This window comes from Paenibacillus sp. FSL H7-0331 (assembly GCF_001956045.1).
In genome coordinates, this window is record NZ_MRTH01000001.1 from 345611 (window position 1) to 403281 (window position 57671).

A 57671-nucleotide genomic window follows, 5' to 3' on the forward strand; every position below is an offset into this window, starting at 1 on the left:
AGCGTCCGAACCTAGACTGCCATGAGCGTCCAAGCATCGGCAGCTCGATTGTCACATCCGTCTCCAAACCATGCGCTTCATAGCAGCGCAATATGTATCCATTACCTTCCTCTGCCCTTTTAAAAACAGTGGCTGCAATCTGGTCTGTAGACAAATGTATGCCACTCCACTTTTGTGGCAAAGACCCTTCATGATATGTTTCTACAATGTGAACCGGAGGGACATTCCACTCATAGGCTTTGCGGATAATACTCGCCTCCTGCCAAGTTCCGGCATGCAGCACCAGGGCATAGGCGAACTCCTGAACACCCTGATCCATATATTCGCATAGATCATCCCGCTTACCATAATGGTCGGCAAAAATTGCTCCGCGCACAATCGTCATACGCAGGTCGGCATTCTTTACATCAAAGCTGTATTTACTATCATTCAGCAGCGTTAACCCGTAGCTGCAGCCTGCTGCCGCAGTTTCCATAGGCGAATTCGTTGAAGCCGCTCTGCTGGATACAAGCCATCCGCTCACATCGACCCACTGCTGACCCGGCTCTTCCTCGCCATTTACCGGGCGCTCCAGATAGCCATAAGGAATTTCATACGTTGCTTTCGGTTCGTGAATACGGGTCGGGAAAGACAGCTTCAACAGCTTGTGCTTCTCCTGCCAGTCGAGCTTGGCTTTTACCTGGATATCCGGGCTATCCTTATATAACATGAAGTCCTGTCTAAGCGTGGAATTCCCGTACCGGCTTGTTACTCTTAATGTAGCCCGCAGCGGTCCCGATTCAACGACCTTCACCGTGGCATCGGTAAAACGCCCGATTTCATTGCGGAACTCCAGCTTGCCGTGCCCCCACGTATCGCAGTCATGCTCATCCATGACAAGAGGCACAGCCAAGCGGCCATCTACGATTTCGATTCTGGCTCTTTTATCAAACAAGCTTTTCACGTAACCGGTATGCGGATCGAATTCAAGACGCACCCATGCATTTTCGAGAAAAGCTTCCGCCCCCTGCGAAGAGACTAGTAGTGCATCCTTTGGCGTTTGCTCGTACGGGGTCTGAGATGCAGCGTTTCCGCTATTCGGATCTGTACCCACACCGGCTTCCGGATCGGTGACAGTAAACGTTTGATTGCGGAAAATCCAGTACACCCGGTAGCCGAAGGCCGGAATCACTCCCCTGAAGAGCGTGTCGTATTTATCTCCCCCGTTCGTTCGCGAGGCGCGTACATGCTGAATGACAACGGGATTCCCCTCTTCGTCGGTGATGCCCTTCATCTGTTGGGTAACGACCACCGGTGCCTCCACGTCCCAGGACAAGGGATTGAACACGACAACCGGAATCCCGCTGTCGTTTTGTTCCCACAAGGTGCGGTCTTTATTTTTATCCAGAAAGGTAATGCCCGGGCGCATCGTATTGATCGACCACGATATCCTTTGCAGGGCCGCATTGGACGAAATGGAAGCGATATGCTGCGCATAACCGTAAGCTTCTCGCGCATCGTCATAAGCTTCCTTGATGCTGCAGCCGCCCATAATGTCATGGAACTGATTAAACATCACACATTCCCAGGCTTTTTGAAATTGTGCGGAGTCATAATCGTGTCCGAGCAGACGGTACGCCAAGGCAGACAGCTTCTCCGCCGTCATCAGCCTGTGCTCTGTCTTACGATTGCTAGCCTTGGTCTCCGAATGGGTAGAGTAGCAGCCGCTGGCATGATGCTGCAGTTCACCCGTGACGACCGGCAAGATCGGACCATGCGCTTGCATGCGCTCAAAATAAGCGTCCGGTGAGCTGAGCAGGATCGCTTCGCCACCAGGCCTTTCCTTGACGGCGCGGATTTCATGCAAATTGGCAATAGTCGGTCCGCCTCCATGATTGCCAACCCCGTAGAAGCACATTTGGTCGGTCTGCTGCTGCTCGGCGATTTCCCGCACCTTCATGATTTTGGGCTCCGAGGTTTCAAATTGATGCGTATTGTAACCGCATGGAATCCGGTACGTCATGACTCTGCTGCCATCCATGCTTTCCCACCAATACAGATTGGCCGGAATGTGCTGCTCATGCTCCTCGGGCCGCATATATACATAGCTGTCCATACCGCTCAGCTTGAGAATCTGCGGCAGCATGGCATGATGGCCAAAGGAATCGACATTGTAGCCGACCTTCGCCGACATGCCAAAACGCTCCAGAAAGTAGCGCTGACCATAGAGTGAATGCCTTGCAAACGACTCTCCTGCCGGAATATTGCAATCCGGCTGAACCCACCAGCCGCCGACAATGACCCACCGCCCTTCGGCTACCCGCTTCACAATTTCTGCAAACATACGGGGTTCATTTTCTTCTATCCATTTGTAGCAGGAGGCTCCCGCGCACGTAAACACAAATTCGGGAAATTCCACCATCCGGTCGAGTGCAGAGCGGAACGTCGCCTTGATCTCGGCAAAGCCCTCCTGCCAGCGCCAGAGCCATACCGGGTCCAGATGCGCGTTGCCAATCATATGCACGACCGGCTTCAGTGCATTGTCGGAAGCCGCTGCATCGGATGCATAGTGTTCCATGTTATTAAGGGTTGCGGTTTCCTGCTTACCTTCGGGCTTTTTCACAATCGTTGCTCCCTTCCTTGACTGCTGGTCAACTTTTAGGTCTTTGTTTCAAGCTCTTCATAAATATCGATAATGCCGATCCATAAATGATTCTCATCATCGGCAAATGTATAGGTTACCTTACGGCTGTCCGGACTGAACGAAGGATGGGGATGCCCTGGATGGTTCCACCATAACCGTACTTCGGTTAGCACTCTGGACGAATGATCGCGAAGGTCAATCAGCACGAGTTTGGACGGCTGCTCATGTGTATCCGCAACGATCCAATTGCCGTCAGGACTAGCAGCAGCGTGCCAATAGCCATAATCCCCGTTTATAAATACCCCCTGGCTCCGGTGCCTATCCACATAATAAATGCCGGTTGGCGTGATCGGACTGGATGTATACCTGACAAAATAAGCGCCCTCCCCATCAGCCGCCCACATCTCATGCCCTATATATTCACCGAGGCTACCGTCCTGCTGCTGCTGTTCATATATATTGCTCAGTTTAGAGGCCACGGTATCGTAGAGCCACAAGCGGTCAGGGATGTGCTCCGTCTTTCCCTCATGGGCGAACAAGACCAAATGATCGTAAACGGGATTAACCATCGCATGGTTAGCGATCTCATAGGGTTGGGCGAACCCGGGCGCTATCTGATGAGTCAGCTTTCCGGCAGCCACATCCACAGTTCCGATAAACGATTGTCCGCCGAGCATTCCATACACGCCGAGAACTGTGGCATCATCAGACACGGAAAGCGGCTCCCCGAAATAATCTCCAGATGGCAGCTCGCACACGGTCCAGGATTTCAACGTGTTTAAATCGATGCCTTGGACCGAATTGTCACGTGGAAAGTACAGCTTGTCATCCGAGGAAACAACGCCGCCCGCCCACTGCTCCCCATTCGCAATAACCGTTGAATGACCGGTTTCTGTGTCAATCAGCACGTAGCTGCATTTCTTGTCAGCGTCGATTTGGGTGCTGGCAATCAATCTTCGACTGTCTGCCAGCCAGGTCATAGCCGTAAAATAATAATGACTCGTATCGGTACCTGACTGTCCGATTGTCTGAATCCGGCAGCCTGTCATCGAATCTTTATACGTGTTCATGGTAAGCATTAGCATTCACTCCTTTTTAGCGGCAAAGGTTTCAGCGCTTGATGTCTCCTGCTGCTCCGCTGCCCGTTTGGATTTGCTGTGAAACAACTCCCGATATTGACCGGGTGTAATCTGCTCCATTTTACGGAAATACCTGATAAAATTTTGTGGCTTGTTGTACATCAATCTCTCAGATATCTCCGTTACGGTCATATCCGTCTCAACCAACCACTTCTTCGCTATTTGCAGACGATATCCAGACAAATATTCACCGAAGGCAAAGCCCGTCTCCTTGCGGAAGACACGACCCACATATTCCGGGTGGTAGCTCAGCCTCGCACCGCACAACTCCAGTGTTAACGGGGTATCATACTCGCTGTGAATGATGGTTAGAATTTGATCAGATATGCTGGTATACAGCGAATCCCTGCGCTGCTCGATGTGGGCGATTAACGGTCTGATGACGGACATTTGAAACCAGACCACGATTTCTTTATTGGACTTCAACAGAAACATTTCGCTTACAACTGCTTTTTCATTGAGCACGAGGTCCTGCATCTGCCCGCCATTGTCTTGATACAAACGCAGCAGCTCGACCAGAAGCCGCATCAGATAAAGCTGAAACTCCTGATGACTGATGGATTTATCGGCCACCACCGCCATAAACTCCTCAATCAGCAGATTAGCCTTTCCTTCGTCCAGCAGCCTGATCTGTTCCGTTAGCTCGCTGACGATATGCTGTGGAAACGTAACCGGTACAGTCATCAAGGGAGAGTGCATATCCTCAAGAAACAGGATCGATTCGTATCCAAGTCGAACCCCATACGCCAACGCTTCCTTGGCCTCCAGAAATGCGCCAGGCATATCGGCCGGATGCGTAATTGCAGAGCTGATGCCCATGCTGACGGACAGCTTCAAATAGTCTTGAATCGCCGTTTGAATCGCTTTCCCCTGTTCATAGGCCTCTGCCTTGGATTCCCCCGGATGCTCGGCATGGCTTCCTATAACCGTAACCTGAAATTCATTGATCACGACAGGTGGCAGGCGCAGCTCTGCTGCAATGAGCTCGCTTGTAATATTGTGTATAGCGAACAACAGCAAATCCCGATCCCATTCATTGTAATTCGTGCTTTCCATCGTATCGATCCTCACGCACAGGACTCTCATGGACTTCCAGGAAGACAGCCCCAGTGAATCGGATCTTTCCATAATCTCATTCGCACCGACCGCGCCCTGCAGCAGCTTATGCACAAAAAACTCCTTTAGCTGATGGCTCATTTGAGCCTGATTGCTAAGCAGCATGTGCAGCTTGGATTCAATCCAGGACAGCTCATCTTTTCTGGGCGATAATTTGGGCGTATCCGGTGCCTTTAAGACGATGTCATACAGCCTGCGAATAGGTCGGTACAGCTGTCGAGACCCTTGAAAGGATAACAGGAGCAGAAAAAGCAGCAGGCTTAAACAGATCGCGATGGTCAGCCAGCCAATAGCTCTTGATTCTTGCTTGATATCCCTAATATGAATTTTATTCACATACGTCCAGCTATTGTAACTGGATTTTCGATAAGTGATCCCATAGGCCTCATTTCCAATATCCGTCTGAAATTGGTTAGCCTCCAGCTGCTCGCCTTGAATTTGACCGATCACGGGATCCTTCGAAAGATCGATGCCGACCTGCTCAGGATGGGCGGAAGCAATTACCCTCAGCTTATCGTCCAGCACATAAAACTCGCCGGGCTCACCGCCCTGAGGCAGCATCTTGTTCAATTCTATGCAGGGAAGGATGGCTACAAGCAACCCCATCGGTTTGATCGAATTGTTAGGAATCTTTTTGACAAGAGCCATATTCCATTGGAGCGGGTTGCCGTCCTCATACCAGGGCAGCTTCATGGAAGCCCAGAAGGAAGCTTTCGGAATGCCCACATACGCGTCAATCGACTTTGCCAGATAATGCTGCTCAAACGAGCTTTGACCTCGGCTATCCAAAATCCAATCCTGATAAAGGTTAACCAGATACACCTCCGCCAAACCGAACTCATACGTTTGCAGACGATGAATCGATTGAATCAAGTCCTCATACAACAAATAATTACTGCTATCCAGCCGCTGTTCCATCGCCGAGATGACTGCAGATGCACCAATGAATTGAGTTTGTGTATTATCAACCATTTTCATTTTTTGCTCGAATCGCAGCCGCGTCTGCTCTACCGACTCCGCACTGCTTCTGTTCGCTTTGTCGAGCAAAAGCGCAGAGGACTTGGCATAAGAGAAATAGCCCAATGTAATCACAGGCACAATCCCTATGCAGAAGCAAAATAAAAATAATTTTTTGAAAAAGTTGATGCGATGATGATTATTCATCCGGTCCCTCCCCAGCAGCGATTTCGTGCAGCACCGGACTTGTATGAAACATTGGAAAGGGAAAAGACATGCTTCTCCCTTGGACCACCGGTTATTTGGTTTGTGACTTCTTTAGGCTTTCAGCCAGTTCCGTCATGACCTTATCGCCGCCGGCCTTGATCCAATCCTCGACCGCCTTATTCCAGCCTGCTTCGTCCAGCTTGCCTGTAATAAACTTAATTTTGGCATCATTGATGATTTTATTTAATTCAGTGCCTTTCTGAACCAGAGTTTCCGATTCCAGCCCCAGCGACGGGTTGAGAACGGCTTTCTTCTCGTTGTCCTGCATTGCTTTTTTCGCTTTTTTGGTGATGGCGTCCTCGCCCTTGAGCGGCAGCTCCTTCGCCTTGTCATCGATGCGCAGCTCATCAAGACCAAGTAAGTCGCTCGTAAACTTCTCGTTATCCAGCAGCTTCTCCACTTGCCCATCAACCAGCTTGTATTGCTTGCCTTCCATACCCCATGCTAACAAGTTAACGGCATCCGGCTCGAGCAGCTTATCGAAAAAGGACAAAATCTTTTTAAGCTCGGCTTCCGTTTTTACCGAGGATTTGGGGAATAGATAGACACCGGTATAGCCTTGCTGCGCCATATTCCGTTCTCCCTTCGGACCGGCAATGCCGCCCATCAGCTCCACCTTGGCATCAGGAAGGTTTTTGCGCAGCTCATTCTGCATCGAGCCTGCACCATCGGCGTTGCCAAGCACAATCCCTGTTTTTCCCTGATAAAACATCGTGCTGCGCTGCAGCTCTTCGGTCACGACAAAATCCTGGTTCATCAGCTTTTCGTCATACAGCCGTTTTATGAATTTGAGCGCATCCAAATATTCTTTTGTCATGAACTCGGCCGTAAACGCTCCCTTGTCCTCATTCCATTTGTTCGGCGCTCCGAAAATGGCTGCCATATGCGGCATTAAATACGATTCAATATCCTTGTATTCCGCCATGCCTAATGTATCGTTCTTGCCATTGCGGTCAGGATCGTCATGTGTAAAGGCTTTCAACACAGTATATAATTCCTCGGGTGTTTTCGGCTCCTTCAAGCCCAGATTATCCAGCCAATCCTTGCGGAAAATGATACCATGGCGGGATATGGGTCGCGGCCTGTACAAACCATAGATTTTGCCGTCAATCTTGGTATTGTTGAATGGTATGGGATTCATCGCGTTCAGGTTTTTATAATCCTTTAGATACGGTCCGATTTCCCAGAACACACCCGATTTAATTGCGTTAACCAAAGGTGCCGCATTATATTTCAAGGCCAGCATCACCTTCGGGAGGTCATTGGAGGCAATCGACACACTCACCTTATCATCAAAAGCCGAGCGGGGTACCCAGGTCATATCAATAGAAGTACCGGTCAGCTCCTGCAGCTTTTTCCATGCTTCATTCTGAGCATTCGGCGGCTGTGGCGTGTAATAGGTAGCCATAATACTAAGCTTCAGAGGCTCGGATCCCGCTGCAGGCGTTGTAGCCGCATTCCCCTTTTCCTGATTCGCGCACCCCGCTGCCATAGTCACTACCGTAGATAGAACACATATTAAAGAAATAGTTCGTTTATTGCTTGTTATAGACTTCATATTTCCCCTACCCCTCATCATTATTATATAGCATAAATTGCTGCGTGGACGCTCAATTATGTGATGAATTAACCTTTGATCGATCCGACCAGCACGCCTTTCGTAAAATGCTTTTGCAAAAATGGATAAACAACAATAATCGGCAGTGTGGACACGACAATAACGGCCATTTTCACTGTCTGGGGCGGTACCTGAATCGTCGTTTCGCTGCTGAAGCTGGCATCCCCGATCCCGCCGGAGGACATGATCACAATTTGCCGCAGCAGCACCTGAATCGGCCATCTGGAAGCGTCATTGATATAGATCAATGCCTGGAAAAATGTATTCCAATGCGCAATCGCATAAAAAAGCGAAAACGTTGCCATCACCGGCATCGATAAAGGCAATATAATACTCCACAAAATTCGCGGGTCACTACAGCCGTCGATTTTGGCCGATTCCTCGAATTCAACAGGCAGCTGCTTGAAGAAATTAATAATAATGATCAAATAAAACGGGCTGATCGCACCGGGAAGCCACAACGCCCCATAGGAATTCAACAAGCCGAGTGATTTCACCACAAGAAAGGAAGGAATCATCCCTCCGCTGAACAGCAAGGTGAACACAATCAGCAGCATAATCGGCCGCTTCCCCTTAATGTTACGGGATAATGGATACGCCATCAACGAAGTCATCGCCATATTCACAAAAGTACCCACAACAGTAATATATACGGTCGTCGCCAGACTGCGGGAGAGAGTGCTTTCCGAAAATATGAATCGGTACGCCTCCAGTGAGAACTCCCTAGGGAACAAAATGAAGCGGCTGTTCAACACCTCGCGGGCGGAAGCAAGCGAACCGGCCACAATATGCAGAAACGGAAGCAATGTAATCAACGCAATTCCAATCAGAAAAATGTAATTGGCTGTGTCGAATAGAACTCCTGCCGGTGAGCGTTTGTGCAGCATACGTTTCAATACACCCCCTCTTCACCTAATTTTCTGGCAATCCGATTGGCAATTACTACAAGAACAAGGCCAACAATGGATTTGAACAAACCCACCGTGGTTGAATAGCTGAACTGGCCTTCCAGAATACCGCTGGTATACACATACGTATCAAATACCTCGCCTACGTCACGGTTCAATGCGTTGATCATCAACAGCATCTGTTCGAAGCCAGTATCCAGAAAGTGTCCCAGCCGAAGGATCAGCAAAATGACAATCGTACTCCGAATCGCTGGCAGCGTTATATGGCAGAGCTGGTGCCAACGATTGGCTCCGTCTATTTTGGCCGCTTCGTACAATTGCGGATCAACGCCCGCCAGTGCGGCCAGAAAAATGATCGTCCCAAACCCGGTTTCCTTCCAGACCACCTGTAAGGTTACCATCGGCCTGAACCACTCGGGCTCTGTCAAAAAGTTAACCTTCTCGCCGCCGATCCCCACTATCATTTCATTGATAATCCCACCCTCTGTTGTGAACAGCACGTAGGAAATCGCCACAACGACAACAATTGAGAAAAAATGCGGGATGTAGATTAACGTTTGTATCGAACGCTTGAACCACTGCACCCGAAGCTCGTTCAACAGCAGCGCAACGATAATTGGCATGGGGAAAAAGATCACGATGCTGTACACGGCCAGCAACGTCGTATTGCGAAACAGCATCCAAAAGGAAGGGTCAGAAAAAAAACGTTTATAATGAGCCAGTCCTACCCATTCGCTTCCCCACAGTCCGAGAGCCGGCTGATAGTTTTGGAGTGAAATCAATACGCCCCACATCGGTAAATATTTGAACAAAATAAAGAACAATAGTCCGGGCAGCAGCATCAGGTAAAGCCATCCATCCCTTGAACGAATGGAGAATTGCCGCATTTGTTTGTGCTTGTGTATGATTCTTTTCACCTCCCCGAGCTGTATGATCTGTATGGTTCGAACACGGAAGCTCTAATCCGCATTCCGAATGTAGCAGGTTAAGAATGGTTCAGGATATAATCAACAGCCAACCAGTTGAACCGGACAGCTGTCTAAAGCGTTGAGACACCGGGATAATCATTTGACAAACTCGATAATCTTTAGCCAATCTCCGGTGATTGAACGACAAAAAACCATGCCTTCCAGTGTTAACGGAGGACACGGTTATTAGCAAATTTATTTAGTTCACCTTTAAGCGTTCCATGATCCATCCAAACAGCACCAAATCCTGCCTGGCATCCTCCGGTGTCGTTTTGAGTGGAACCGATCCCGTTATGACCTCATGCAGATGCTCAAGCTCCAGGGTATAGGGATCTTTATAGGTAGGTCTGATCTCACGCGTTTCCAGTGCTTCCCCCTGGGTCTCCTGGATATGCAGAAGAGTCGGCAGATGGCGGATATAAGGGGTATCATACTGAACCTTCACCTGCTTGGAGGCTCCAAACACTTCGAGATGGCCGTCAAACCTTCTCAATCCGTCCGTACCCGTTTCAAAAGTGGCGTAATATCCGTCATAGGCGAATACGGCTTGAATAAAGCTGCCGCCTTTCCAGGTGACAGCCGAAGCGACATGCTGCGGAAATCCGAGCATTTCCCTCATGGCGGACAAGCTGTGGCTGCTTAGCCCGTTCAGCAATCCATAAGCTCTCGTTAAATCTACCGGGACACATCCGATCGCATCCCTCAGAAGGCTGTTTCTGCGTTCCGTACGATCGGCGATAGCCGCAGGAGGAATATCATCGTATTTACTCACAACACTCGACTGCTGGATAAACAACCGGTTTTGGCCGATGATATCCCGAATTTTGGCGTAATGGATGACATCCATCGCCTTCACTTCCTCCACCGCCTGCAGAAATGCGGGAGCGTATCTCCGCATATATCCGACCATAACATGCTTCCCCGCTTCATCCCGCGCTTGAATGATCGCATCCGCTTCCGGTAGTGTCATACACATCGGCTTTTCGATCAGTACATGCTTTCCATGCTGCAGGGCGGCAAGCGTGCAATCTGTATGGTATTCATTGCTGTTCAGCACGAAAATGACATCGAGGTCCGGCTCCCTGACGAGCTGGAGATAATCCTCGTAAAGTCGTGTTACCCTGTATCTCGCACCTATGGCCTGCAGCACGCCGGGAGAAACATCACAGAGCGCCGCAATTTCAAACCGCTCCACCAGCGCTTCCAGCACAGGCAGGTGAATAATTTGCGCAACCTCTCCGAGTCCGATCAGACCCACCTTTAACCGTGTCATCGAAATATCCCTCCTTTCTCGATTCGATATCGGCTATTTCAAGGTTTTGTATTTCTCGTTATACATTTTGGTGAGCTCCTCATATCTCAACTTCTTGAAGCCGTCAGTGAAAGCATCCCATTCCGTCATTGGCTTTTGACCGAGAATAAACTTGGTCACGTTCTCACTGATATAGGTTTTCATCGCTGTGCTGATTTCGGATATTTTGGAGGATTCTTCCTTGTTCCAATTTAATGCCGGTTCAGGATCACGCAGCGCCCCCAGTTCCTTCAGCTTTTTCATCCGATCAGGAACCAGCTGCGCTTCCTTTTCCTGCCCTTCCTTGTAGCTCCATGTGCTGTAACGAGCAGCGGCAGGAATCACTCCAGTCAGCCACCAGGTGCCGTAACCGTAATCCGTACCCTTTTTCAATCCGTCCGGGAACTTTCCGTCTGTGCCAACCGTCCAAGCGCTTTGCGTTTTGTCGAATTTGTAGCCTGACGGAGTCTTAGGGTCCTTTGAAAAGGTCTCCCCCTCAACGCCCAGCATCAAAAGCTCAATACCTGCATCGCTGTACGTATAATCCATCGCTTTGATGATTTCATCTATGTGTTTGGATTTCTTGTTAATGACAAGCGGTGAGCGGTAATGGATATTGTAATGCGGATCGAGATTTTGCGACTGGATCTTCCCATCGATCTTGAAAGGATAGATCGGCTGTACTTCCTTGGCTGGATCATCCGTCATATTGAGGTTTTTCATCGCCGTTTGCTCCAGCATCAGCGGGAAATCGTCACTCGCGTAGCCTGCGAACAACTCCTGGTCCTTCATCGTCAGAAAGTTCGGGTGCAGTAGCTTCTCGGCGTACATCCAGCGCATAAGCTCAACCCACTGCTTGTAACGATCCTTGTAATCAACCGGGGCAAACATGAATTTTTTCTGCTCCGGATCGAACATCATTCCGTTATTCGGACCGTTGTTGACATTAACTCCAAAATACACCTGCGACCGTTCGGCAAAATAATCAAAGCCGAGCCGCGAGGAGGTGATATAGTCTCCGGTCTGCTTTTTCAGCGCCAGCATAGCCTTTTTCAAATCGTCGACGCTCTGGATCTGGCTCGCGTCCAGTCCTTCCTTCTTCAGGAGATCGTTGCGCACCTGCCACAGCGTCGTTGCAAAATCAAAATCCTGGACAAGCGGGAAGCCGTACAGCTTGCCATCCTCGGGACGGCGCATCGCCTTTTCAATTTCCGGGTATTTCTTCAGCCAGCGTTCCAGATTGGGCAGCTTGCCGGCTTTCATGTAATCATCCAATGCTACAAACAGCTGCGGACCGTATTCCTTTTGCGTCGTTTCGTCCTGAAAAAATTTCATCATATCCGGTAGTTGGCCCGAGGTGAGCACAATGTTTATTTTTTCCTTGAATGCATCCCTTGGCGGGCTGTTGACGTTGAATTTGATCCCTGTCCGCTTACCCCATTCTACGAACACGGGCAGATCGCTGCTGATTGGCAGCCCCGGGTCCCAGGCCGTCATAATTTCGACTGTCGGGATTTCCTTCGCAGATTTCCCATCCCCTGCTGCGGCAGGCGCGGTCGAAGCGGCTTTCTCCCCGCTCTGACACCCGGCCAAAATCGTCATACAGATCGCCATGACGGCAGCAGCCGTTCTTGTTGTAGCTTTGTTCACATAAACCCCTCCATTGTTTGTATTTTGCAAATGGCTTCACCTTACACCACCAGAATGCAGACTGATAGATCCATAAACACGCAGCAGCTAATCCTTCCACTCCGCAACCCGCTCAGCCTTTAACCGAACCAACGAGAACACCCTGCACGAAATATTTTTGTACAAACGGATAAATCAGCACGATCGGGCCAATCGTGACAAAGATCGTCGCCATCCGAATACTCATCATCCGTCCTGCTGAGGCGACCGGGTCGATCTCCATGCTGTTGGCCTGATCCAGCGCGCCCTGTGACAACACCTCATTGGCCAGCAAAATGCGTCGAAGAATAATCGTCAGAGGCTGCATTTCAGGCGAGGTCAGATACATTAATGGGCCGAAATAGGCATTCCACAGCCCGACAGAGGCAAACAGCGCAATCGTCGCCAGAATCGCTTTCGACAAGGGCAGCACGATGCGGAACAAAATCTGCCAGTCATTGGCACCGTCGATAAAGGCCGATTCATACAGCTCCTGCGGCATTGCCTGAAAATTGGTACGCAGAATGACGATATTCCAGAAGCTGAATGCAGCGGGCAGCGTTATTGCCCAAATCGTGTCAAGCAGGCTCAAATTTTTGAGCAGCATAAAGGACGGAATCAAGCCGCCGCTGAAAAACATCGTAAACGTAAACAGTATCGATAAGGGTCTGCGCGCCTTGAACCGATTAACAGACAGCGGATATGCCGTCATGCAGCCGATCAGCAGCACCAGCACAGTGCCCAGCATCGTATAACGCACGCTGTTCCAGTACGACAGCAGAATCTGATTATCCTGAAAAACTGTTTCGTACGACTTCCAGTTGAACCCGTGTGGTATCAGTCCCACCTGATAAAGCCCCACTTGTACCGGATTGCTTAAGGAAATCGATAGCATATACACAAATGGCAGTACGATGGAGAGCGATAAGAGCATGAGTACGGTGAAATTGGATATATCAAACAGCCGATTGGCCAAGCCTGTATTTTTCAAATGGGGTTCCTCCTACCACAACGAATTTTGCTTCAGCGCCCTGCTCGCTTTGTTGGCCGTATACAGAATCAGGAAGGCGGCAGCGCTGTTGAGCAAACCAACTGCAGTCGCATAGCTGAAATTGCGGTCTACAATACCTCTTCGGTACACATACGTCTGGATCACATCGCCCACCTCATAAATCGCGGGATTGGTCATCAGGTATACTTTCTCGAAGCCGATATTGATAATATCGCTGGCATGCAGGATCAGTAGAATCGTAATCGTCGGCAGCATGCCCGGAAGGCTGATATGCCAAATGCGCTGCAGGCGGCTGGCGCCATCGATATAGCTGGCCTCGTATTGCTCCGGGTCGATGCCGGTCAGAGCCGCCAAATACAGAATTGATCCCCACCCGATACCCTGCCAAATACCGCTGCCGATGTACAGGCTGCGAAAGTAGCCCGATTCATTAAAAAAGGCTATTTTGTCAAAACCCATTGAAAGCAGGATCGAGTTCACCACACCATTAATGCTCAGAAAGTCCATCATCATCCCAACCACGACAACCATCGCGATAAAATGCGGCAGGTAGCTGATCGACTGGAAAAATTTTTTCCACCTTTTCCAGGTAAGCTCATTCAGCAGCAGCGCCAAAATAATCGGTGGCCAAAAGCCGATCAGCAGGCTGTAAAAGCCTAACAGCAGCGTATTTTTAATGACCCGGACCGCATAAGGATCGTTAAAAAAGCTTTGAAAGTGCTTGAAGCCGACCCATGGACTTTCCATAAATCCGAGGACCAGATCATACTGTTTAAAAGCAATGATGATGCCGTACATCGGTATGTAATGGAACACGATAAACCCGATAAGTCCCGGCAGCACCATCAGATACAGGTTAGTGTTTCTACGGAGATCGTAAAGCCAGCCGGATTTATTCTGTGTGCCCGACCGTTTGACGGTAGCACTGGCGATAACGCTCTCATTATGTTCGATATTCATTTTCATTCTCACCTCCATGCTACTTCTAGTTTTCTTGCTGAATAGCGCGCTCCCTGCTTTGTTTGCGCTTACAGGATAAGTGTAACAGCCTCGCCAGACGGCTTACATAGACGGATCTATGTTGTATATGGATAAACAGTAGTTGTTACATGGGAAAGCCCGGAGCCTTACATTCTCCGGGCTTGATTCTTAGTTACATCATATAGCTGCATGAGCTGACAGACTGCTTATCAGGAAGAAATGTGCACATTGTTCCAGAAGGCCGACGTTTCCACTCCGTTGGAGCTTCCGCCCACCTGTATTTTGGAAATCGTATCGACTGCGTTGCGGAAGTTCCCCTGATCCACAACCTTCACTCCATCAATATACAGATCCATTTTTCTTGTTGCTGGATTCAGATCAATACGAATCGCATACCATTGATTTTCCACAACTGGAGCCACTACAACCGTCGTCGATCCATCCAGATACCAGAAGCCGTCGTCTTCAACCAGCAGCGAGATACCATTAGTTCCACTTGGCGACTGCATATAAGCGACGATCGCACCGCCGTTGCTTTTCACCGTACCGAAACTTACCTTGAAATCGAATTGGACGGAGAACGGACCGGCTTGCTGTTCAAAGCTGGCTGTTGCCGATGGGAATCCACCCGGCGAGTTATCATAAATATTCAGGCTTTTATCCGATACGGACGGAGTCTCCGAAATTTGGATGTAAGAGCCTCCCACTGTAGTGGGACTGTATACCCAGCTTGCCGGCAGCTCTGATACGTCATAGGAATCAAACGTTTCGTCAAGCAGTACGGAATTCGGAGGCACGACCGTGATCGCTGCCGTTCCCGTTGCGGTCACGCCGTTAGCGGTGAATGACGCCGTTAGGGTTGCCGTTCCTGGTGCGATCCCGCTTACGATCCCGCTGGAGCTGATTATCGCTACAGACGGGTCGGATGATGTATATTGAATCTGCTCGCCTGTAATATCCAGCTTCGTTTCCACTCCTGAATTGTAGATGCTGGCGGTCACCGTTGCCTGCGCTGTCTTGCTTACCGACAGCTGCTGTGGCAGGCCGCCTATAGTCAGGTGATCCAGCTGACCGGACGGAAGAACCACCTCACCATACGTAATGGCGGTAGAATCAAACGAAGCCGTATGGGATGCATTTCCTTTGCCGGCTGCAGTGAAGACGCCTCCCAGCGTAGTGCGCAGTGAAATATCATGCGTACCGATAGCAGCTCCCCATTGAATGCCGTCCGAGGAATAATAAGCCGAATATGTCCCGGAATGCCTTACCAGCTTTACATACCCTGGAAGCGCCGGCTGACCGAGTGACAAGGAGCCGACTTCGCTATTGTCTGCATCACGCCAGAACAGCCTCAGCCCGTTCCCTGCAACGTTAGCAATAGCAACAAACTTGGCGTTGGAGGCCGGAGTCTCGCGCAGCATAAGACCCGTCAATGCACCGTTCGGAGCCCCTGTGGAGTCCGCAAGCCTCGTGCTTACGCTGTAATCCTGAAGCGGTGTCGCATGGATTTGCTCATATACATATGAGAATTGATCCGAGGACCCCATATCCCCCTTGGACGGCACATGCAGGCCTGCACCGGAGCTCGTGACGGTAACGGTGCTTCCGCTGGAAGATGCCGAACCTGTGGGAGCGGGATTGCCAATCGCGATACCCGACCATGGCGCCGATACGTTGAACACATCTCCGGACGTTATCGAGCTGCCGCTGCCGACACGAACGATTCCCCATTCCTCCAGGGAAGGAACCGTAACCTTATGCTTGCCGCTTGCTGCATTTGTTACAGTAAGCTCAAGCGGATTATGGCCCGGCCGGTAAAGCACGGCCTGAAGGTTGGAGCCTCCAAAAAATGCCGAATCCGCCAACGTAAGCTCGATATCCTCTGCCGTTAGCCCGGTACGGTTCAGCAGGTGGATGACTTTCGGAGCGTGAGTGTTCTCAGGCGAGCGAACGGTGGCATACAACTGTTCTCCGCCGCTGACAGACACCTGGCTTCTGGCAGCGAGCCAGGATGAATCGACATAGGTGGCACCGAGAACAGTGGCGCCGCTATTGCTGATCAGCAGTTGGTCGGCCGCGCTGAAGGAAGCTGTCGGAGCATATTCGATCAGCGTGTCTAGACCTTCAAATGATTGCTCGCGCAGCGCATAAGCCGGCAGACTGTCATTGGCAGCAAGTATTCTGAAAGGTACACCGGCTTTAAACAATTTCATCGACAAGCTGCTGAGCGTCGCAAAATTCATATCGCTCCATTTGACAAGTATGCCTACCTTGGCGGGAGGCTCCTGCCCATCGAACAGGAACGGATATTGCCTGATAAAATGGAATAAATCACCGTACTGCTCGACGGTTCCGAAGTAGCGCGTCGAGCCCTGCAGCCAGGCATCCCACGGTACGAGCATATACTGCCCGAGCGCATAGGATGCGGCGATGCCTTCACGAATTTTGGCCTCGTGATAAGGCAGCGGCGATATGATATGCGGCTTGCCGAGGCCTGAGGACAAGGAGCCGTTCGTTACCATATTATCGATGGTCATGGAGTCCTCATCATTCTCACCCATGCCATAATTGAACGCATCATGCAGAAAATGCTTGCTTGCCACGGAATCCTTAATGAAGGGAGCATTATTGGAATACTCTATCGTTGTACCCGCATAAGCCTCCAGATCATGTTTCATCCGGGTATGAAAACCAATGGCAGCCTTGTAGTTGAAATCACTAAAAGCACCGTCCAAGGGTGATAGTATTTTTTTATTGATATAATCGCCGTTGGTCTGAACATTAAGTGTCGTCTGCAAATACGTCTTATAGTTGAAGGCTGATATATCGGAAACTCCCCAGCCACTCAGCTGTGTATCCGAATAGTTGTCATCCAGATACTGGCGGAACTGCTCCATGCACGGATCGCAGAAATCTCCGCCGAACTTGTAGGCATCCACGCTGCCACGCCAATCGTCAAACTGGAAGGAAGCCGCTCCCGCGTCGATGCTCTGCTTGCCGACATTCAGCACAGCCTGGTAGTATAACGGATCGCTCATGCTGCCCCAGGTCGCTCCCCAGGTCATCCATGGCGCTACAATCGGAGTTCCGTCGAAGTATTTGGCTCTGCCAACCGATCCCATATTCATATTCAAGGTGCCCTGAAAGCCGACTCCCTGCCGTACGATATTGGAAATCTGGTTTTTGTCGGTTATATAAGACCACTTGTCATCGGTAGCCATAAAACGTTTCAACACATCCAGTGTTCCCAACTGTCCATCCATGCCGTCGGTACGCCACCACCTGGAGGAAAGGAATACGCTGGAGTAGCTGTCGAAGGAATTTTTCTCAACACCGGGTGCCGGCGGCGTAACAAGGTCTGGTGCAGGAAACTTTGGCTCGCCCACGTAAATATGGACATTGTCCAGGTTCACGATGCGGATGTAATTGGCATCATCTGCATAGGAAGCTCCGCTGACCTTCAGCTTTGCTATATTGGCGGCATCATCGTACCGGAACGGAACAGCCGTTGACTTCAATTCGCCGTCGAGATAGAAGTCGAAGGTTTTGGCTGCGAAATCAGCAGCCACCGTGATGCTTCTCCAGCCATGAAGCGGAAGTCCTGTGACCAGATTCGTTGTCGTTGTTGTTGTTCCCACGGTTCGAAACGAAGTTATTTTATCAGGTGTGACGCTCAATGCAATTGCAGCCTTACCCGCTGAATCCAGCATATAGAACAGCGCATTTTCCTTGCCAGCAGTTGCCCCCGTCGGCAGCTGGACATCAGCCTGTATCGTCAGCTTGCCTGTCTGTGAGGCAAAGCTCTTGTTAATGCCTTCCGTAGTCATTTTACTGGCATCGTAAATTTGTAAATATCGGTCTCCATCAGGCTTCTCTTTCACCTGCACATATGAGCTGCCTGTCGTCTGGGCTCCCCATTGGGAAGGGGTCGTTCCCACCGTGATCGAATTAAAGCTTTCATACACGAGATCGGTTACCGTCGCTGCATAGACCTGCTGTGTAACGGCTGCATTCACGTATCCGGCGGCTTTCACAACGATCTGATACGATTTGGCGGTTGGAAAAGCGGCTGCCCCGATATGTAGATTGCCGGAACCCACTGTATACGTTGAACCGCTGACTGTCGCTCCGTCAATCGCAACGCCGCTGATCGCCGCACGCCATGAAGCGCTATCCGTAAAAGCAAGATCAACCGGCTGACCCACTGTGGCATTCGTCACGTCAGGAGCAAGCACAGGAGGCTGCAGCAATCTGACCGCCCCGCTGTACACGGCTACCTGATCCAGATTAACGATACGGATATAGTTCGCATTATCCGCATAGTAGGCTCCAGCTACCTGGAGCTTGCTCAGGTTCACGGCATCATCGTAACGGAAAGGTACACCGCTTTGAATGAGTGAGCCGTCCAGGTAGAAATCATACGTTTTGCTGCTATAATCCGCTGCAACAATCAGGCTTCTCCAGCCGTTCAGGGGCAGACCCGTGGCCAGTGTCGTGCTCGTCGTGACACCGCTGACTGTGCGATAGGTAATAATTTTGTCCGGCTGCAGATTGAGCGCAATTGCCGGTTTGTTAGCTGAATCGAGGATATAGAACAGCATGTTTTCCTTGCCGGCTGTAGCCCCTGCGGGCAGCTGCACATCCGCTTGAACGGTCAGCTTGCCCGTCTGTGAGGTGAAGGTTTTGGTGATTCCCTGTGTCGCCTGCTTGCTTGCATCGTAAATTTGCAGAAAACGTCCGCCCTCAGGCCGTTCAGCCACTTTAACATAAGAGCTTCCGGTCACCGACACTCCCCAGTTAGCTGGTGTCGATCCCGTTGCCATCCCGTCAAATGACTCATTGATCAGATCGCTTTCCGGCAGCGGATCGGCATTGACAACTGCAGCGCCGAAACCGCTAATTGGTAATAATGCCGTGAACAATAAAGCTAAACTTAATAACATACATAAGTACCGCCGCCTTTCCCGTCCCCAACGCTGTAAACCCGATGAATGAACCTTCAATGTCTTCACTCCTTGAACTGATTTTTTATGAAACTAGGATAATCGTCAAAGCATTACAGCAAATGAGATCGCTTTCATGAAAAAGTATACGCTTAAGCCTTGCGCCAAAGGAATGGACGAATCAGAGCCGCTTATGGACATATCTCATTTGTTGCGACTTCCGCCCGACATCAGGGATTAGACTTACTTCATATAGTCCGAGGGTGCCAAGCCCGTAACCTTTTTGAAGACGCGGCTGAAATACAAAGGATCGGAATAACCTACTCGATCCGCTATATCCTTCAACAGTAAGCCAGATGAATCGCTCATCAGCTTCTTAGCCTGATGAACTCGCCATTGGGTTAAATATTCACCGGGCGTAACCCCACGGAATTTTTTGAACATGGCGCTTAAATAATTGGGTACCAGATTAAACCGCCTGGACAAATCCTGAAGGGTAATAGGCAGCGAGTAGTTGGCCTGCAAATACTGCTCGATTTGTACAATGATTTCCTCTTGATGATCACTGATTCGGGTACCGGAAGCTGCACTGTCCATCAAGGTGCTATATGTATATTCAGCTCCGGCCAGCAGCTCCGGATAGGTCAAGGAATGGAGCAGAAGCGAATCCAGCTCCATCCCTGCAAGGATGAACTGCTCATCCGAAATCAATTTAAAATGCTCTGGAAACATAAAAAGAATTTGCTTCAAGCCATTTTCGATAGTGATTTGGCTGGCTTCCTGTCGCTCCCAGCCGTGTACGATGTCAAAGATCGCATCGAGGATCGGCTGCTTCTGCCGCAGCTCCATCGCCTGAAGGAGCGTACGATAATAGGGCTGCATAGGCGCAGGCTTGCGGTCAGCACATTCATCCATTACGCTGGATCGGCCGAACAGCAGACCAAGCCGCATCCTTTTGCCTGTAGTTTGCAGCACCTGCCTGAGTCCTGACAATTCGGTCACGGGTTGCTGCACAATGGTCAGGGGGATGGCTAACCGGTCCGCCCTGTGCAGCAGTTCCTGAATCAATCCCTGCGCAGCCTGAAGTACTGATTCTATGGATTCCTTGCTTCCTACCAGCAGAAAGCGTTCATTTTCTTTCTCTGTATCCAGTATCCAGCAGCCATAGGGTTCAGCTATCATCTTCCGTATAATGGCCTCCGCGTAATCCGACTGCCAAAATAACTTGCCCGGATGCATATGATCCTCATAAGCTTGGCCCATAGAGCCTGCGCACAGCATGTAGACAACGTAATGAGCATATCTCATCGAATTGGGCAGCCGATCAACGGCTCCCTGCTCCACAACAGCTGCCCACAGCCCCTTCTCCCGTCTTCTCACTTGCTCGTTGACGCCCGCCTCGACCCGCTTAAGCAGTTCCTGCAAATCCGGAATCGTCACCGGCTTCAGCAGATAATCCTCGGCCTGCAGTTGGATCGCCTTGCGCGTATAATGGAAATCGTCATACGAGCTTACAATGACAGTAGCGATATCCGGCCGCTGCCGCTTGGCTTCAGCGATAAGCTGAAGTCCATCCATCACCGGCATACGAATATCGGTAAACAGTACATCAGGCCGTAATTGTGCGAGCATGTCGAGTGCCTGCTCCCCGTTAAAGGCTTCCCCCAGCACCTGAAAACGCGGACCAGCCTCCTCTATCATTTTTCTTAATGCCCGGCAATACGGCGCTTCATCGTCCACGACGACAACTGTCGGCATTGGCCCCAGCTCCCTCTTAATCAGCTTTGAATGCTGTACGCTATTGCAGCATGTACATAAAAGATCGTTCACTGCGCCGCATGTAGCTGTGTCCCCTTCCACCAGCCGATGCGCACGATGGCTCCCTGGTCCTCCCCATTCAGCAGCTCTAAGCAAACCCGACTGCCAAAATGGTAGTACAGCCGTGCATACGTGTTGATCGTACCCGCTCCGCTCTCCTCCTTCCATTCATCAGGAGTCCCGCTATCCTTCTGTGCGCGAGATGTTGGTGAATAAACACTGAATGTACCTGCCGCAACCTCGGCAGCCTGTTCGGCAAAATCAACTAAATAGGACTCCGAAAATCCACAACCGTCATCCCGAATTTCAATAAACTGCCTTTGATCCCTTTCATACCCTGTAATCGTGATTTTCCAGGGATAATTGGTATTGGCAAAGCCGTGCTTGAAGCAGTTTTCCACAAACGGCTGGAGCGTAATCTTGGGAAGGGATTGTTCCAGCAGCCGCTCATCAACATCAATTACAAAGTCGAGATGGTCCTCGTAACGGATTTTCATAATATTCAGGTAGTTCAGCGTATGCCTGATTTCCTCCCGCAGCGTGACCGGCTGCCCACCCGCATAAGTGATATAGCGAAACATCCCGACCAGCATCGTTGATAGCTGATTGATGCTGCTATTGCCCGTTTCATAGCCCAAAGCGCCGATCAAGGAAAGCGTATTGTACAAAAAGTGTGGATTGATTTGTGCCTGGAGAGCTGCAAAATGAGACCTGAGCTCACGTGAGCGAGCCTCGATGGACTGCTCCTTCGATTCCTCCAGTCGCTCCAGCATTTTACGAAAGGATTGGTACAAGTGATGCAGCTCATTGTGCGTATTTTGCAGCTCCACGCCCCTGAACAATTTCGATTCACGCATATCCGGAATTGCATCCAGATGCACTTGATTCATCGTGTCACGCAGCTGCCGAAGCGGCTTCAGGAGACGCTTTGTGGAGAAATACAAGGTTAACAGTGTTAATAAAATAATCAGAAAAGCCGTGATGCTGAATATATATCCGGCTTGGCGGGTTGGTGCCAGCAGTTCCTGCTCCGGCTCTGCGATCATAACGGTCCAGTCCGAATAAGGGGCATGCTGATAAATAAGCAAATCCCGGGAGCCGTCCGGCATATCAATCCAGGCAAATTCATTCCCGGATGGCAAGGATGGAGATGCAGCGGAATTCTGTAAAAAAGCCTGACGATGCGGCTCAAAACGTTCTGTAAGTATGGGATTACGGGGAAATATCCATTCTCCGGTGCGGCTGATCATCATCACCTGCTTGCTGCCGGTTTGTCCGGAAGAGCTGATCTTATCCAGGTATTCGGCCGGCAGCTGGATCTCGACTAACGTATTGGGGGTCAAATCCTCTCCCAGCTTGCGAATAACCGAAATCACCTCACGGTTCGATTCGCGATCCCAATCGTCCCTGTGCGGCGGAAGCAGCAGGCGGTATTCCGATTTGCTGCTCAGTTGATTGAACCAGGGCGATTCTCTTGCTTGCTTCGACGCCCGTGCCTTGTCATAATAGGCACCCGTTCCGAAGAAAGCGCCGGAGCGGCTCAAAATCGATACCCGATTAAAAATTTGCGGGTCCAGGCCGACAATGGAGGTAATCAGCTCTCTCATTTTGTAGGCTGCCTCCAGGTTATTCTCGAAGTAGCTTTCGGCATTCTCCTGATAAGGCATATAAAAAAACGTGTTGGCAATCGTGGGATTGTATTTGATTTGCATAACCAGCCTGTCCATCGTATACAGCGAATTATCGAGCTGCTGGGTAATACTTGCCGCTTCTCCCCGATAAGTACGAATAATCGTCTCTACATTTACCTTCTGGTAATACCAATAAAAGACGCTGAATGCAATCGCGATGATCATCGTAACGAGCAACGAAAACGTAATAAACAGCTTCGTCTGAAAGCTGAACGGTCGTCTCATAGCCCCAACTGCAGATCATCCCCTGCCAGCGTCCTTGCATAAGGAAGTATTTCTTCCCATTTTACATTCTGCAACCATTGTCTTTGGTTCATCTCGACACTCACCCCACTCCGGTTTTATTTCCAATATAACGGATATAGGCCCAGGATAAGATAGGTCTCACTTAAGGTTTAACCCGCTTCATTTAAGTTATTGGTTTGTGAGGGGCAGGCCGCTCCTGTAAGCATGCGGGGACAAGGTCTTTTGTTTCTTAAAAGCCAGATAAAACGCCTTATAGTCCGCATACCCGACCTCCAATGCAATCTGCGCAATTTTTTTGTCCGGGTCCCGCATCATTTCGCAGGCTCTATCAATCCGGACAAGCTGAGTATACTGGGAAACCGTCAGGCCTGTTGCCTCTTTAAAGAGGTGTGAAAAATAATTTTTGCTGAAAAAGGTTTTTTTGGCTAGCTCGGCAAGCTGAATTGGTTCGTGAAAATGGGTGTCCAGATAAAGCAGTGCCGCTTCGATTTCCGAAGCCTTTTTGTGCTGACGCTCATTGCCTGTGCTGCGCTTCTGAAAGCCCCTCATCATCATAACAATCAGCTCAATCGTATAAGCTCTTAGAATCGCACTATGTCCGGGCATACGTTGATTGTATTCCATGTCCATTTTATGAATAAGCTGATCAAACTCACGCTGCTCGTCGAGGCTTAATCTCAGGTCCTCGCGGAACGGTTCGTCCGCCCAGCTATCTTTGAATAAATAGGAAAGCGTCAAGCTTGTAAAATCGTGAAACAAACGCAGGCTGTCATCCAAAAATCCCGGTTTGAACAAAATGTTGTAGGTTACCAGCTCCTGCTGCTCAGCTGTACGGTAAAACGTATGTGTCACCTCATAATTAATGAGAAACAAATCCCCTTTTGCCACCTCATATATCTGTTCTCCGACAACATGGTAACCAGAACCCGAATAGACATAACAAATTTCCACGAAATCGTGAGAATGGAAACTTCTGTCCTCCATCATCGATTCCGAATGCTTGACAATACTGAAGCTCTCGCCTTCTCTGAAAAATCGGTTGCCCTGAAACACAACACTTGCTTTCGATTCACCCATGTACTTGTCTCCCTCCGATAATCGGAATATGTACCATACGAAGTCTGACTTTACACCATCCTCATCCATCCACAATCCCTTTACGATAGAACTGTTAGAACTTTCCTCTAACCATACAACGAAAAAGGTGGCAAAATCCATGATCAAAGCGTTAGCCGTAACGGAGCTTGGCAAAAAAGCGGAAATTATCGAAATCGCGTATCCTCAGCTTGACGATGATTCGATTATTATTAAAACAGCTTATTCGGGCATAAGCATAGGTACTGAAATGTGGATTGCAGAAGGAAAAAGAGCGGATTACGGTCCACCTCCGTTTGTAAATGGCTATCAGGCCAGCGGGCAAGTTGTGGAAGTGGGACAACACGCAGTCGGGATGTTCCAACCGGGAGATTGGGTGACGGTGTTTTGCAGCGGAGCGCATGCACAATATGTGAAGGCTAGCAGGCATCTTGCCCACAAACTGACCTCGCCAGAATCGCTAAAAGCATGCGCCATGTTCGTTCAACCGAGTGTTGCGGCTAACGCCTGGAACAAGGCCGGGATCCGTACAGGAGATGTTGTTTATATCGTCGGGCAAGGGTTGATCGGGCAATGTGCAGCCATGCTTGCTAAGCTCCGTGGCGCTTATGTCATCACCTCGGATATTGCGACAGATCGTCTTCAGCGCTCCCGTGAGCTATGTGCGGATTGGGTGATCGATTCCAACGAGCAGCGGGCAGTGGCAGCGATCAAAGAACGATTCCTCGGGGGTGTTGACATCGTTGCGGAATCGACAGGCTTTGAAGCTTTGCTCGACGATGCCTTGGATACATGCAAAAACAAAGGAACCTTCGTTTTCCTCGGCTGGTACCCCGATCGGGTCAGCTTCCATTTTAATATCCCTCACAGCAAACAACTGGATGCCGTGTTTCCTTGCTTCATCGGGGATTATCCGGTTCGTGAAGGGGTTATACGCCTTATCGAATCCGGTACTCTGAATATGGCAAAGCTCATATCCCACGAGCTGAACTGGGATGCTTCAGCCGATGTGTACAACCAGCTGTTTACCAGCAAGCGCAATTCTTATAATGGCATCGTTATTCGATGGGAATAGGAGATCTATATGACGATATTACTAACTGGAGCAAGCGGATTTATCGGACAAAGGCTGCTCGAACGACTATCGACAGATGCTCATGAGGATGTCGTCTGCCTGTCGCGAAGTCCTGTCAATCCTTCCGTCGCTGTTATCCGCGGGAACTATGACCGATTTGAAGATTTGCGGCTTCTGGACGAATTCAGCATCGACACCGTTGTACATCTCGCCGCGGTTACCGGGGGCTGCAGCGAAGAAGACGGACTATCGATCAACCTACTTGGCACAAGAAGACTATACCGTTATTTGCTCGATCGGGGAGCGACCCGTTTTGTTGGAGCCAGCTCGATCGCAGCAGTGGGCTGCCTGGATAACGAATTTCTTCCACAGCAGCTCCCTATTCCTGATGATCACATCTGTCTGGCCAAAGATGCCTATGGTTTAAGCAAATTCATGCTGGAGCAGCTAACGTATTACTTTCAGCGAAACCACACAGATGCTACCTTTATTAACCTGCGATTGGGTAGTGTCGTGTCCGATGACAGCTGGACACCTCCCGTCGTGACAGCAGCTACGAAATTAACCATACCGTTTGTCCGCTTAAGCCATATTTATGCCAGCGATGTTGTCGAAGCCATCGTTCATGCCATCCATGCCCCCCTTCAAGCAGGAGCCTATACATGGAACATGGTTGGTCCTGAAAGCAGCTGCAGCATTCCTACAATAGCTATGCTGAGCGCCATATTGGGAGAACGTGCGGAGCAATTCGATCTATCCTATTATGAACAGCCGGGCCATGCATACAAGCCTATTTTTTCAATGGAAAATGTGCAACGGGAGCTCGGCTTTGCACCGGGGAAATCGACAAGAGCTCAGTAGCCTATTCATGCTGCAATTCTATCTGATACAATTCGACTACGATCCGAACCTATAGTTGGCTACAAGACAAATGCGGCTTGGCTCAGAGTAATGACTCTGTGCGGGCCGCATTTGCCGTTTAGAGAAACCTAATCGAGCCCATTCTCCAGCCAGGCTTCTGTCACATATTTCCCTAACAAATAGTATTTGCGGTCGGGGTACCAGAGCACCGTTTTCCCATTAAATTGCGTCAAGCTGGGGTAAGTGGCAATCTCGCTTGTACCCTTGGGTCCTATCGTTAAACCGTCTGTATCCACAAACAGTTTAGGTTTCCCGAACCAGAGCGGCTGACGGGCTCCTTCAACATAACGTCCGCAGCTTAGGTAAGCGGGACGGCGGTTATGAAGCGCATGATGCGGCCCGTATTCCCCCAGATTTCCATCATTATTGTGAAATACAAGCACGAACCGGCCATCCTGGAGCGGATATACGGGACATGAAGCAATAGGTTGGCGAATGGGCTCCCCATCATCACGATAACGAAGCATTTGTGGAGGGGTCCAGTTCTCTCCATCATCACTCGAAACCGAATACCAGATAAATCCTGTAAACGTTCGCATCACGCAAAATAAACGACCATCGGGAAGCAGTACAAGGCTTGGCTCCTGTGCGACGGACAGCTCGGGATTCCCGGGAAAAGGCACTGCAAGTCCCTCGCTGCCTTGGGGAAGCCAGGTGATCTTCAACCGTTCGGGGTCCGGTCCTTCGTCGATATTGTCGAATCGCATGAACAGGGATCGAGAATCCTTGCTGTACCAGCCAACCTTGGGGACATCGTAGACTTCACGGCTGCTCCACTGTGTATAACCTGTCATCCAGCGGCCCTGACTGTCGCGAATCGGCTTCTGCCAACCGATCCAGTTACGTGGCACCTTAGGATCAGGGTGATCATACCGGTTCCGATCCATCGGAATATCAGTGCCCGGTATCCATGTATATCCATCATCATCTGAATACACGCAGCCCATCGTACCGGTCGTCTGTGAATCCAAGTCATGAATGCCGATATCTTTCGTATAAAAGATATACATACGCCCCTGCTCCGATACAACAGGAAAACCCCAGCTTGCCTGTCCGCCTCTCTCGCCCCGACGCGCTCCGGCTACATAAACTGGCTCCGACCATTCAAGCTGATCCTTACTCCGTGACAGAACCAGATGGTTGTCACCGTGTCCCTCCACAGAGCTTTGTGTCCATAATGCCAGCCATTCGCCCTTGGGACTTTCAAATACGAGAAAATGCTCATTATCTCCGGTATACGCATCCTCCTTGGGCACAAAAACCGTTATATCGGGATTGCTTCTTTTCCATTCATCCACTTGTATCGCAGGTTTCATCGTCATCTTCTTGTGTTCCTTCCTTTCCACAGAAAACCTCTAGGGTTTTCGCATATAGGTGAAGCTGGGTTCCGACTTATCCTTCTGCAAACGATTGACTTCCTCGGTGACCTGATCGCCTCCGGACTTTTTCCATTTGCCGACCATTTCATCAAATGTTGTATCCACGTCCAGCTTCGATTCCAAAAGCATTCGTGTATACCCTTCTTCAATAATTTGACGAAGAAGCGCTGATTTCTCCTGAAGTGACGGGATCACCACATTAGGACGAAGGTAATCATACATAATGTTCTTCTCGTACGTGTCGAGCTTGTGCATCATGTAATCAGCCATATCCCTGGGTACGAATTTGGTATATTTCTCCGGATCGGTAAACAGCCATTCGGGCTGCAGCAGCTCAAGTCCGACGTTCGTGCTGTATTGGGGATCTTTTTTTTCATTGTCAAAAGGAAGTTTGACCCCGTTATCAATCCGATACGTTTTGCCCTCCACGCCGTATTGAATAAGGTCATATCCACCTGTAATCTGATACTCCAGATAACGAAGCGCAGCCTCCGGGTTCTTGGAACGACTGGAAATTTGATTTGTCCGGTTAATCGGCGTGGCCGGAAGATTAATACTCAGGACATTCCCCTTATGATGGATCGGGTCCAAAATCTCTGTCTTCAATGACGGCATCACGGCAAGCTGCCGATAATCGCCAATATTCAGAATAAGCACACCCACCTTGCCTGACTTGAACTTGTCGATTCCGATTGTTTTGCCAACCAGAAAGTCGGGGTCCATCAGACCCTGCTGACGCAATGTACGCAGAAATTTCAGAGCCTCCTTGACTCCAGGCTGGACCAAACCATATTGAAGCTGATTGGCATCCGTACTTGCTGGTGACCATCCGGGATTGACCCCGAATAATGAAAATAACCCGTTCAGATTGGAAATCTGATTGTCCTTAAAGGTAAGGGGTATCGTATCATTCACCCTGTTGCCATCAGGATCCTGGTCACGAAAGGCGATCAATACCTCGACCAGCCCATCGAGCGTTGTTGGTGTTGTCAAACCAAGCTTGTCGAGCCAGTCCTTGCGAATTACGATGCCTTGCCCTCCACGATCCCGCATCCAGGGAACTCCATAAATATGACCGTCCGTCGGATTGCGCATATACTCCCAGGTCTGTGCGCTGAACGCTTGCTTCAGCTTAGGAAATTTGGGAAGTAAATCATCCAGCGGCAAAAACACACCCTGATCGATCAATGCATTATGCTCGGGATCATTCGGACTGTACGTATTCACAATGTCTGGAATATCACCACCCGCCATTTTAACGGAAAGCCTTGTCTTGTATTCACTATAAGGGGGTGTTTCATAGGTAACCTCCACATGCGTCTCCTTCTCCAGCAGCTTCTCAAGCTCCGAGTCCGGATGATAGATATGTCCCGGAAACAGCGGTTTGATCACGGTAAGCTTAGGAATCGGCTCCATCTGATTATCCTTACTGTCCGCTTGATTACTGCCGTCACTGCATCCGGTCAGGGCTATCCAAACCAGCAGTGCCACCATAGCTCTGAATGCGATGTTATTGCTCAAACCGGTAACCCCCTTATAAGGTACAGGGCCCAACTCACCCTGATTCTAGTCCTTCCCACCACATACCGAAAGATGGTTTATTTAATGTTTCACCGTGCTTTATACAGTTCATGCTGGTTTTCCTGTTCCTCATGCCCGATTACGGGATGGACCAGTGTGACCTTGCAGCCGCCCCCAGCCCGATTTTCCATATAGATACCATAGCCCTCGTCTGCTCCAAACCGCAGCTTCAATCTTCTGTCCGCGTTGTATAGACCGACACCTGATTCCTGATTGCCTCCGGACTGCTCGATGAATGCAAAATGCGCCGATAAATCCTGCTCGCTACCTGCTCCGTTATCCTCCACACAGCAAATAAGGCGGTCGCCGGATTGGTACACCGATAAGATAATTTTTCCAGTACCTTCCTTCATCTTCTTGACCGCATGCTTGATGGCATTCTCCACAAGCGGCTGTACGGTAAGCTTCATAAATGGAAAATGAAGAATATTCGGCTGCACCTGAAAAAAGACAGCGAATGCATCGTGATTCCGCTGCAGCTCGATGCTCAAATAATTGCGCACATGCTGGATCTCTCGCTCCACCGTCGTCAGTTCTTCTCCATTGTTAATACTGAAACGGAGCAAATTGGATAGTGCCGTAACCATATTTACGATTGCCGGCTCTTGGGCCTTCTCGGCTTTCCATTTGATCGTATCCATCGTATTGTACAAAAAGTGCGGGTTCATTTGATGAATCAGCGTCCGGATTTCCAAACGTCTTTTTTCCTCTTCAAACTGCTTGGTTTTGCCAATCAGCTCGATCATCCCCGTAATCATCGAATTATAGCCACGAATCAACTGTCCGATCTCATCTGTTCGTTTCCTGTAGCTGTCAAAATACACGAGCTCCCCCAGCAAAATGCGGCGCATATGGCGGACCAGCGATTTGATCGGAATCGTTATTTTACGCACGATAATTAATAGAAGAATGCTCATAACTGAAATGCCTGACACGACCAGTATCCAGGTAAACTGCTTAATGTTCTCAATAGGACCCATCAGCTCAGAGACCGGAATTAATGCGGTAATGCTCCAGCCTGCCGTTCCAAGCGTCTTGGCGGCCTCGTAATAATCGGTACCCTGGATTCTGGTCTGGAGCACCGAGGTATTCGTCTTCACTGTGCTCGGTGTTATAGCCAGATCTGCGCCTTCCTTTTGATTCGATCTGGTAGCTACGATTCTCCCTGCATCATTGACCATATAAAAGCTTAGCTGCTCCAGACGCTCGGGAATGATCAGCTGGTTAGCCAGCAGAAAGCTCGGAACCCGTATCGTAAGCACACCAAGCGGCTGCAGCTGAGGGAAGTCGCGAATCGCCCGGACATACAGCAAATCCGTAGTACGCTCCCCATTCACGGAATAGACATGCCAGTATCCGCGCCCCTCCATTTGCAGTGCCTGCTTGAACCACGGCTCCTCTCCCGTAATACCGCCCGCATAATTCGGGTATTTGGCAGGCTGCTTGGGATAAATGTTCAGCTCGTACTCACCCTTAAGCTCATCCAGCACCGGATTCATCAATCTTATAAAATCAAATTCATTGAGTAGGCTGTCCGGAGCAGGCTCTCTGAGCAGCGCCTTTACTTTATCTGATTCCAGTACCTTCTCCGAGCGTTGTTCAATTCTCGTCATCAGGGTATCCACACGTTGGGCATTGTGCTGCAAATTATCAAGTAGGAACGCATTCGTCACGTTACGGATTTGCTCGCTTGAATTGCTGAACGACAAATATCCCAGCAGTATGGTTGGGATTGTCACAACGGATAGCAGCAGCAGGCTGATTTTGGCATATAAATTCAGGTTGATCATGGCTGTTGGCACACTCCGTTCATTTGCCATACCGGTATTCTTTGGGTGACATCCCCGTCCGTTTTTTAAATATTTTCCCGAAATGCTGCAGGTCCAAATATCCGATTTTTGAAGCGATTTCATATATTTTCAGATTGGATTCACGAAGCAGTCTTCTCGCCTTCTCAATACGCAGCTCAATCACGTAATCGGAAAAGGTTTGGCCTGTTTCCTTCTTGAACAAATGACTCAGCCATACCGGATGAATCGCAAGCTTATCGGCAATGCCCTGGAGCGTAATATCTTTATCAAATTCCTCGCCTATCATGACCTTGGCCTGCTCAATAATCGCATTGCCTGTTCCGGATATCTGAGAGGTTACTTTGTCAGACAAGTCTTGAAAATAGGCACACAGCTCGTGCTTGACTGAATCTATCGATTCGTAGCATTCAAGACGTTCCCACAGCGATAAAGAGATTTGATCCAGATAAATGCCTGACTTTTCGTTGACTAGCGTTTGAATATCCATAATCCAGTCCAGGCAGTTTTGGGCCAGCTGCTTGCGATGAATGAGCTGCGTTAACCGGACGATGCTTTCCACTTTGTCCCGAACCGCTCTGACCATGCCGTCACGGTCACCGGAGATCAGCGCAGCAGCGCACCGTTCATTGACATCCGCCGTTGTACGTTCCGGCAAGCCATCCTCCATCTCCTGGTAGTAAAGCTCCGGCTTACGGTTGGCAGCCGCCCAACGGAGTGCTTGATTGGACTGTTCGTAGGCGTCAAATAAAGCCTGAAACGAAAACATCGTGCCGCTGACGCCAAAATGCAGCTCGTGACGCTGGTACTTGCGGACATTGTGGCGAATGGCCTCCATCATTTCCTCCAGATCGGGGTATGCGGTTATTACGATCCAACGGTTATGGACGTTTTTCAGCAGATAGGAGGAGTGGAACTGCTCCATCGTCTCTCCGGCTATGTTGCCGACGGAAAACAGCTGCAGTTCCATGTCCTTATCGCTTTCCGGTACCTCACCGCTAACGCCAAAGGCCATCAGATGATAGGAGGAAGTCGTCAGCCAGGTTAAATTCCACAGCTGCAGCCGGTGGTAAATGTGCTCCTGCAGCTGTGTTTTTTTGGTACAAAAGCTCAGTATGTATTGGTCCATCAGCATCCGGGTGCCCATCTGCGCATGCTCGATCCGATGCTGCATTTCGAACCGCTGCCGCTCCTCCTCATGGATCATTGCCACAATTTTGAGCAGCTTTTGCTTGAATTCAGCTTTATCGAAAGGCTTGAGCACATAATCAAGCGCACCTAACTGCAAGCTCCGCTGCGCATAGGAAAATTCATTATAACTGCTGATTACGACAACCTTGGGCTCGTAATCGGAGATTTGCATCACTTCATCCAGCAGCTCCAGCCCTGACAACCGCGGAAGTACAATATCCGTTACAATAATCCGCGGAAACAGCGTACGGATCATCTCTCTGGCATCCTCCGCGTTACCGATAGCGTAGATATGACCGATTGAGGGGTCAAGCTGTTGAAGGGAAGTGCGAATACCTTCCAGTACCTCACCCTCGTCTTCGATGATCAAAATATCTATCGATGGATTCAATACGGTCGCCTCCCTTCGGTTTTACAACGAGTGTTTTAGTTCTATTATAATCGATACACATACGATCATGTTCAAAAATCGATCTTTCAGTGAACGGCTTGATAACCTCATACAGCCGTGTATGTCATTGTACCAAGGCTCAGGTACAAACAATACACGGCTGCATATATTTTTGAGGGGGGTTACTTAAACTGCCGAAGCCATCAGTCGGATTTGGCAATCAAATATTGATTCCAGGCCTGAAGTACGGTGTCACCGGTGAGAACCATTCGGTCTGCTTCGATGAAAGCAGCAGCCAATCTGACTCTAAGCTTATCCAGTAAAGCTCCCGGCTTGAACTGCATATCCAGCTCAATCGGTCCGGCGATTGTATAGGGTGTCAGCCTCTTCGCTGCCGTGGCGCATTCCAGCGCACCAGCTTTCAGCAGAGCTGCTGTCCGCGAAGGTGGATAGCAGGCGGCAGCGGTGTCGCCTAGCGACTGCTTGACACTAACCGTAATCGTTCCTGGCAGCAGTGCCTCCGTTTCCTTCACACCCTCTGAATCCGCCGTAACCATAACGAGAGACACGCCTGCCTCGCCTGCCATTAATGCTTCCAGTCCGATCTCGCCTACAACAACACCATTTACGCTCATTCTGATGATATCATGCTCATAGTTATGATTGAGCAGCGCCCCCGGCATCGAAGCCTTCGCATGAAGACCGAGAAGAATCATCCCATCGAAGCTGCCATCCAGATAGGCTAGGTTCTCGGGCCCGTAATGCGGCTTGCCGCATATTGCGGTAACCCTTGGGTCCAGTTGGAACAGATCGACATTCGTACCGTAAAAATGAATGTCATACAACCATACCTCATCCTCTTCGGCTTGCAAGAGTCCCTCCAGTACAGCTGCCAAATCATGCTTCAGCATTTGCAGGCCAAACCCATAGTCTTCGGCGCCAGGCACGACCTGCTTCATATTGACAACACCTGTCAAGCCTTCCATATCTACACGAATCATCCATTTCATCTGCTTAATCCTCCCCTTGTTCATTCAGCCTTGGTGCACATCAAAGCGTCTTCCAGGCCTCGCGCAGCTTGGCAAGAAAAATATCCACGCTTTCCCGTTCACTTTTCCCAGGGTAAGGCCTCATTTCAAAAGTCACTGAAGGCCGGTCCTCTCCATCCAGATAGCCGGATGCAAATAAGGCTTTTAGAAATTCGACCAGTTCCACTACATCATGCTCGCCATCCTCGTAGCCCCATGGCGGGTGCATGTCCCCATATAACGGATTGGCAGGATTGCTCATCACACAGCTGCCGAGATGTACGTGCCTGATATAGGATTGTGAATCCTTCACAGCCTGAGCGAAGGTTTCATTCAACAAGGGGATATGTCCCATGTCGATAAGCAGTCCGATGTTCCCATAGCCCTGAGCTCGAACCTGTCTTACAACCTCAGCCGCTTCACGAGTTGATCCGATCAGCAGATTTTTCCCGATGGAGCGATCAAACGGCTCAATAAGCAGATCGATCTCGGGAACACGCGCACACAGTGCGGCTACGTATTCGACGAAATAAGCGGTTTGCTCGGCAATTAACGCTTCTCCCGGATTCGGTCCACTCGCAATAACGGCCTTGCGTGCTCCGATATCTAGCCCTCTTCGCAAATGCTTGATTACCGCCTCCACGGTCTCCACCCGGATGGCCCCGTCAGGGCTGTTCGGGTTCAGCCTGGGTCCGTTCATCAGTGGGCAGTTATACACAGGCTCTTTGCCGCTGGCATACACCAACGGAATTTCTTCTTCGGCGGCTTCATCAGAATCGGGAATGAACATATCAATGACCTCGAACTCGGGATAAGCCAACACCTCCCTGATCGTGCGTCGATGCTCGGCTGCCGACTCAAAGGTTACCGGAAACAACAAATGATGATTTAAACCAAGTTTTATATATTTTTTCCAGGGCTCCTCGTTCATGCGGGATCTGCCTTCCTTTCTTCCTTGGATTATTGTGACGTCAAGCCGAAACGGTAATTTCCAACTGCCTCAGAGGTCAGCAAATAGCGGTCATAGATACGAAACGATCCGATCAGACCCTCCCAACCCGCTCCTAGCAGAGCCTGACGACTTCCGTTGATATCCTGAATATGTGGTGAAAACCGCCCCCAGCCAAACTGCCGCTGCTTGCCGCCGTCCGCCAGCTCACCGTTGATCACAAACGTAATGATTTTGGGACCTCCGTCTACGTTCACCACAATATGCTGCCAGGCGTTGGATTGCAGCAGTCCTTCATCGGACTCCCAAGAAGATTCACTTCTGCCGTCATTCAACGTCAAACGAATCGTTCCCTGCTCAGTCATAGCTACGGCTATTCCTTTGCCACCCCGTCCCCTCGTATCCAACAGGCTTCCTGCTGCTCCACGGCTTCCGTGATAAATCCATAGATCAAGCGCAAATCCACCTCCGGCTGCAAGGTTTGGCAGCTCTGGAAGCTCCACAAGCGCGTCTGTTCCTGTCGTTGCCGGCTTCACGATCTCGAAAACCAAGCCCCGCTCGGACCGCTCGTCATTGTCATGCTGGTTCCACATTGCCTCTAATAATGCGGCATCGACTTCATGGATACGTGCAATCGTTTTTTGCGTTTCGGAGATGAAATATTTGCCTTCTTGCTCAATAAAGTCGGGATAACTGATACGTGTCCGCGGTTCATCATCATATAACACGATTTCCGGCTGCGACCAATGAATGTACCCATCCTTTTCGATTCCACCGCACATCCAGACAGGATTGCGATCCTGATAAGCAAGCGACGGGGTTGCCCGATTGTCCGTACCATGATTGTGAAACCAGAGCGTGTACTTGCCATTGCTGTACCTGCGCACAAAATTAGCAGCTCGCGGATGCTTGATCTTCCGGCCACCCGGATTATATTCGGCATAATCAGGACTTGTCCACGTATGACCTCCATCACGGCTGTAGGCCTGACCATTATGACCCTCAACCGTACGATACGTGCAGTACAAGCTGCCATCACTCAGCCCGACCAGATTATGCTCATCCGCTACTTTACCCAAAGGTGCCTTAATTCCCTGATCTCCGTCAGGAAGCGTTCCCCATTCAATTCGTTCGGGAGACGACTCCGTTAAAATATTGCTGCTTTTCACAAAAATCCCCTCTGAAGATGCCATAAATCCATCACCAAAGCTGCCCACCTTGGCCAACCCCATATATACCGAATCCTCATGAATGATCGGCTTGCCTACTCCCCAGAAAAACTGCACCTTGCCCTCATAAGGGTTATCACGGTCGATCTGCATATTCCGAATCGGCACCTGATACCGATCCTTCGACCACGAACGTCCGCCGTCATCGGAATATTTAAACATCAAGTCACCTAATGTGTCTACGCGGGATATGTGGGAACCACTATCCGAAATAACCTCGCTCCTGTTGCTGCTATTATACGTATAGAACGCGTAAATCCGTCCACTCGGTACAATAAGCGGCATGACCCAGGAAGCCTCGGGACCATCGGCCGGTTCGATATCGGTAAGCTCTGACCAAGTCTGACCCTGGTCCTTACTGATAGCAGAGACCACATGCTGTCCCCGCTCTCCCTCAACACCGGCTCCAGTCGTCATCACGCATACCCAATCTCCGCTTGCCGTGATCACGATATAGGGCTGATCACAATAATGCTCGCGGGGAATCTCAAGACCCCATTTAATATTCCGCACATCTTTCATTGGATTGTTAACATTTGCAGACATCTCAACCACCCTTTTCAGTCATTTTGCGTGCTCAAAAAACAGCTCTTTGAACAACCTTTACTATTGGTTCCGTTATATCATAGCGGATATCGCTCCAGGTTAAGATAGGTCTAACTTAAGGTTTAACCTGCCTGATTTAACTTGTTGGGTGAAATGTCTGCTTTGCCTTCTTTCCGACTTTAGGGTACACTGAACTAGGAAGGATGTGAGGTCCATGTTAAAAGAATTTCTCAATCAAAAGGTCACGATACTTTTCATTGATGGTGGAAGTATTGCCAATGGGACGCTTATTGAGATGGATGAACGCTTTGTGAAGTATCAATCTCCCCATAGCATCAATATTATTCCGATCACTTCAATTAAAACGGTATCTCTCCAGACAGAAGAAAAACCCCATGCGACTGTACGAGGTTTTGTTTAAGCTTTGAAGCCACTTCGGTGGCTTATTTCATTTGATAAAGATCCCTCCGAACGGAATCACTTCTCTAAGTACCCGACGAATCAGGCTGTCACCTTGCATATGGTCATCCAGCTGCTCGTCAGGCTTGCAGGGCTGCAGCAGTACGGAACCGGTGCCCTTTAGCTCCCAATGATAATTCATATGCTGGCTTGCTAACGTATTTCCATATACACAGGGCTTAAGCTCAATATGCTGTGGGTAGGCAACCAGACAGTTCACATCGACAAACAACGGGTTATCCGGGTGAAGCTCCACCTGATAAAGCGGTCCTGACGTTAGCAATCCCAGGTTTCCCGGTCCTTGAAACCTCATTTTCACCAAATCACGTGTCATGATCGCATTACGAATGGTTTGAATATGTGTGCGAAAGGTCATCCCCTCCATATAAAACAACACATGCTTGAATTCAAACAGCAGATCGTCATCCTCTTTAATAGCAACCATTCCCAGGCTATAGCCCTCGGGCAGACCCAGCATACAACGTGACGGACCACTGATCCGCGATTGAATGAATCTTTTTTTGCGGTACATATTGGACAGCTTCATAAAGGAATCCTCACGCAAGGAAGGCTGGCCTTGAAAAGCAACAATTTGATTGGGATGCATCACATGGACGGCTTCTCCCTTATCCATCGTAAGCACTGCTAGCCGGGTCCTTTGTTCAGCCTGCTCAAAAGAAATGTCCATTGTACCTCCTACAAATTACCATTTTCTATTTACGTAAGCTGCGCTTTTGCCGCTTCCAGACCGCTACACGTATTAACCGACCGGATACAAAATAACCTGCGATCAAAGCTACAGCTGTCGCTCCCATCCAGAACAGCTTACGGTTGCGCGCTTCCTTGTCCAGCTTGTCCTGTTCCGCTGACTGAATAGCTCTTTGCAAAGCTTCATTTTGCTCTAGCAGCTGTTTGTTCTGGGCCAGCAGCCTCTCTTCCATTTCTTTCGAGCGTGCTATCGTTTCAGTCAGTTTATCCTTCTGTTCGTCGAACTTTTTGACTTGCTCCTGAAGCTGCTGCTTCGTGGATTCGTATTCTTTCTCAATGATCTCCACCTGCTCCGGCAGCTTGTAAATATCCTTCACCCGATCAAAAAATCCGGCATGTACAGCAGATAGCGGTTGTACGAGCATCATGATCACAGCTGCAGCGAGCAGCACCCTTCCCACATTTCTCTTCATCGCTTCTCCACCTCCACCAGATCGACATCTATCTTCATTTTACTTCATATTTTGCGGGATGCAAATGGTAGACTATGTCCGTTGATGGATGCTAGATTGCGATGAACAAAAAAAAGACTGCTTATTTTACAAGCAGTCTCTGGAAATATTCGTCTTTACCCGTTCTAACTTTTAAATCGGGGCAGTTGTTTTCTTGCGATTCTATTGTCCAGCCCGCAACCTTGGTACCGCACACGACCGATTCCTTGAGACTCATGCCCCGCACTAATCCCATAATAGTTCCGGAAAAGAAAGCATCTCCAGCACCGCTGGAATCGACAACCTTAACCGGGAAAACTGGCTGATGACCTTGCTCCTTGGTAACGGAGTCATAATACACGGAGCCATGCTCCCCCAAAGTGATAACCATCGAGCGCAGTCCAACAGCATCTACAAAAGGAACCAATTCCTGCAGCATTTCGTCCGGGTTCGTCGTACCTATACTCTTATCAAAAAGCCGCTCAGCTTCCACTTCATTGCAGATAAAGCATTCCAGCTGCTTGAGCAAACCTCTGTTTTTAAGTACAACATCCAAGTTTCCAGGAATTCCATAAACAGGCTTGTTTTGTTGTACAGCCATCGAAATGACTGAGCTGCTAATCTGTTCATTCAGGTCAAGCTCCAAAGCGATATGGGATGAGCGTTCCACAATTTCCTGTATGGATTCGGCAAATACGCTTTCTAGCGCTTTCAGATCAGGCATCTGCGAAATAGATCCGGCCAAATCCCCGTTCTCATCCAGCACAGCGAGCCACATGCCCATACCTTGATTCGCCGGCTTCAAAAAGTCGGTATTCACTTGAACATCCTGAAGACGTTGTTTAATTTCGAGACCTAATCCGGAATGATCCATAGTGGATACAAATGCTGTATTTAACTCCAGATTCGCAAGATTCTCGGCTACATTGCGGCCTACGCCACCATGCACAAACTCGATATTACCCAAGTTTCTTCCTTGCGGAATATAATTTTGTTTGGCAAAACCTTTACAATCCACGAATACGGTACCTATGACGGTTACAAAATTTTTCATATGCAGCTCCTTAACAGCTGTGATTGGCTTAGGAGTCTATTATATTATGATTTTGTAAAAGTGGCTATGAATTCTTTAAAGTTTGACAAATCGACCTACTTCTTTTTAAAGGTATAGCTTGGTGCGGACTTATCCTTTTGCAGCTTGTTGACTTCTTCAGTAACCTTATCGCCACCAGCCGCTTTCCATTTGGCTATAGTATCCTCGAAGGTTTTGTTCGCGTCCACAGCGGTATCCAATAAAACTTTACTGTAGCCCTCGGTAAGAATTTGCGTCTGCTGCACGGAGGTTTCCGTACGGTAAGGGAAATCCACATTCGGACGAAGATAGTCATATACACTGTTTTTCTCGTATTCATCTAGCTTCTTGATGATGTACTGGGCAATATCCTTGGAAACAAATTTCGTGTATTTTTCGGTATCGACGAACAGCCATTCCGGCTGCAGCAGCTCCAAGCCTACATTGGTATTGTACTGCTTATCCTTCTTGTCATCTGCAAAAGGAGTTTTAATGCCATTGACGATACTATAGGTTTTACCCTCAGCCCCATATTGAATATAGTCAAAACCATCTGTAATCTGGTACTCAAGGTAACGCAGTGCCGCCTCCGGGTTTTTGGACTTGGCTGAGATTTGGTTCGTTCGTGAAATCGGTATGGCCGGCATCGCCAGCCCCCATTTCTTTCCGTTATGCTCGATTGGATCAAGTATTTCCGCTTTCATGTTGGGCAGCACAGCAAGCTGCCTATAGTCACCGAGACCTGTTAAGAGCACACCCACCTGCCCGGATTTAAATTTGTCAAAGCCGATCGTTTTGCCGACCAGAAAATCCTGATCCAGCAGCCCCTCCTGTCTTAAATCTCGAATAAACTTCAATGTATCCAGCACGCCCGGCTGGGTAATGCCATTGACTAATTTATTGTTATCCTTCGGATCAGGAGACCAGCCTGGATTGACACCGAACAACGGCAGCAGCGCATACACGTTCAACAGCTGATTGTCTTTAAATGCGAGTGGAATCGTGTCCTGCTTGCCATTGCCGTCAGGATCCTTATCGCGGAACGCTTTAAGTACGTCTACAAGCTCTGTTAAAGTTTTGGGTTCCTTCAAGCCCAATTTGTCCAGCCAATCTTTACGGATGACAATCCCTGTACCCCCACGGTCCCGCAGCCAAGGTACTCCATAGATTTTGCCATCTGCGGGATTTTTGAGCATGTTCCATATGGAATCGCTGAAGGATGCCTTCAGCTTCGGAAATTTGGGCAGTAAATCATCGAGGGATCTGAACGCACCCTGAGCGATCAGCGCATTGTGCTCGGTATCACCTGGAGAAAACGTGTTGACGATATCCGGGATATCCCCTCCAGCGAGCTTGACGTTAATCGCGGTCTTGTACTCCATGCTCGGTGGAGTCTCATAAGTAACCTCGACATTGGCTCCCTTCTCAACCAGCTTCTCCAGCTCGGAATCGGGGTAATAAATGTGTCCCGGATACAAGGGCTTGATAACTGAAATTTTGGCTGGTGCTGTACTTGCTGGTGCAGCAGTCGGTGACCCGGCAGGTGTATTAGCCGCTGAGCCAGCAGGGGCCTTCGTTTCTTGTGCCGTACAGCCGTACAGTAATGAGGATGCGACCACTCCGGTCATAATTACAGGTAATGATTTACGAATCAATGGTAGGACCTCCCTTTTCATTTGCTTGCGTTTACTGACGATTACACGATTAATGGTAGCTTCCTAAATGGTTTTTGATAATAAGACTGCTTTAATGTTTCACCCTGCTCTGTTAAGTTTCAGCCTTTCACAGCACCCATCACGATACCTTTCACAAAATGCCTTTGTAAAAATGGATACACCAGCACGATCGGCAAGGTAGCAAAAATAATCGCGGCCGCTTGCACATTGGCAGGCTCGACCTTCATTTGCTCCGTATCCGCTCCAGCCAAATTCGTAAAGTTGCCGTCGAACACAATGACCTTCAACAGTACCTGCAAGGGCCATTTACGTGAATCCGTAATATAAAAGACGCCTTTAAAAAACTCATTCCAATGCGCAACTCCATAAAATAAGCCAATCGTAGCGATCGCTGGGAGCGACAGAGGGATTAATATTTTCCAAATGAAAGTGAACTCATTGCAGCCATCCATCTTGGAGGATTCTTCGATCTCCTCAGGTAAATCCATAAAAAAATTACGCATCAGGATCAGATTGAACGCACTGACAAGACCCGGAATGATCATCGCCCATATGCTGTTCAGCAGCCCCAGGTTTTTGATATTGAGATAACCCGGGATAATCCCGGCATTAAAATTCATGACAACAATAATCAGAATCATAAAGATCTTCAACCCCGGCAAATTCCGTTTGGAAAGGGCAAATGCCGCGGTAATCGTAAATACCAGATTCAAAAACGTCCCTACTACCGTAATCGTAACCGTTATCAGGAACGCTCTGACCAGCGCCGGCGTTGAAAAAATATATTGATACGCGCTGAGCGTAATGTCTTTCGGATACAGCATAATGCTCGATTGATGAATAGCTATGGGGTCACTGAATGAAACCGAGAACACATGCACTACCGGCAGCAGTGTGACGATACAGAACAGAACAAGTACAGCATGAATCAAAACGTCCGTGAGTACATTGCGCTCACTTTTGACCATGGGAAACCTCCTTTTTATTAAGTCTTCTTGTAGTGTCTTATTGTTACCAGATCGAACGTTGATCGAATCTCCGCAGCAGCCAATTTGCGCTTACAATTAGAACAAAGCCAATGACACCCTTAAATAAACCGACTGCTGTTGCAACACTGAACTGGCCTTTTTCCAGACCCATCCGATACACATACGTATCGATAATATCGCCTACCTCGTATACGGTCGGATTCATCAGCACGAAGATTTGCTCAAAGCCGGCATCCAGCAAATGGCTTAAATTAATAATCAGCATCAGCGATATCGTCGGCAGTATGCCGGGCAGCGTGACATGCAGCATCTGCTGGAACTTGCCCGCTCCATCGACCTTGGCCGAATGGTACAGCTCGGGATTGACACCCGCCAGTGCCGCCAGGTAAATAATCGCACTCCAGCCAAAATCCTTTAAAATACCGGTAACGACCAAAATCGGCCTAAAAAACTGCTGATCCACCAAAAAATTGACCGGAGCCATGCCGAAAGCCTTCAACATGGCATTAATGACCCCCGATGGTGTCAAAAAGGTAACGACAATCCCACCGAATACCACCCAGGATAAAAAATGCGGAAAGTACGTAATCGTCTGTACCGAGCGTTTGAATACAACCGAACGCACCTCATTTAATAACAAAGCAAACAGGATCGGAACCGGAAAGCCAAAACCGAGCTTGTACAGGCTGATCAACAGCGTGTTTCTCAGTAGCCGATAAAAATCCGGGTTCTCCATCAACCGTTCAAAATGCCTCAGCCCCACCCAAGGGCTATCAGCAATTCCGACAAACGGCGAGAAGTTTTTGAAAGCGATTGTCAACCCGTAGTAGGGCACAATACTGAACAGAAAAAAATAAGCAATCGACGGCAGCAGCAGTACATACAGCCATTTGTATGCTTTGATTCTGTGCCACTTCGTGTGTTTTGCGGCTGATTGCCTCTGCCAGGGCAAGGCCGCCTGCTGTTTGGACATGGATTCCCTCCTAAAAGTTTTGCGAAGCAAAACTGACTTCGTAAGCATTTGCTTAGTTTTCGCCAGAAAACTGACTTCGTAAGCATCATTCCGCTCTTCATTTATCTTACCGAATAGAAAAGAATTAAAGGATAGGGTTGAGTTAATATTTAACAGGGGTATGTTATTGCGAAGGGTTGAGGCCATAAAAAAACCGAAGCCGCTTAGTCCCATCAAAGGGATGCTAGCTGCTCCGGGTTATTAGAACTACTCGAAGATTATGCAATTCTTGGGAAATCATAAAGTACAGCGCCGCTTTTGGAAACACGCAGATTAACAAAGTTACGCTTAACCAATGAATCGAGCACCTGCTCGGATTCCTCCAGAGAAAGATCCGTATTCATGGATACCTCGGGAATCGTCAGTGTGCCTCCCTTTGCGTGAGCCAGCTCTAACAGCTGAGTCGCCAAAGCAGCTCCCAAAGTTTTTTGTTTCGATTTAACTTTTCTAAACCTTTCATACAAAAAGACAGATATAACACCAAGAGGCACGCACATTATAGCTATCCTGAATAGAAAGGTGAATATTGATACAGCAATTTCATCCCCAGCCGAATGTATAGTGCTGGACAAATACAATACAGACATGTGTAGGCTCCTTTCTCTTATATACCCATTAACTAAATCTATCATCCAATAAATCATCGAGAGATTTGGCTGTTACCTTCTCGTATTCAGTAAGAATACCTTGGAAATGGTAAATTCGTGCACCTTTATTCTCTTTGATTTCAGCAAATCCTCTAGATGTAAAAGACTCCAATGCTCTTTCGGATAATTCTAAAGAGAGCTTTGTATGGTAGGCGGTTTCAACAACGCTTAACGTGCCCCCGCGGGCAGCTGCCAGAGCCAGAATCTTTTTTTCGATCACTTGTCCTACCGGTTGTTCGGCAAGCTTTTTCGTGCTTGGTCTTGCAGTAGGCTCTTGGATGTATCCATTGCTTTTTTTTAACTTGGCTGTCTTGGATATCAAATAAATTATAGCTATGACCAGCAACAAATTCAGTATTAACCCACTGATCAATGCAAGATTTACCATCGTTTCCGAAGATATAACCTCTACGGTTGCCGCCTTTAATGGTTGAACTGACATTGTATAGCCCCCACTCATTTTGCTGACAGTTTGGATAACAACCTGGATCGCTTAATGCTTGTCTTCCAGCAATTCATCCAGCGTTTTGTCAGCTTTCTTTTCCTGATCGGTCAATATGCCCCTGAAGTGATACAGCACCGTTCCGTTCTGTGCAATTTTAATATTCGCATGGCTATGTTTAACCATATATTCCAACGCTTCCTGAGCTGCCTCCAAAGTCAAATCCGTATGTAAACTAACATCAACAACCGTAAGAACACCCTTATTTGTATAGGCCAGCTTCAGCAGATTTTTTTCCAATTCCCTCCGGACAGCAGATGGATCTTTCTTGGAAGGTTTCCTATTTGAATGATAAAAGTCAGTCTTGGATTTGATATAGGCAAAAAGTTTGAAATCGGTGAGTATCATAATCCCCGAGTACAAAGGAGCCACTACCACGAGAAAAAAAGCCAGAATCGTCACCTTAGGGGAAGTGGCCATATTATACTCATACGTATTCCTGTAAACAAATATTTCTATGATTCCAAAGATGACCAAGGCGCTACCGCCCAAGAATCGCTTCACACTCATTGACTTCCATCCAGCCCCCTATTCAGCCCTAATGGGGCTCATTACCTATTATCCATAATATAGGACGTTTGTCTATGCCTAATGCACGATTCGAGAACACAATTCGACACCTATAACAAACAAAAGGCTGCATGAGGTTTAATCCCCCTACAGCCCTTGCAAGTGTGTAATAATTAAACTATTTCAAAATCCCCTTCTCCTTCAACAACTTGGCAGCATGCTCCAGATAAGCATCATTTTTAAAGGTTGAATTCAAGGTCCCCAGGAATTGGTCGTACTCCGTCAAAGGACGTTTTCCATGAATGAACTTAATGATTTCGTCCTTCGTAAACCGATCCATATCGTTTTTGTTGAAGCCCGCCGGATAATTATAAATGTAGCTGTTCAAAATCTTGATTCGAGGCTGCTCATTCGTAAACTTGAGCTCTTTTTCTACATAAGGAAACCGTGTTGACAAGTACTCCAGCTCCTTACGTCCGGCCATTTGGTAAATGGAAAAGTAACCTCCTTCCGTATCCATCAGCTCTGTCGGTTCAACCTTGCCGCCGTTCAGCTTGTAATGTCTGCCTTCAATCCCGTAGGAAACCAGATTCAAGCCTTCCGGGCTTGCCATGTAGTTAAAAACATCTAATATTTTTTGCAGCTTCGCCGGATCTTTCTCAACAGCCTTGGAAATCACAAAATATTGTGGAGCCTTGCCGTAATCGTAGGAAGCATCAAATTGTCCTCCCGGACCTTTTGGGGAAGCCAACTGAACCCACTGTGCATTCGGATTCACACCCTTCCACTTCACCTCGCTATCTTTTCTAAGAAAGCTCTGCCAGCCTGTATAAATAATACCGGCTTTGCCTTGATAGGCTTTCTCGATGGCAAGCCCGTTCTTGTTCGTTATATATTCCATATCTACGCCGCCGGAATCCATGAGATCTTTAATGTAGGTAAGCGCATCCTTCATCAGAGGATCGAACATCGCATCCGTCAGCTTGTCGTTTTTCAAATAATGGTTGCCGGGGCTACCAACTCCGAACGATCCGAACAGCGGGGCAAACGTGTCCAGCTCGAATCCCGTCAGGCCGATGGTATCTTTCTTGCCGTTTCCATCCGGGTCCTGCTCCGTGAACGCCTTTGCTACTGCTTTGAACTCTTCAAGTGTCCCTGGCGCCTTCAAGCCGAGCTTATCCAGCCAATCCTTGCGAATCAGGAACGTATTAAACGGAAGATTGGCATCCCGTCCGATCGCATACTGCTTGCCGCCAATAAAACCTCTCTCGAAATCCTCTTTTCCTTGAAAATCAAGCACAGGCTTAAGCTTAGGCACATAGGGTGTCAAATCGAGCAGCAGACCCTTGTCGGCAAAGCTTTTAATTTCACCCGGCTCCAGCTCAAAAACGTCGGGATAATTACCGGCAGCCAAACGAACATTGATCTGGTTCTTGTAGTCGCTCCCGCCAATCATCACCATATTGAAATCGACGTTCAGCTTTTTATCAATTGCCTGTTTCAATGGGTCTTCCTCAGGCTTTGGCAGATTGCCTCCCGGACGCGCCACTTCAATTTTGATTGCCTTTGCCGGTGTTTTATCTGCACCTGCCGCCGGCTCCTTCGCTGTGCTTGTTCCGCCTGTGGGTGCTCCTCCGGAGCAGCCTGCCAACATCCCCCCTGTTACGAGCACGGACACCATAATCATCCATTTCCGATTCATTCGAACTCCCTCTTTCTGTTTATATTTATCCCTTGATCGCCCCGATAATGATTCCTTTGGAAAAGTGCTTTTGAATAAACGGATAAAAAACAATAATCGGCAATGAGGCATACACAACTGCTGCCATCTGCAGGGTCATCGTCGGGATCGTCTCATCGACGCTTTCAACCTGACTGTGCGCCTGCATCAGCATATTGCGGATCACCACCTGCAAAGGTTGGATATCCGGCTTGGTCACATACATAATTGCATGATAAAATTCGTTCCAGTGTCCCACCAGATAAAACAATCCAAGTGTAAACATCACAGGTACCGACAGCGGAACGACGATTTTGATAAGAAGACCGTATTCGGACGAACCGTCCATTCGCGCAGATTCCATAATTTCTTCCGGCAGGTTTTCAAAAAAGCTTTTCATAATCAGCACATTAAAGCTCCATATGGCGTTGGGTATGATCATCGACCAGACGGAATCCAGCAGCCCGGTGTCTTTGACAATCAGATAGGTAGGAATGATCCCCCCACTGAATAGAAGGGTCAGCACGACCATCATCAGAACGATATTGCGGCCGGGCAGATCTTTGCGGCTTAACGGAAAAGCCATCAGCGTAGTTAGAATGAGATTGATCGCCGTCCCGACCACAGTAATAAACACCGTAATATTGAAAGCGCTAAGAATATAAGGCTGATGGAACAGCTCTCTATAAGCCGCAAACGTTACGGATCTCGGGATTACGATAAATCCGCCATTGCGCAGCAGCTCGGTATAAGGTGTAATGGATACGGATACCACATAAAGCATCGGAAAAATAGCGGCGATTGAAACCAGCAGCAGAGTGACATACATGAGAGCATTAAATAATCGGTCGGATGTCCTGTTTACCAAATGCCCTCCCCCCACTTCTTCGCCAATTGATTGGATAATAGAACCAGCACCAGCCCAATCATCGATTTGAACAATCCGACTGCAGCGGCGAGACTGAAATTCAACTGCTCCAGCCCTGTTCGGAATACCCAGGTATCCAATATATCCGACACCTCATATACGCTGATATTGTACAATAAATAGATTTGCTCGAAGCCGGCATCGAGGATATGACCCAGCTTCAGAATGACCATCATCACAATGACGTTGCGGATGCCCGGCAGCGTAATATGCCAAATCATTCGAAACTTATTAGCCCCATCCACCTTGGCGGCTTCGTACAGCGCAGGATTAATGCCTGCCATCGAAGCCAGATAAATGATTGCCCCCCAACCCAGATCCTTCCATAGATCCGAGCCGACCAGTACGCTCCGGAACCATTCTGTCGACGACATAAACGCAATCGGCTGCAGGCCCGAGCCTACAATCCAGCTGTTGACCAGGCCGGAGCTGGGCGATAAGAAAGCAATCAAAATCCCGTAAATAATAACCCACGACAAAAAGTGAGGCATATAGCTCAGCGTCTGGACCACATTGCGAAACCAGACAACCTTACATTCGAATAAAAAAATTGCCAGTACAATATGCGGTACGATACCTGCTATCATTTTGTACACACTCAGCAAAAAGGTGTTCTCCAGCAGCTGCCAAAAATAAGGCGATTGATAGAACTCCTGAAAGTGGCCATACCAGGGATCGTTCCAGGGACTGGCCATAATCCCGTCCACAATACTGAAGTTTTTAAATGCGATAATCAATCCGTACATCGGAAAGTATTTGTAAACGATGTAATAAATAATTCCGGGCAGCAGCATGGTGTAATAGGCAAAATACTTGGCCCAATTGCGTCTAGAGAGCAGCATTAAGTTCTGGGTCCTCCTTATCGTTTTCGTGGAAAAAGTTGCTTCGCTTCGTTAGTATCGTGATCATCGATGACTACTTCAGTTTATCAAGTAGCAGGATTCAACTCTATACATCATTACCGTGATTTACTCCACTATTTCCGCGAGAACAGACGGCTGCACCGGAAAAGACCGGAAAATTTGTACCAAAACAAAAAAACGAAGCAAAGGTCTACACCTGGCTCCGCTCTGTTGTATAAGGAATGCGCACACATACTATCGTGCCTGTATGCACACCGTTAGCCTTCAGCCCATACGGCCTGCCAAAGTATAAAAACAACCGATGGTTGACATTGTACACGCCAAGTCCGTCCTTCCTGTTCATGTCGTCATCGTGGGGCTGACCCTCCAGCAGCTTTTGAAAAAATGGCTTGCTGATCCCGATTCCGTTATTTCTTATGTAAATACGCACACCCTTCTTATTGCGAAATGCACGGATTGTAATCATGCCGTGCTGACGTGTGGGTACAATGCCGTGAAAGATTGCATTTTCAACAAGCGGCTGCAGGGTTAATCGAGGCATCAGAACCTTGAGCACAGCCGGATCAATTTCCAATTTCAAAGTAAAGCGGTTTCCATATCTCACATTCTGGATTTGCGTGAACATTTCGATTCCTTGGATCTCCTCGGCAAGCGTCGTGAGTGAGGACTCTTTGCCCATTGAAATACTTAACAAACCGACCAGGGAATGAATCGTTTCCTGCACCTGATCGTTTTTATTCTGATAAGCCAGACTGGCGATGCAGGCAAGAGTGTTGTATAGAAAATGCGGTCCGATTTGATTCTGCAGCATTCGGATTTCATAGCTTCTTTTTTTCACTTCCATCTCCACAATATCTTTGCTGAGCATACTGATCCTCGACATAAGGGAATTATAGCTTCTTGCCAGATCACCAATCTCATCGCCCCGCGACACACTCAGGTAAGAGGGAACGTCGATATCCTGCACCCGGTCCATTTTTTTGGCCAAGGTAATAATCGGCTGTGAAAAGGTTCTGCTGATCATCAATGCGCCTGCAAGCAGAATAATGACCAGAAGCAGCGCAGCTCTGCCATACGTGGCATACAATTCACCGATATTCCCATAAAAATATCCCTTGTCAAATACTGAGATCAGGCTCCATCCCAACCGGTTCATATTCGATTTCACGGCGATCAGGTGGTTATTCCCGGTCTCCATCTCACTGGTCCCTGTGGGGAGCTCAAACAGCTGTTCATTCAAAGCCGCTGGTAGCTCGGGAGGGTATGACGGATATGGCAGCAATTTGCTGTATGCATTGCCTGCAACCAGGCGACCGCCTGCAGACATTATCATAAAGGTCTGAAACTCGCCGCCGCTTAAAGTCGCCAATCGCGAAGAAAATTCCTTCAGATTGATTTCGATCACGACAATCCCTTTTTGCGACCCGCCCACAGGACGAACAAAAGCAACGGTATACTGGGATAGCGACGACCAGTAGGGCTCACTCCAATTAATGCCACCATAGTTCCCTTTCGCCAGCTCAAATACATCGGGAAGCTCGCCTGAGCCAAGGATGTCATAATAAAGCTGGGTATTGCTTAAGATCGTCCCGTCATCCTTAACGAACAGTATGGTGCTTATAATAGAGTTATTGGTATCGGCATACTCCTGCAGGGCTTTCTCGGTATACATCGGGTCGTAGCTGTCGAAGATATCAGACCGGGATACCAGCTGCAAAATAACATGCTGCACATTTTCCAGGTAAGCATTCAAATAATCATTTGTCCGGTTTATAATGATCTCCGAGTCCCGGATGGTTTGGGCGCGAAACAACTGCTCCGATTGCACCAGCGTACTCCAGGCCAGAATACCGAATACAAGCAGACCGCCAAGGAACAAAAAAATAAAATGTTTGGTTGCCAGCCTCATACGATGCATGCGTCTTAACATGATGTTACCCCCGCTTATAATCAGATGGTGAGAGACCGGTGAACTTGCGAAATAATGGAGCAAAATAGCGATAGCTCGGAAAACCTACCATCTCGGATACCGTATACACCTTCAGGTTTGTCGTTTGCAGCAGCTCGATGGCTTTCTCGATCCGGCAGCGGGTTAAATATTCCTTGAATGTCATCCCCAGCTCTTCGTGAAACAGCCTGCCAAAATAGTCGCCGCTAAGCTCTACCTCCCCGGCAACAGCCGACAAGGTAACAGGCTCACCAAGCCGCTCCTGAATAATCTCCTTGGCTCTGCGTATCTCCTTTCTTACAAAATCCCCGCGTTTATCCTCCATCCAGTAAATCATATTGGAGATCAACTCATCCAGCGTGGCAGACTGATCGATACGCTGAACAAGCTGGGTACGGTCATGAACGATATCTTTTGAGCCTGAGTCCCATTCCTGAAGCTCGGATTTGAGAAACATGCGGATACCTGCCGGATGGACCCGATGCTTTAGCATCCATGCTTTAAAATCGGTCCTCACATATTCGTTAAAGCTCGATAAATCTGTCAGGCTGCGGCGAAAGCTCGTACGCAGCTCAAACTCCAGCTTGCCGTCCATTACCTGCATCGGCACCGGTTTACCGACGCATACAGAATTGCCTTCATTAAAAAAACAATAATCGATCCAAAAAAAAGTTTCACGAAACACATTGCGGTATTCGTCATAGCTGGTTACTTCGCTGCTGATAATCGCATACACGGTAGCATCGTGAACCAAATACGGCATGCTCGCTGCCAGGGAATGACGAATATGATCAATAATCCCGTTTGCGGTAACCGTAAGCTCCTCAAGAGGATGGGTCTGCGGAAACCAAACCAGATAATCACCTAAATTAATCGAGAACCAATACCAATACTTCATGTCTGCCAATCTGCTTTGCTTCTGCTGCAGGATCAGCAGCTCCTGAAGCTGCTGGTCCACGATCATTTCGTCCTCACGTTTGACTTGAGCTAGTATGCGTATAAAGCGGAAGGGAAGCTCCGGCAGCTTCTCAGGCAGCAGCAGGTTCTGCAACATATCCTGCTGCGATTGTTCCCGCAGCTGCGGCTGTCCCAGCATACGGCGAAACAGCTGTGATTTATGCTTCCGTTCCTCGGCCCGTTCGTATTCTTTTTGCGAATAGCGGCTTTGAAGCCAGTCTCTCGCTTTCTGAATCGTTTGCGCCAGCTCCTCCTGCCGCAGGGTCACCTTCATTAAATAGTCAACGGCACCCATCCTTAATGCCTGATGGACGTAATTAAAGTCGTCGAAGCTCGTTATCAGCACAACAGGAATCTCCGGATATTCCTGTGAAATTTGCTTTAATAAATCAAGACCTGTCATCACGGGCATCTTGATATCCGTAAACACCAGGTCCGGCAGCAAGCTGGCACATAAATCCAGAGCTTCCTCGCCATTCTCGGCTTCACCTACAATTTCCGCTCCACAAGCAGACCAGTCAAACAATTGCAGCCTTTGCCTGATGGGGACCTCGTCGTCCACAATAATGATCCGCAGCCTTTTGTCATTCATGCCCATGATCCCCCTTAATCTGTACGGCTTACAGTAATTGATAGCGTTCTCATGAACGGCTAAAAACCAGTATACCATGTCCTAACGAGAAAAAGGCGGATTGGCTCCGCCTCTTGATCCCGGGCTTCAGTTCGAACTGACCGAATCCCATTGCTTGATATGCTCCTTGAAAATCTGTTCGATTTTCCCTTTCATCTCTTTTCTGACGGTTGCCGTTACATCCTGCGAGCTGTTCTTTAACGTGACCGATAGCTTCATATGCGGATCCTTCAGACGTCTCTCTATCGTGCTCGTGACCGGGATTTTCCAGACTTCATAAGCATCTGCAATGCGCAGCGCGGCTATAAAGGAAAAACTGAAAAATTGAAAATACAGCTCGTCTGTATCAAAAATAAATTCCAGATTTTTATTATCCACGGTTGTTGTATCGATAAAAGAGGCATCATCCAGGATCGTGAGAAGCTCCGGCATAACTTCCTGATCCTTCATTGTACCAAGCAGATAGATCGCAGTAAACACATGGGGCTGGTTATATTTCCTACTCGACCTCGGTACATAGAGGTCGCGATTAACTACCATTTCTCTTAATATAGGCAGGGAGGCCGCATGACCGAGCATGCCAAGAGCAATAGCGCTATTTTTACGTAAAAGCTCTTCCTGCCCCGTCTGAATCCACTCGATTAACGAGGGGAGCAATGAATCGTATGCAGCTCCCAGACGCCTCACGGACCATATGGCAATTCCCGGCTTGTCTGTACTTAATGCCGTTCGGATCGCTTCGATATCCGTCAGCCACTTCAATGGGCTGTTCGACGCCTGACTGGTATGATCCTGTGGGGTTGTATCACGCAGCTCAAGGCTGCTGTCAAGGCTCAGGTAGCCCGTTTCCAATTGCAGAGCTAGAAGCTTCTTATAGGGAATTTCGCTTAAACGTGCGGTATCGGAAATCGCTAAATACGCTAGATTTGCCGCTGTCTCCCCGCTCTTCTGCATATCGCGCTTCTGGCGTACACAAGCCGCGATATCATGATCCACCGATAAACTTCGACCGGCAGCCAAAAGTCCGTCGTAGCCCTTGGGAATCAACGTGCCCGCCGGAATGGGGACGCTGAAATTCAATCCCCATAAGCTAGCGGCAACGAGCCATTGCTGTTGGGTATCACTTTCGAAGGCAATGTCTTTGCCGTGGTTATCCAAATTCGAATATGCATAGAAAGCCGGCTCTGTCGTCAGTCGGTCATCAAGGTAGTCCTTGAGGGTGACCTGAGCCTCCCCGACAATAGTTCTCGTCTCACGGACTCCCAGCAGCTGATTCGTTTTTAGCAGCATGGATTGTTCGGTATACTGCTCCTTTAAATGTGTAGGCAGCCTGTTGGATTCGAGGATCGTTCTGGTGACATCCTCCGGATTCGTAATATCGATATAACCGGAATCCGTATAAAAATTGCCCACACGTTGGTTCTCATATAGTTTGAATACCACGTTCGAGAATGGCTGCGGCTGGCCATCGATAGACCTGCCCAATTGGAAGGCACAACCGGCCATCTCACATACTTCGGCATTTCCGGAGCAATCGATAACGATCCGGGCAGAAGACTGGTGAATCCCGGCCGGAGATACCCAGCGTAGTCCCGTAACCGTTCTATCCTGCATATATACGCCGATTACATAGGATAGATAATGAACTTCCGCACCGGCACTTGCTACTTCTGTATCCAGCACCCAGCTTTTCAGCTCCGAATGCATCCCTTTAAACGGCAGGAAATCATCCTGCTTCTGATACTTCGTGACCTGCTCGTCGATTTGCTCATAAATGCCGCCCCGCGTACCGTAATAATACCCTGCCACCCCACCCAGCGTACCTGTACCACCCATGCCATTCAAACGTTCAATAGCCAGCACCCTTAACCCCTTGCGTGCAGCCTGCATAGCTGCAAAGGAGCCAGCAGTACCAAGACCTACGACAATTACATCATAATGCTCCCCGAACTGCGTATGGATCTCACTGGAGCCTATACGGCCCGACTTTTTCTCCCATAGCTTCATCATTGCTGAACCCCCAATCGATGCTGGTAACCATGATCGAAAGCTTCTAACGGATTGTCGTAAAAAGCAGACGGGAACCAGTCCCAGCCCGGTTCCAGATGATGGTGTGGTTGGTCGTATTTCATATTGAATTCATCGGCGTGTGTGACAAATGAACATGTGCGTAAAGCTTCAGGACGATTCAGCCAAAATGTAAACAGCTTATTTCGGGCTATTGCCCAGTTGTCCTCTATGTCAAGCGGATATTCAAGAATAGCCTCTGGTACGAACCGTCCATATTTAATCGCATAACCGGCGGCGGCATCGTTTGGCTGCAAGAGTGGACTTGACTCCGGCTGCCGATTCGGGCTGTATGCTGTCTTCGAATTCCCGGCGGGCTCCAACTTCAGCTCCGGGCTGTGCGCTGTCTCCGATAGCTGTGCAGACTGAGACCAGCCGTGAATCATCATATTCAGGCTCTTGGAAGCCGGACCCCACTGCCCGGGCCTGGTGACGCAATAAGGGGTCGTATCAATTAATTGATCCGTAATGATCGTTCTGAGCCCAGAGGCATCATATACCAGCACTTCAAATTGATCCTTGTGTTTATTGACTTCCACTACGGAGGTTAACAGCCGAACATCAAGCTTGGCTTCACTTAATTGATTGACAAGAACATGCATCAGCCCAGGCAAATGCAGCTTTCCGTCTGCAGACATTGCATTTCTCGCCAGGCACTCCTGTCCAATATCCAAACCCTTGGAGGAAGTTGCCTGATAAGGCTGATCGGCCAATTTAAAGCTGCGAATAAATTCATTGCCGACTGCGCTGCTGTATTCAAGTGTAACCGCGTCTTTCCCTTTGCTGAATGCCACTCCAAGCCCCAGCATAGAGGCACCTATGATCAGAGTAGGTATATATTCATGTTGATTCACCATCTTCATCTGCCTTTCCGAAAGATTATTTATAACAGGGAGGATACATCGGCTACATACACTCTGCGTGTTCCGTCTGCGAACCCGTTAAAGGCGATCCATTTGAATCCAGAATCCCATGCGGGGTGCGGGTCCACTCTAAGCGTGTTGTCATAAGCCTGCTGCGTATGGATGCGGACGATTGCCGTCTCATGGCCATTACGCAAATCTACCCAGCGAAGCGGAACGGTTCCATCGCCATAGGCAGGTGTGTCCTTTAAATAGGCATCGGTCAGCAGATGCGTTCCGTTCGAATGGACGGTAGGATGCCCGGAGCCCGGATTGTCTACCAGCTTATGCAATCCCGTGCCATCGTATCGGAATTGGACGAATCGAATCCCATCACCGTCGATATTCAGATTCATCGTCAAATGCTCGCCATCGGGATGCCAGTTAATATGATGGCCACCCTTCGAATATTCCTCAGGGGATACGGCAAGCCGCACGTCGCTTCCATCGCTTTTGACGGTAATCGCTTGTTTGATTTCACCGCCACCGGGCTTAAGCCATCTGAGAATCATCATCAATCGGGTACCCTGCGGATTGTACCTGCATTGAAAGCCGTAGCTTTCACCTGTACGGTAGGTGTCGAGATTTACTTGCGACCCAAGCGATTCCAGCATGCTCCCAATCGATATCAGCTGCTTTCTTTGCCCGCTTTCAATATCCGTGATATATATACCGTCATCGTATGGCAGCCCGTTGTTCTTAGGCAAGCAGTCGTCAGGAACAATAACGCCATAACCGTCCTGCGTTCGGCGCGCACGAAGCGGGCAGGTGGTCGCTGCGCTTTTCCCATCCGGAGAAATGACGAACAGCCCCTGCTCAAAGATGTGCTTGTTACCGGTAAACGGATTGAGTCTGACCCCGATCGGCTTCCAGGTGGTCGTATCCACATCGTTATAGTAAATTTCCGTGTCGCTCGTTCCCCATTGCACATTAGCGCCAATCTGGCTTTCCCAACCGCAGGTTTCGGCAATCACGGCTTCGGTTCCTTCCTGAAGATCCACCCATACAATCTGCCCCCGTTCTCCGGGTACCGGATACCGATTCTCAAATGGCATGCGGAAAAGCGCCATATACCGGCCCGATGGGCTGAAAGGCGAAGTATCAAAAAAACGATGGATGACCCTTCCTTCATGGGGTGTCACGCACCAGACTGGAACCTCTGGATTAAATTGTGTATAGGACGGATAATGAGCATCTAGATTAATCAATGAAGCAAGCCTCCTTTGTCTCAACAGCTATTTCTATTTTAACAAGCTCCCCTGCCATGAACTATGCATACAATCCGTCAAATCATATACCAATGCCGCCAAAAATATAACGCTACCAGAACAAAGACAGCGCAATTAAACTCAAAGCCTGCAGAGTTCATAAAAAGCAAAAAAACCTCTCTGGATGAGCGTTCATGAACGAACACTTCTATTCCAGAGAAGGCTTTCTACCCGAATTATTGATAGCAATTTCCTTAAGAATCCTTATATCCGACAGACAAACGCTCTTCCGTATTCACAATTACCTGCTCACCACGCAGAGCAGGCGGCAGCCAGCCGTCAGCAGACTTGCTGATCTTGTAGAACGATTCCGGCTGCGGAATATCCGGCCAGGTCGCGCCATCACCGTTAAATTGCGGCAGCCATGGAGCCAGCGCGTCAAACATCTCATCGCACATATCCCATACCTGCTGTGTCGTACATTGTGCAGCAGTTAGAGGATCATGCAAAATGGCCAGCTTGACCAGCTCACGGTTTCCGGTAAGCGCGGCTTCGACTGCCATCTCCTGAACACTAATGCTCGTACGGCACGTTGCCGCACACTGCAAGGGCAGATCACCTACCCAGGCAACGTTAATGCCATTGCGATCTACATAACAAGGAATTTCAATTGTAGAACCATCGGGCAGGTTGGTGATAAATCCTCTGTTCTCAATATTGAAATGGCCGCGGTAGGTATTGCCTGTTTCCAGTGCCTCGATAATATAGGAGCCATGCTCGTCGGAACGCTCCCCAAGCTTGATATATTCAGCTTCACCGCTCATCCATTTGGGATACATCTCAAGATATTCGTCACGCTTGGAAATACAGTGGTTTAAATAACCTGCAGTTCTGCCGCCGATCCATTCGCCTTTATAAATCCATTTGTCGATCTCTTCCTTGTTCTTGCGGTACCATGGCAAATATTCGCTTAGATGTCCATTGGATTCCGTTGAATAATAACCGAAGCGCTTCAGTACATCAATCCGACAAGGCTCACGCTCGGACAGCTCGGGATGCTTCTCAAATGCCTCCAGCAAATAAGGCGTCATATCTCTTCCTTCATGCGTAACCTGAATGTACCAGGTTTGATGGTTGATGCCCGCACATATAAAATCAACCTCCTCACGCGGCAGTCCAAGCGCTCTGGCGATTTGCTTATGACCACCCTGCACACCATGACACAAGCCAACAACGTTAATGCCGCCTGCACGCCGCAGCGCCCATGTGTTCATCGCCATCGGATTCGAGTAGTTCAGCAGCAGCGCATTTGGCGCGGTTTCACGCATATCCTTGGCAATCCCGAGCAGCACCGGTATCGTCCGTAGGGCAAAGAACACACCGCCCGGTCCAAGCGTATCACCGACACATTGATCGACGCCATATTTGAGTGGAATCTCTACATCATGATGGAACGCTTCCAAACCACCGACACGAGCCATACAAATGACGTAATCTGCACCGGCTATGGCTTCCCTTTGATTCGTCGTTTCCACAATCGTTGCAGCGAGGCTGTTCTTTCCAATTAAGTTACGGCACAGGTCTGAGACCATCCGCAGATTGTCTGCGTTAATATCCATCAGCCGAAACTCGGTGTCCCTGAACTTCTCTACAGATAAAATATCCATCATTAATCTACGTGTAAAGCCAACACTTCCGGCACCAATCATTGCTACCTTCAACATGGTTACATCCTCCTGATTCCTCATGAATCTAATAAATTGCTTCCTTTATCTAAAATAAAGTATTATAGAAACAATGACAATGGTAATAAACTGCTTTCCATAGGTAATATATTGCTGTATTGAGTTATGATTTCAGATCGATGAAAAGAGGAGACTTCTGACTTGTCTAATAAATCCAATGAACCGTTTCGGCACAGCTATGGCTTTCGATTTCGGGA

Annotated in this window: 43 protein-coding genes (2 of these 43 running past the window's edge); 4 read left to right on the forward strand and 39 right to left on the reverse strand. The window is 48.7% G+C overall.

What is annotated here, in order from left to right:
* From BK127_RS01690 to BK127_RS01755, 14 genes are all read right to left on the reverse strand, one after another.
* Positions 1-2602, reverse strand: the 5' portion of a protein-coding gene (locus BK127_RS01690) for an alpha-mannosidase (protein WP_083688965.1). The gene continues 83 nt to the left of window position 1, outside the view; only the first 2602 of its 2685 coding nucleotides appear in the window; its start codon is at positions 2600-2602; the stop codon falls past the left edge of the window.
* Between the two features lie 35 nt (positions 2603-2637).
* Complete coding sequence (locus BK127_RS01695) at positions 2638-3693, reverse strand: hypothetical protein (protein WP_179097349.1); 1056 nt, start codon at positions 3691-3693, stop codon at positions 2638-2640.
* Positions 3694-3708: 15 nt separating this feature from the next.
* A complete protein-coding gene (locus BK127_RS01700; protein WP_076227917.1) occupies positions 3709-6042 on the reverse strand; it encodes a helix-turn-helix domain-containing protein in 2334 nt (777 codons plus the stop codon).
* A gap of 91 nt (positions 6043-6133) precedes the next feature.
* Positions 6134-7660: an extracellular solute-binding protein gene (locus BK127_RS01705; protein ID WP_179097350.1), complete on the reverse strand. Its 1527-nt coding sequence runs from the start codon at positions 7658-7660 to the stop codon at positions 6134-6136.
* A gap of 68 nt (positions 7661-7728) precedes the next feature.
* The gene (locus tag BK127_RS01710; RefSeq protein WP_076228380.1) at positions 7729-8607 is read right to left on the reverse strand and encodes a carbohydrate ABC transporter permease; all 879 of its coding nucleotides are present in this window, start codon (positions 8605-8607) and stop codon (positions 7729-7731) included.
* 5 nt (positions 8608-8612) lie between these two features.
* Positions 8613-9515, reverse strand: a complete 903-nt coding sequence (locus tag BK127_RS01715) for an ABC transporter permease (protein WP_076227921.1) — start codon at positions 9513-9515, stop codon at positions 8613-8615.
* A 280-nt stretch (positions 9516-9795) separates the two neighbouring features.
* Positions 9796-10869: a Gfo/Idh/MocA family protein gene (locus tag BK127_RS01720; RefSeq protein WP_076227924.1), complete on the reverse strand. Its 1074-nt coding sequence runs from the start codon at positions 10867-10869 to the stop codon at positions 9796-9798.
* Positions 10870-10902: 33 nt separating this feature from the next.
* Positions 10903-12537 carry an extracellular solute-binding protein gene (locus BK127_RS01725; protein ID WP_076227926.1) on the reverse strand — a complete coding sequence of 545 codons (1635 nt, stop codon included), beginning with the start codon at positions 12535-12537 and terminating at the stop codon, positions 10903-10905.
* A 112-nt stretch (positions 12538-12649) separates the two neighbouring features.
* The gene (locus tag BK127_RS01730) at positions 12650-13546 is read right to left on the reverse strand and encodes a carbohydrate ABC transporter permease (protein WP_083688967.1); all 897 of its coding nucleotides are present in this window, start codon (positions 13544-13546) and stop codon (positions 12650-12652) included.
* A gap of 12 nt (positions 13547-13558) precedes the next feature.
* Positions 13559-14527 carry an ABC transporter permease gene (locus BK127_RS01735; protein ID WP_076228386.1) on the reverse strand — a complete coding sequence of 323 codons (969 nt, stop codon included), beginning with the start codon at positions 14525-14527 and terminating at the stop codon, positions 13559-13561.
* Between the two features lie 230 nt (positions 14528-14757).
* Positions 14758-19491 carry a hemoblobin-interacting domain-containing protein gene (locus tag BK127_RS01740; protein WP_076227928.1) on the reverse strand — a complete coding sequence of 1578 codons (4734 nt, stop codon included), beginning with the start codon at positions 19489-19491 and terminating at the stop codon, positions 14758-14760.
* A gap of 243 nt (positions 19492-19734) precedes the next feature.
* The gene (locus BK127_RS01745; protein ID WP_076227931.1) at positions 19735-21249 is read right to left on the reverse strand and encodes a response regulator transcription factor; all 1515 of its coding nucleotides are present in this window, start codon (positions 21247-21249) and stop codon (positions 19735-19737) included.
* 68 nt (positions 21250-21317) lie between these two features.
* The gene (locus tag BK127_RS01750; protein WP_076227933.1) at positions 21318-23225 is read right to left on the reverse strand and encodes a cache domain-containing sensor histidine kinase; all 1908 of its coding nucleotides are present in this window, start codon (positions 23223-23225) and stop codon (positions 21318-21320) included.
* 189 nt (positions 23226-23414) lie between these two features.
* Positions 23415-24323, reverse strand: coding sequence for an AraC family transcriptional regulator (locus BK127_RS01755; RefSeq protein WP_076227935.1), 909 nt, complete (start codon positions 24321-24323; stop codon positions 23415-23417).
* A gap of 139 nt (positions 24324-24462) precedes the next feature.
* Here BK127_RS01755 and BK127_RS42885 point away from each other — a divergent pair, with 139 nt between their 5' ends.
* Positions 24463-25416, forward strand: coding sequence for a zinc-dependent alcohol dehydrogenase (locus BK127_RS42885; RefSeq protein WP_076227937.1), 954 nt, complete (start codon positions 24463-24465; stop codon positions 25414-25416).
* Positions 25417-25425: 9 nt separating this feature from the next.
* Entirely contained in the window at positions 25426-26277 is an 852-nt protein-coding gene (locus BK127_RS01765; RefSeq protein WP_076227940.1) for an NAD-dependent epimerase/dehydratase family protein, read from the forward strand.
* Between the two features lie 128 nt (positions 26278-26405).
* Here the strand turns inward: BK127_RS01765 and BK127_RS01770 are convergent, their stop codons facing one another.
* From BK127_RS01770 to BK127_RS01800, 7 genes are all read right to left on the reverse strand, one after another.
* Positions 26406-27653 (reverse strand): sialidase family protein, encoded by a 1248-nt coding sequence (locus BK127_RS01770; protein ID WP_179097351.1) that lies wholly within the window; start codon positions 27651-27653, stop codon positions 26406-26408.
* 39 nt (positions 27654-27692) lie between these two features.
* Positions 27693-29237 carry an extracellular solute-binding protein gene (locus tag BK127_RS01775; protein WP_076227945.1) on the reverse strand — a complete coding sequence of 515 codons (1545 nt, stop codon included), beginning with the start codon at positions 29235-29237 and terminating at the stop codon, positions 27693-27695.
* Between the two features lie 89 nt (positions 29238-29326).
* Positions 29327-31117, reverse strand: coding sequence for a sensor histidine kinase (locus BK127_RS01780; RefSeq protein WP_179097352.1), 1791 nt, complete (start codon positions 31115-31117; stop codon positions 29327-29329).
* Complete coding sequence (locus tag BK127_RS01785; protein ID WP_076227949.1) at positions 31107-32687, reverse strand: response regulator transcription factor; 1581 nt, start codon at positions 32685-32687, stop codon at positions 31107-31109. The genes BK127_RS01780 and BK127_RS01785 overlap by 11 nt, the downstream gene beginning before the upstream one ends.
* Before the next feature lie 203 nt (positions 32688-32890).
* On the reverse strand, positions 32891-33697 hold the full coding sequence (locus tag BK127_RS01790; RefSeq protein ID WP_076227951.1) for a M55 family metallopeptidase: 807 nt from the start codon (positions 33695-33697) through the stop codon (positions 32891-32893).
* A 40-nt stretch (positions 33698-33737) separates the two neighbouring features.
* Entirely contained in the window at positions 33738-34646 is a 909-nt protein-coding gene (locus BK127_RS01795) for a sugar phosphate isomerase/epimerase family protein (RefSeq protein WP_076227953.1), read from the reverse strand.
* Between the two features lie 29 nt (positions 34647-34675).
* Entirely contained in the window at positions 34676-36439 is a 1764-nt protein-coding gene (locus tag BK127_RS01800; protein WP_076227955.1) for a sialidase family protein, read from the reverse strand.
* A gap of 214 nt (positions 36440-36653) precedes the next feature.
* Here BK127_RS01800 and BK127_RS01805 point away from each other — a divergent pair, with 214 nt between their 5' ends.
* Positions 36654-36860 carry a hypothetical protein gene (locus BK127_RS01805; protein WP_076227957.1) on the forward strand — a complete coding sequence of 69 codons (207 nt, stop codon included), beginning with the start codon at positions 36654-36656 and terminating at the stop codon, positions 36858-36860.
* 27 nt (positions 36861-36887) lie between these two features.
* Here BK127_RS01805 and BK127_RS01810 read toward each other — a convergent pair whose 3' ends face one another.
* From BK127_RS01810 to melA, 18 genes are all read right to left on the reverse strand, one after another.
* Positions 36888-37586 (reverse strand): AIM24 family protein, encoded by a 699-nt coding sequence (locus BK127_RS01810; RefSeq protein WP_076227959.1) that lies wholly within the window; start codon positions 37584-37586, stop codon positions 36888-36890.
* A 25-nt stretch (positions 37587-37611) separates the two neighbouring features.
* On the reverse strand, positions 37612-38079 hold the full coding sequence (locus BK127_RS01815) for a DUF3450 domain-containing protein (protein WP_076227961.1): 468 nt from the start codon (positions 38077-38079) through the stop codon (positions 37612-37614).
* A 121-nt stretch (positions 38080-38200) separates the two neighbouring features.
* Positions 38201-39151, reverse strand: coding sequence for a carbohydrate kinase family protein (locus tag BK127_RS01820; protein ID WP_076227963.1), 951 nt, complete (start codon positions 39149-39151; stop codon positions 38201-38203).
* Between the two features lie 95 nt (positions 39152-39246).
* Positions 39247-40824 (reverse strand): extracellular solute-binding protein, encoded by a 1578-nt coding sequence (locus BK127_RS01825; RefSeq protein WP_076227965.1) that lies wholly within the window; start codon positions 40822-40824, stop codon positions 39247-39249.
* A gap of 119 nt (positions 40825-40943) precedes the next feature.
* On the reverse strand, positions 40944-41813 hold the full coding sequence (locus BK127_RS01830) for a carbohydrate ABC transporter permease (protein WP_076227967.1): 870 nt from the start codon (positions 41811-41813) through the stop codon (positions 40944-40946).
* Positions 41814-41856: 43 nt separating this feature from the next.
* Positions 41857-42807: an ABC transporter permease gene (locus BK127_RS01835; protein WP_076227969.1), complete on the reverse strand. Its 951-nt coding sequence runs from the start codon at positions 42805-42807 to the stop codon at positions 41857-41859.
* Between the two features lie 257 nt (positions 42808-43064).
* Complete coding sequence (locus BK127_RS01840; RefSeq protein ID WP_076227972.1) at positions 43065-43433, reverse strand: hypothetical protein; 369 nt, start codon at positions 43431-43433, stop codon at positions 43065-43067.
* Between the two features lie 28 nt (positions 43434-43461).
* Positions 43462-43935, reverse strand: a complete 474-nt coding sequence (locus BK127_RS01845; RefSeq protein WP_076227974.1) for a hypothetical protein — start codon at positions 43933-43935, stop codon at positions 43462-43464.
* A gap of 51 nt (positions 43936-43986) precedes the next feature.
* Complete coding sequence (locus BK127_RS01850; RefSeq protein WP_076227976.1) at positions 43987-44505, reverse strand: hypothetical protein; 519 nt, start codon at positions 44503-44505, stop codon at positions 43987-43989.
* 178 nt (positions 44506-44683) lie between these two features.
* Positions 44684-46207, reverse strand: a complete 1524-nt coding sequence (locus BK127_RS01855; protein ID WP_076227978.1) for an extracellular solute-binding protein — start codon at positions 46205-46207, stop codon at positions 44684-44686.
* Positions 46208-46232: 25 nt separating this feature from the next.
* Positions 46233-47093 carry a carbohydrate ABC transporter permease gene (locus BK127_RS01860; protein ID WP_372237338.1) on the reverse strand — a complete coding sequence of 287 codons (861 nt, stop codon included), beginning with the start codon at positions 47091-47093 and terminating at the stop codon, positions 46233-46235.
* Entirely contained in the window at positions 47087-47995 is a 909-nt protein-coding gene (locus tag BK127_RS01865; RefSeq protein WP_076227980.1) for an ABC transporter permease, read from the reverse strand. The genes BK127_RS01860 and BK127_RS01865 overlap by 7 nt, the downstream gene beginning before the upstream one ends.
* A 211-nt stretch (positions 47996-48206) precedes the next feature.
* On the reverse strand, positions 48207-49946 hold the full coding sequence (locus BK127_RS01870) for a cache domain-containing sensor histidine kinase (protein ID WP_076227982.1): 1740 nt from the start codon (positions 49944-49946) through the stop codon (positions 48207-48209).
* Between the two features lie 4 nt (positions 49947-49950).
* Positions 49951-51513, reverse strand: coding sequence for a response regulator transcription factor (locus tag BK127_RS01875; protein ID WP_076227985.1), 1563 nt, complete (start codon positions 51511-51513; stop codon positions 49951-49953).
* A gap of 126 nt (positions 51514-51639) precedes the next feature.
* Positions 51640-53562: an FAD-dependent oxidoreductase gene (locus tag BK127_RS01880; protein WP_256711135.1), complete on the reverse strand. Its 1923-nt coding sequence runs from the start codon at positions 53560-53562 to the stop codon at positions 51640-51642.
* Positions 53559-54476: a hypothetical protein gene (locus BK127_RS01885; RefSeq protein ID WP_144026337.1), complete on the reverse strand. Its 918-nt coding sequence runs from the start codon at positions 54474-54476 to the stop codon at positions 53559-53561. Before BK127_RS01885 ends, BK127_RS01880 begins: the two co-directional genes overlap by 4 nt.
* A gap of 26 nt (positions 54477-54502) precedes the next feature.
* On the reverse strand, positions 54503-55729 hold the full coding sequence (locus BK127_RS01890; protein WP_256711136.1) for a hypothetical protein: 1227 nt from the start codon (positions 55727-55729) through the stop codon (positions 54503-54505).
* Between the two features lie 254 nt (positions 55730-55983).
* The gene (melA, locus tag BK127_RS01895; protein WP_083688976.1) at positions 55984-57453 is read right to left on the reverse strand and encodes an alpha-glucosidase/alpha-galactosidase; all 1470 of its coding nucleotides are present in this window, start codon (positions 57451-57453) and stop codon (positions 55984-55986) included.
* Between the two features lie 162 nt (positions 57454-57615).
* Between melA and BK127_RS01900 the strand changes: the two genes are divergently transcribed.
* Positions 57616-57671, forward strand: the 5' portion of a protein-coding gene (locus tag BK127_RS01900) for an AraC family transcriptional regulator (RefSeq protein ID WP_076227989.1). It continues 832 nt past the right edge of the window; the window shows 56 of its 888 coding nt (coding positions 1-56); it begins with the start codon at positions 57616-57618; its stop codon lies off the right edge, out of view.

What these genes read in the sequence shown, in the direction of transcription:
- BK127_RS01695 (WP_179097349.1), bottom strand. Translation starts at nt 3,693, where the DNA reads ATGAACACGTATAAAGATTCGATGACAGGCTGCCGGATTCAGACAATC.
- BK127_RS01700 (WP_076227917.1), bottom strand. Translation starts at nt 6,042, where the DNA reads ATGAATAATCATCATCGCATCAACTTTTTCAAAAAATTATTTTTATTT.
- BK127_RS01705 (WP_179097350.1), bottom strand. Translation starts at nt 7,660, where the DNA reads ATGAAGTCTATAACAAGCAATAAACGAACTATTTCTTTAATATGTGTT.
- BK127_RS01710 (WP_076228380.1), bottom strand. Translation starts at nt 8,607, where the DNA reads ATGCTGCACAAACGCTCACCGGCAGGAGTTCTATTCGACACAGCCAAT.
- BK127_RS01715 (WP_076227921.1), bottom strand. Translation starts at nt 9,515, where the DNA reads ATGCGGCAATTCTCCATTCGTTCAAGGGATGGATGGCTTTACCTGATG.
- BK127_RS01720 (WP_076227924.1), bottom strand. Translation starts at nt 10,869, where the DNA reads ATGACACGGTTAAAGGTGGGTCTGATCGGACTCGGAGAGGTTGCGCAA.
- BK127_RS01735 (WP_076228386.1), bottom strand. Translation starts at nt 14,527, where the DNA reads ATGAATATCGAACATAATGAGAGCGTTATCGCCAGTGCTACCGTCAAA.
- BK127_RS01740 (WP_076227928.1), bottom strand. Translation starts at nt 19,491, where the DNA reads ATGTTATTAAGTTTAGCTTTATTGTTCACGGCATTATTACCAATTAGC.
- BK127_RS01745 (WP_076227931.1), bottom strand. Translation starts at nt 21,249, where the DNA reads ATGCCGACAGTTGTCGTCGTGGACGATGAAGCGCCGTATTGCCGGGCA.
- BK127_RS01750 (WP_076227933.1), bottom strand. Translation starts at nt 23,225, where the DNA reads ATGAGACGACCGTTCAGCTTTCAGACGAAGCTGTTTATTACGTTTTCG.
- BK127_RS01755 (WP_076227935.1), bottom strand. Translation starts at nt 24,323, where the DNA reads ATGGGTGAATCGAAAGCAAGTGTTGTGTTTCAGGGCAACCGATTTTTC.
- BK127_RS42885 (WP_076227937.1), top strand. Translation starts at nt 24,463, where the DNA reads ATGATCAAAGCGTTAGCCGTAACGGAGCTTGGCAAAAAAGCGGAAATT.
- BK127_RS01765 (WP_076227940.1), top strand. Translation starts at nt 25,426, where the DNA reads ATGACGATATTACTAACTGGAGCAAGCGGATTTATCGGACAAAGGCTG.
- BK127_RS01770 (WP_179097351.1), bottom strand. Translation starts at nt 27,653, where the DNA reads ATGAAACCTGCGATACAAGTGGATGAATGGAAAAGAAGCAATCCCGAT.
- BK127_RS01780 (WP_179097352.1), bottom strand. Translation starts at nt 31,117, where the DNA reads ATGGCAAATGAACGGAGTGTGCCAACAGCCATGATCAACCTGAATTTA.
- BK127_RS01790 (WP_076227951.1), bottom strand. Translation starts at nt 33,697, where the DNA reads ATGAAATGGATGATTCGTGTAGATATGGAAGGCTTGACAGGTGTTGTC.
- BK127_RS01795 (WP_076227953.1), bottom strand. Translation starts at nt 34,646, where the DNA reads ATGAACGAGGAGCCCTGGAAAAAATATATAAAACTTGGTTTAAATCAT.
- BK127_RS01800 (WP_076227955.1), bottom strand. Translation starts at nt 36,439, where the DNA reads ATGTCTGCAAATGTTAACAATCCAATGAAAGATGTGCGGAATATTAAA.
- BK127_RS01805 (WP_076227957.1), top strand. Translation starts at nt 36,654, where the DNA reads ATGTTAAAAGAATTTCTCAATCAAAAGGTCACGATACTTTTCATTGAT.
- BK127_RS01810 (WP_076227959.1), bottom strand. Translation starts at nt 37,586, where the DNA reads ATGGACATTTCTTTTGAGCAGGCTGAACAAAGGACCCGGCTAGCAGTG.
- BK127_RS01815 (WP_076227961.1), bottom strand. Translation starts at nt 38,079, where the DNA reads ATGAAGAGAAATGTGGGAAGGGTGCTGCTCGCTGCAGCTGTGATCATG.
- BK127_RS01820 (WP_076227963.1), bottom strand. Translation starts at nt 39,151, where the DNA reads ATGAAAAATTTTGTAACCGTCATAGGTACCGTATTCGTGGATTGTAAA.
- BK127_RS01830 (WP_076227967.1), bottom strand. Translation starts at nt 41,813, where the DNA reads ATGGTCAAAAGTGAGCGCAATGTACTCACGGACGTTTTGATTCATGCT.
- BK127_RS01835 (WP_076227969.1), bottom strand. Translation starts at nt 42,807, where the DNA reads ATGTCCAAACAGCAGGCGGCCTTGCCCTGGCAGAGGCAATCAGCCGCA.
- BK127_RS01840 (WP_076227972.1), bottom strand. Translation starts at nt 43,433, where the DNA reads ATGTCTGTATTGTATTTGTCCAGCACTATACATTCGGCTGGGGATGAA.
- BK127_RS01845 (WP_076227974.1), bottom strand. Translation starts at nt 43,935, where the DNA reads ATGTCAGTTCAACCATTAAAGGCGGCAACCGTAGAGGTTATATCTTCG.
- BK127_RS01850 (WP_076227976.1), bottom strand. Translation starts at nt 44,505, where the DNA reads ATGAGTGTGAAGCGATTCTTGGGCGGTAGCGCCTTGGTCATCTTTGGA.
- BK127_RS01855 (WP_076227978.1), bottom strand. Translation starts at nt 46,207, where the DNA reads ATGAATCGGAAATGGATGATTATGGTGTCCGTGCTCGTAACAGGGGGG.
- BK127_RS01865 (WP_076227980.1), bottom strand. Translation starts at nt 47,995, where the DNA reads ATGCTGCTCTCTAGACGCAATTGGGCCAAGTATTTTGCCTATTACACC.
- BK127_RS01870 (WP_076227982.1), bottom strand. Translation starts at nt 49,946, where the DNA reads ATGTTAAGACGCATGCATCGTATGAGGCTGGCAACCAAACATTTTATT.
- BK127_RS01875 (WP_076227985.1), bottom strand. Translation starts at nt 51,513, where the DNA reads ATGAATGACAAAAGGCTGCGGATCATTATTGTGGACGACGAGGTCCCC.
- BK127_RS01880 (WP_256711135.1), bottom strand. Translation starts at nt 53,562, where the DNA reads ATGATGAAGCTATGGGAGAAAAAGTCGGGCCGTATAGGCTCCAGTGAG.
- BK127_RS01885 (WP_144026337.1), bottom strand. Translation starts at nt 54,476, where the DNA reads ATGGTGAATCAACATGAATATATACCTACTCTGATCATAGGTGCCTCT.
- melA (WP_083688976.1), bottom strand. Translation starts at nt 57,453, where the DNA reads ATGTTGAAGGTAGCAATGATTGGTGCCGGAAGTGTTGGCTTTACACGT.